We start from the raw sequence: 57073 nt of genomic DNA, 5'->3' as shown, positions 1-57073 counted from the left end.
GTATCGGCGTTCATCATGCGCTGCCTCGAATACTGGGTGCGCGAACTGGGCGTGGACGGTTTCCGCTTCGATCTCGCGAGCGTGTTCGTGCGCGGGGAGCAGGGCGAGCTGTTGCGCACGCCGCCCTTGCCCTGGGCGATGGAAGCATCGCCGGTGCTCGCGCGCGTGCCGCTGATCGCCGAAGCGTGGGACGCGGGCGGCCTCTATCACGTCGGCGCGTTTCCGGGCATGGCGTGGGCCGAGTGGAACGGACGTTACCGCGATGCGATCCGGCGCTTCGTGCGCGGCGATCCGGGCATCGTCGGCGAAATGTGCACGTGCATCGCGGGCAGCGCGGATATCTATCAGGACGACGGCCGGCTGCCCACCAACAGCATCAACTTCGTCACCTGTCACGACGGCTTCACGCTGAACGATCTCGTCAGCTACGACGCGAAGCACAACGAGGCGAACGGCGAGGACAATCGCGACGGCAGCAACGACAATCTGTCGTGGAATTGCGGCGCGGAAGGCGACACGGCCGATCCGGCGATCCTCGGGCTGCGTCTGCGGCAGGCGCGCAATTTCATGGCGATCCTGCTATTGAGTCAGGGCGTGCCGATGCTTCTCGCGGGCGATGAAATCCTGCGCAGTCAGCGCGGCAACAACAACGCGTTCTGTCAGGACAACGCGCTCTCGTGGATGGACTGGCATCTCTCCGACGACGCGCAAGACATGCTGCGCTTCGTGCGCGAGATGATCGCGCTGCGCAAGCGTCATGCGAGCCTGCGCCGCCGCCGCTTTCTCACGGGGCGTCCGGCGAACGGGCAGGGTCATCCCGATGTCGCGTGGCACGGCGAGCGGCTCGACGCGCCCGCATGGCACGATCCCGGCGCGCGCTTCGTCGCGTTCACGCTCGCGGAGCAGGCGCCGGGCGAGCCGATGTTGCACATCGTCTTCAACATGAACGACGATGCGCGCGACGTCGCGCTGCCCGTCCTCGACAACCGGAGCTGGCGGCGCATCGTCGATACGGCGCGCGAATCGCCGCAGGACATTGTGCCGGATGTCGAAACGGCGGATATCGAGCGCGGCGCATGCCGCGTGGAGGCGCGCAGTGTCGTCGTGCTGGAATCGCACTGAATGCGCACGGTGGTGCTGGACTGCGCGCCACAAAGCGCCTTTAATGTTCGTGTACTGCTGAGTTGCTTTGTCCATCCACAGGAGGCGGCATGGATGCAGTCAGAACCTTCCTCGAAAATCAGTCGTTGTTCGCGCTCTTTCTGACGATCGCGCTGGGCTATCTCATCGGCGAGATCAACGTCAAGGGCGTGGCGCTCGGCTCCGGCGCGGTGCTGTTCGTCGGGCTCGCGATTGGTGCATTCGCGCCGAAATCGGCGCCGCCCGCGTTGCTGGGCACGCTGGGGCTGCTGCTGTTCCTGTACGGAATCGGCATCCAGTACGGCGCGCAGTTCTTCCACGGCCTCACGAGCCGCGACGGCATGAAGGCGAACGTGGCCGCGTGCATCGGCGTGATCGCGTCGGGTCTCGTGTCGTGCGCCTTCATTCACTTCGGCATCAAGCTCGCCGATTCACTCGGCATGTTCGCCGGCAGCGGCACCAGCACGGCGAGTCTGCAGGTCGCGATCGCATCGATGAAGAGCAACGATGCGGCCGTCGCCTATAGCGTCTCGTATCCGTTCGGCGTCGCCGGGCCGATCCTGTTTCTTTACATGCTCAACGTCGCGCTGAAAGTAAAGATTCAGAAGCCGCCCGCGAAGATTCTCGAAACGGCGGAGATCGCGCTGAAAAACGCGAACCTCGTCGGTCTCAAGATGGCCGAGCTCGCGAGCCGTCTGCCTTCGGGCGTCGTGATCGCGGCGGTGCGGCGCGCGCATCACAATCAGCTTCCCACGGCCGATTTCACGCTGCGCGCCGACGACGTGCTGCTCGCCACCGCCACCGACCGGCGTCTGCTCGACGAAGCCACCGCGCTGTGCGGCGAGCTTCAGCCGGGACGCATGGCGAGCCATCGCGAAGACCTCGACTACATGCGCGTGTTCGCGTCGAATCCGGCGGTCGTCGGCATGGCGCTCGGCGATATCCGTTTCCCCGACGGCGTGAACTGCGCGATCGCGCACGTGCGCCGCGGCGACGCCGACATGCTCTCGACGCCCGATCTCATTCTCGAAGCGGGCGACCGCGTGGGCCTGCTCGTCAACCGCGCGCATCAGGCGACGATGCGCACGTTCTTCGGCGATTCGATCAAGGGCACGGCCGACCTGAGTTTCATCTGCCTCGGCATCGGCGCGGCGGTGGGCCTGCTCGCGGGCGCGATTCCGCTGCCCGTGCCCGGGCTTTCCGCCTTCAGCCTGGGGCTCGCCGCGCTGCTGCTGGTCGCGCTGTGTCTCGGCAAGGCGCGGCGCAACGGCCCGTTCGTCTGGGTGATGCCGCTCTCCGCGAATCTCGTGCTGCGCAATCTCGGCCTCACGATCTTTCTCGCGCAGGTGGGCATATCGTGCGGGCCGAAGTTCGTCGCCACGGTGGGCACCGCCGGACCGCTGCTGCTGCTTTACGGCGTGATCACGCTGCTGGTTCTCGTCGGCGTCACCGCCGTGTGCTGTCTGTGGATCTTCAAGCTGCCCTTCGATACGTCCGTGGGCGTGATCTGCGGCGCGACCGGCAATCCGGCGATCCTCGCGTTCGCCAATCGCATCGCGCCGACGGATCAGCCCGACATCATGTACGCGATGATTTTCCCGTCGATGACCATCGTCAAGGTACTTTTCGTGCAGATCGCCATATCGCTCGCAGCAGGCTAGACTTTCGCCGTGCGGCGCCCGAACGACTGTTGAGGAGGAGCACATCATGGAAGTGGCGATATTCAGTTCGACGCCTTACGAGCGGCAGTATCTCGACGAAGCGAACAAGGCCGAGCATCACAAGCTCAAGTACATCGACGTGTCGCTGGACATGGATACCGTCGAGCTCGCGGCGGGCTATGGCGCCGTGTGCGTGTTCGTGAATGACAAGGCGAATGCCGAGGTGCTCGAAGCGCTGCACAAGGGCGGCACGCGGCTCGTCGCCCTGCGCTGCACGGGCTTCAACAACGTGGATCTCGAAGCGGCGGCGAGGCTCGGCATGAAGGTGGTCCGCGTCGTCAACTACTCGCCGAACTCGGTGGCGGAACATGCCGTCGCGCTGTTGCTCGCGATCAATCGCAAGGTGCATCGCGCCTACAACCGCACGCGCGATTCGAACTTTTCGCTCGACGGCCTGATCGGCTTCGACCTGTACGGCAAGACGGTCGCGGTGGTCGGCACCGGCAAGATCGGCTGCGTGTTCGCGAAGATCATGCAGGGCTTCGGCTGCCACGTGTTCGGCTACGATCCTTATCCATCGAAGCAGTTCGAGGCGCTGGGGCTGAAGTACGCGACGGCCGGCGAGATCGGCGAGCGCGCGGATATCGTCGCGCTCTTTTGTCCGCTGACGCCGCAGACGCATCACATCATCAATGCGGAATCGCTCAAGCGCGCGAAGCCCGGCGCGCTGCTGGTCAACACGAGCCGCGGCGGGCTGATCGATACGGAAGCGGTCATCGAAGCGCTGAAGAGCGGCCAGCTGGGCGGCCTCGCGATCGATGTGTACGAACAGGAAGCGGATCTCTTCTTTCGCGATCTGTCGAGCGAGATCATCACCGACGATGTCTTTCAGCGGCTCGTCTCGTTCCCCAATGTCATCGTGACCGGGCATCAGGCTTATCTGACGCGCGAAGCGTTGACGACCATCTGCGAGACCACGTTGCAGAGCGTCACGGCGTTCGAGAAGAATCAGCCGTTGGAAAACGAGGTCAAGGTCGGATAGCGGAGCATGCCCATGCTTGCGGAGACTTCGCAGGAAGAACGCGCGCGGGAGCCCGTGCTCGATACCGTCGATCGCGTGTCGGAACTGTGCTTCGGCCTCTTCATGGCCTTGACCTTCGTCGGCACGGTGTCGGCGGCGACGGGCGGAGAGGACGCCGGGCGCAAGATGCTCTACACGGCGCTCGGCTGCAATCTCGCGTGGGGCCTCGCCGATGCCGTCATGTATCTGGTGCGCACGATCGTGAACCGCGGGCGCAGGCATGCGCTCGCACTCGCGATACAGCGCGACTACGATGCGGCGGCAGGGCTGCGTGCGTTGCGCGACAGGGTGCCCGCGGCGCTCGACAGCTTCTTTTCCGACGCCGATCTCGAATCGATACGCAAGCGCATCGCCGCGAACGACCGCCTGCCCGAGCGCGCGCGCTTCGTGCGTGACGATTTTCTCGCGGCGCTGGGCATTTTCATCATCATCGTGCTGTCGACCTTTCCTGTCGCGCTGCCCTTCGTCATCCTTGAACATGTTCCGACAGCATTGCTGATTTCGCGCATCCTGACACTCGCGATGCTGTTCATCTGCGGGTATGCATTGGGCGGCTATGCGGGCTGGCGAGGCTGGAAAGCCGGTCTTTCGATGATGGCGCTGGGCGTGCTTCTGACCATGGCGATCATCGCTTTAGGCGGGTAATTAAAAGCGCGGGCGCGCGGCATGAGATCGAATAAACACCTACGCCCGGATTCTTGAAATCGCTAAAGGGTTCGCATATCTTCCAATCATCATCCTTTGGCACGATCGGTCTTTCAACGCGCATCAGGCTGCAAACGGCAATACGAAACGACAAAAACGCTGTTCCGGTCACGGCATTGCGCACGCATTCGATTCCCGGTTGCGGCGTGACCCGGATAGCCGAAAAACGCGGTGTTGCATCAGCCGCATCGAGGTTCGGGGCGAGTACAAGACGATGCGCAACTTCATCGGCGTGCTGATCGTGGCGTCCGCGCTCGCATTCGGCGCAAGCGTGCAGGCGCAGGCGCCGGCGGCGAGCGGAGAAGTGCCCGTTGCGATGAATCCGGCCGACCTCGACACGCTCGTCGGCCCGATCGCGCTCTATCCCGACGATCTCATCGCGATCATTCTTCCCGCATCCACTTATCCGGTGGAAGTCGTGCAGGCGGACCGTTTTCTCGATCGCAGAAAAACGCAAAAGGATCTGCCTGTGAACGAAGCATGGCAAGACCCGGTGAAAGCGCTTCTCAATTACCCGGAAATCGTGAAGAAGATGAGCGCGGATCTCGACTGGACCGTCGCGCTCGGCGAAGCGGTCGTCGCGGATCAGAGCGCCGTCTTGCAGGCGGTGCAGCGCTTTCGCCGGCAGACGCAATCGGTGGGCAATCTGAAGACCGATGACAAGCAGACGGTGGTGGTCGAGAAGGAAGTGATCAGGATCGTGCCGTCGAATCCGGAAGTCATCTACGTGCCGCAGTACAACCCGTCGACGGTGATCGTGAGCAGCCCGACGCCCGTCTATACCTATGCGCCCGCGCCGTATCCCGTCTATTACTATCCGTATGCGCCCGGCGCGGCCTTCGCGACCGGCCTCATCTGGGGCGCGGCGATCACGGCGGCGTGGCATGGCGGGCATTACGAGACCCACTACAGCGGCGGCAACAACACGATCAACATCAATCGCGAGAGCAATGTCAATCGCACCGAAGTCAGGAACGAGCTGAGCAATCGCGCGGCGAACCGCAGCGGAACGGGGACGCAGCAGTCGAGCACGTGGCGCTCCGAGAAACAGCCCGGACAGGTGTCGGGCACCGGCGCGCGCGCATCGACGCCACGTGTGGGCGATGCGCCGTCGCGCGCGGGCAGCGGCAGTCCCGGCGCATCCGGCGGCACCGAGCGCGCCGCCGCGCGCACGCCGACGGGCACGCAGAACGCAGCGCGCGCGCAGAACACGGGCAACTATCAGGGACAGGGACGCGGCGGCGACGCGTTCAGCGGATACGGCTCCGCGCAGGCCGCGCGTGCGGACAGCGCGCGCGGCGCGGCGAGCCGGCAGTCGATGTCGGGCGGTCAGGGAGGCCGCGGTTTCCAGGGCGGCGGAGGCGGCGGCTTCCAGGGCGGCGGAGGCTTCTCCGGCGGCGGCCGCGGCGGATTCGGAGGCGGCGGCGGCCGCGCGGGTCGACGATAGGAGCGGATCATGAACGGATCGACGCGTCTGTTGCTTGCACTTGCAACCATCGCGATGCTGCTCGCGCCACCGCGCATTCTCGCCGCCGACAGGCAGCAGACCTTCGCGACGCCCGAGGCAGCGGTCAGCGCGCTGGAACAGGCGCTGAAATCGAACGACGATGCTGCGCTCATCGCGATCTTCGGCAACGCGCACAAGTCACTCGTCGTGACGCCCGACGAAGCCGAGAATCGCGAGTTGCGCGCCAATGCGCTCGCGGAATTCAACGCGTATCACATGCTGGAGGAAACATCGCCGGACCGGCGCATTTTGCGTATCGGCGACGAAGCATGGCCGATGCCGATTCCGCTCGTGCGCGAAAAAGGTGCGTGGCGCTTCGCGACGGAAGAGGGCGAGCAGGAGGTGCTGGACCGGCGCATCGGCGCGAGCGAGCGTGAGGCGATCAAGGTGCTGCGCGCCTATCTCGATGCGCAACGCGAATACGCGACGCGCGATCGCATGGGCGACGGCGTGCTGCAGTACGCCCGCAAGCTCGGCAGCTCGCCCGGCAAGCGCGACGGACTCTACTGGCCCGCCAATGAAGCGAAGGGCGAGGAGCCGAGCCCCTTCGGACCCTTGATCGCGGCGAGCGCGAATTATTTCAAGGATCGGAACCCGGGCGACGCTTATCACGGATACTACTTTCGCATCCTCACGAGGCAGGGAAAGCACGCGCCGGGCGGCGCGTTCAGCTATATCATCAACGGGCGCATGCTGGCGGGCTTCGCGTTGGCCGCGTATCCCGCGCAATATGGCGCAAGCGGCGTGATGACTTTTATTGTCAATAACAACGGGGTCGTGTATCAAAAGAATCGTGGCGCATCGGCGCCGCCGCTGAGCGAATTCGATCCCGACGCATCCTGGACCCGTGTGCAGGAGCCTTGACGAATGACGAACCGGCGCCGATCTCGTGCGATCCCGGGAGTGATAAAGTCATTAGCCGATCAAATCAAGCAAGGAGTCCCCATGAATGCCACGAAATTGCGTGCGGGCTGCGCCATCGTGATCGCCGTACTGGCGCTCGATGCCATGGCGCAGAGCAAGCCCATCGCGTATCCCGCCAAAGGACAGAGCCCACAGAAGCAGCAAAGCGACGACGGCGCGTGCTATAGCTGGGCGAAGAGCAACACGGGCATCGACCCTGCCACGGCATCGGCGGCGCCGCCTCCGCAAGGCGGGCCGGCCGTGGGCGGCGGCGAACGTGTGGGCGGCGCGGCGCGCGGTGCGGCGGGCGGCGCGGTGATCGGCGCGATCGCGGGCGATGCCGGCAAGGGCGCGGCCATCGGCGCGACAGCCGGAACCATGGCGGGCGGCGCGCGCGCCCGGCAGAACAAGCGCGCGCAGGAATCCAACGCGCAGGCGCAGAGCCAGAACGCGATGTCCACCTACTACCGCGCGTGGGCCGCCTGCATGCAGGGACGCGGTTACACGATCCAGTAAAACCCTTCCAGCGTCAATAAAAAAGGAGCGCCATCATGAAGCGCATGAGCCTCGCTGTCCTGTCGTGCCTTGCGATCTCCGCAAGCGCTTATTCCGCCGACCCCGTGACCGACATGAGCGTCACGCGCAATGCCAGCGGCGCCACGGTGCAGGGCGTCGCGAAGGTGACGGCCACGATCGTCGGCATCGATCCGGCGACCCGCACCGTCACGCTGAAAGCCGCATCGGGCAAGGTGATCGAGCTCGAAGTCACGAAGGAGGCGCGCAACTTCGATCAACTCAAGATCGGCGATGTCGTCAACGCGCAGTATCGGGAATCGCTCACCTTGAGCCTCCTCGACAAGAAGACGCAGGCGTCGGCCGCCGAGAGCGAAACGGAGCAGCGCTCGCCGCAGGGCGCGAAGCCGGGCGGCGAGGTCGGGCGCGAAGTGACGATCATCGCGGACGTGGTGGCCGTCGACAAGCACACGAAAACGGTCACCTTGCGCGGGCCGAAGGGCGGGATGGTGGATCTGCATGTGGAGGACCCGGAGCGCCTCAAGCGCGTGAAGAAAGGCGATCAGGTGAAAGCGGTCTATACGGAAGCGTTCGCGATTTCCGTCGAACCGGCCGCGACAAAATAGCCGGGAACCGGCAGAGGGCAACGCGGGAGAGACCAATGAAAAAGCGCTTTGCATTCGCGTTGACGCACGGCGCGTGCGCCGTCGCGCTCGCGCTGGCGGGTTGCGCGCAGCCCGAGCAGCGCGTTCAGGCCGGCATGGATCAGCAGGCGATCATCGCGAAGCTCGGGCCGCCGAAGGAAACCTATGATCTGCCCAACGGCGGCAAGCGTCTGATGTGGCCCACGCAGCCGATGGGATCGACGACCACCGCCGTCGATCTCGATGCGTCGGGCAACGCCGTCAGCGTGCGGCAGGTGCTCCAGGAGAACGAGTTTTATCGCGCCGAGGTCAACAAGTGGACGCGCAACGACGTGATGACCACGTTCGGCCGTCCATTCGAAACGGCGTATTTCAAGCGGATGGATCGTGAGGTGTGGTCGTACCGATACATGGAAAACAACATCAGCCACATGATCTTCAATTTCTATTTCGATCCGCAGGGCGTGCTCAGGCAGACGCAGAAGCAGCCGGACCCGAAATTCGATCCCAGCCAGCGTAACAAGTTCTGAACGGAGAGGGACATGAGCGCCAAACCAGGTGGTCTCACCGGTGGCGTGCTCGCCACGCTTTTCCTGTCATGCACGTGCGCGCAGGCCGCGAACCTGAATTTCCTCAAGGACACGCCGATCAGCTATATGAAGCCCGCTGACCGGAAAGCGCTCAATCGCGCGGCCCAGCAGGCGCTCGACACGAAGAAGGACGGCGAAACGGCCAAATGGAGCAATGAAGGCACGGGCAACACCGTGCCTATCGAGGGCACGGTCACGCCGCGCGATACGGTCCAGCGCGAAGGCGAGACGTGCCGCAAGGTCACGATCACGGCGGTCGCGAAGGGGCAGACGCAGACCTGGACGCCGACCGCCTGCAAGAAAGGCGGCGCGGAGTGGCAAATCAAGAAGCAGTGAGCAAGAAGCAGTGAGCAGGAAGCAGCGAAGCGCGCCGCTCAGAAGCTCACCGCGAAGCCGAACGACACGCCGTGAACGTTATGGCCGAACACATAACGCACCATCGCGCGCGTGCGCGTGACGATGACCGGATACCGGCTGCTGTCCAGTTCCAGGCCGACCCCGAGTGACGTCAGGTCGTTGAAACCGAGTACGCCGGCGCTGTCGCCGAAGTAATGCGAGTAGGCGGTTTCGAGCACGTAGCGCACCGGCCGGTCGAGCGCGGCCAAGCCTGTGGGCGCACGCCAGCGCGCCCACAGGCTGAACTGCTGCGCGGTCGCGGAGCCCTGCACGGCCTGCGACGATCCCCCGAAGCTGCGCAGGTAGATATCGGTTGCGCGGAGTTCGAGATCGATCTCGTAGTGCTCGCGGTAATGCTCCAGATCGAGCATGAGCGAGCCGCCGACGCCGTAGGCGTTGAGCGCGCCGTCTTCGAGGAACTGGAGATTGGCGTCGGCGACATGATTGAAAACCGTTTGCGCGACGCGCACGTCGCTCGCGACGCGTCCGATCATGCCGTTGATGATCGGACGCAGGCGCAGCTCGCTCGTGATCGGGAAGTCCCAGCCGACGCCGATCGTCGTGCTGACCGTGTTCCACTTGGTCGGCACGGCGCGCTCCACGTCGCCGTCGTTGGCGACGAACGTCGGATCGTAGCGGCTGTAGGCGACCGTGCCTTCGAGGTAGAGCGGAAACGACTTGCTGAGGGTGAAGCCGCCGCCGAGCTGCGTCTGGCCGAAGCCCGGATTGCCGCTCGTGCCGCTGTTGATGGAAAGCGAGCTCGTCGTGACGTCGGGTACGGCGGTGTACGACATGACCGCGAGCACGGCGTTGGCGTACCGCTGCACGTTCGTACCGACGACGGTGCGATCGGGCGTGCCCTGGGCCCGCGCGCTGCCCGCCGTCATGGTGAACAGAATGACGAGCGTCGAGAAGATACGCAACCGGCTCGGAGAGAGTATCGGCTTTCGCATTGTCCGGCGTTTGCTTGAACGTTGAACGGCTGGTTGGTCGTGAGTTTCATTCGGCCACCTGGCCGCCTTCGGTCGAATGAACGGAGACGTTGCCCGGTTCCACGGTGACACGCAGCAAATGTATCGTACCGATCGCCGCGCGCCAAGCACGTTCCGTACGAGAGTGTTCACAAGGCGGCCAAGGATTTCCTAAACTGAAGCTATCTCGCCAAATGCATCCGGGAGAATTCGATGAGACTGAACGAGCCTCGCATGGTGGTTGCCTCGATCGGCGTCTTCATCTGGCTCGCCGGGCTTTACTTCACGATTCACGGCCTCCTGTACGAGGTGAAGCCCGAATTCCGCTACGGCATGTGGGCGCTCGGCATCGGCATCGTGACATTCGTCGTCGCGCTGAATCCGCTTGCGCAGCGCAAGTCGGGAAAGCGCGACAAGTCGGCCTGACCGCTCGTTCATGCGCCAGGCTTTGGAAGCATCGCAGGACTCACTGGAGAACTTCGCAATGGGTGAACTCTGGCTAGGCAATGTAGAAGAGTCGACGACCGACGACGAAATCCGGGATTTTCTCTGCAACTACGGCTTTCCTCCGTACGATTCGATCCAGCGCGTGCCCGGCACCGGCGAGCATCCGGCCGCGGTCGTGACCTTCGATGGGATCGAGCCGCACGTGCTGCGCACGTTTCAGCCGCGCATCCACAACATGTTCTGGAAGAATCGCACGCTCGTGGTGCAGGTCATGCCCGGGCGCAACGAAACCTGACGTCGTCGTGACATGCCTGAAAGCGCATGCCGCGCGCGATCGTAGCGACGGCCGCCCTGCCGTGGCCGCGCGGACGCGCATCGTGAATCATGGGGAGACCGCGATGAAGGAAGACAAGGCTGTCAAGGAGCCGAACGCCGCGCATGAGCGCCTGAGCCGCAAGGAGTACGAGAAGGAACTGGCGCGCCTGCATGTCGAACTCGTGAAATTGCAGGAATGGGTCGTGTATTCCGGCGCGAAGATTTGCATCGTCTTCGAGGGACGCGACGGCGCGGGCAAGGGCGGCACGATCAAGGCGATCACCGAGCGCGTGAGCCCGCGCATCTTCCGCGTGGTCGCGCTGCCCGCGCCCACCGAGCGCGAGAAAACGCAGATGTATGTGCAGCGCTATCTGCCGCATCTTCCGGCGGCGGGCGAGATCATGCTGTTCGACCGGAGCTGGTACAACCGCGCGGGCGTCGAGCGCGTGATGGGTTTTTGCACCGAGGAGCAGGCGACGACCTTCCTGAAAGGCGTGCCGCTCGTGGAGCGCGCGATCATCGATTCGGGCGTCATTCTGATCAAATACTGGCTCGAGGTGGGTCAGGAAGAGCAGACGCGGCGTCTCGAGGCGCGCATCCACGACGAGCGCAAGATCTGGAAGCTTTCGCCGATGGACCTGCGCTCGTATAGCCGCTGGTACGACTATTCGCGCGCCCGCGACGAGATGTTCGAAGCCACCGATACCGATATCGCGCCCTGGCACGTCGTGCATTCCGACGACAAGCGCCGTGCGCGCCTCAATCTCATCAGCCATCTGCTGTCGAGCATTCCTTACAAGGCCGTGCCGCGAGAGAAAGTGAAGCTGCCGAAGCGGCAAAAGGCGGGGGATTATCGCGAGAGCGACCGGCCGCTCCGGTACGTGCCCGAGCGCTTCTGACCGGGTGCGGCGCGCGTGCATGGTTTTCGGATGATCGTTTCGCTGCCGGAAACAGTGCGCGCGCAGCACGCTCGCGCTCGCCGCCCGGCGCAGCGCGCACGCTGCGCAATCCAACAGCGGGTGTTGCGAAATATCAGCGAATCGTCACGTTGCTGACGATTACGTCACGCGTCGATAAGTCGCGAATTTTTGCCTCTTCCCTGTCGCACGTTGCACATATATTTTAATGGTGGTATTCAAATTCATCGGTCCGTGCGTTCGTCGGACCGGTCGATGCATTCGCTTCCAGCGTTATCCCCTGCACGTTCCAGTCACGGAGGTCAACGTCATGACGTATGCAAGTCAGCTGGCGCGAAGCCAGGAAATCGCGGAGAAGGTCACACGCGTGTTTCAGAAGCGCGCGGAACTGGCGCAGCAGCAAATCAGCGAGCGCGCACGCGATGCGGGCATGCGTCTCTACGGCAACGGCGGCGCGCATCAATTCGGCGATGCCGGTGCAAGCGAACTCGGCCAGTACAACGGGTTCGGCTATGCGGTCGATCGCATGCAGCGCTCGATCCTCTTCTGGGACACGCTGCGTCAGCGCGGCAACAATTTCATCGAGCAGACGAAGCGCGGCCTCGAACCCGTGCTGCATTTCGATCATGAAATGCTGGTCGATGGCCGCACCTTCGCGCGGCCCGTGAATTACGCGCTGTTGCGCATCGTGCCGCCCGAAGGCGTGAGCATCGATCCGCTGAAGCGTCCCTATCTCATCATCGATCCGCGCGCGGGGCACGGTCCCGGCATCGGCGGCTTCAAGGACGATTCGCAAGTGGGCGTCGCGTTGCGCGCGGGGCATCCGGTGTACTTCGTCACGTTCTTCCGCGATCCGCAGCCGGGCCAGACCTTGCTCGATGTCTGCGCGGCCGAGCAGCAGTTCGTGAAGCACGTGCGCGAGCTGCATCCCGACAGCCCGAAGCCCGCGATCGTCGGCAATTGCCAGGGCGGCTGGGCCGCGATGATGCTCGCGAGCTCGCAGCCCGACGACACCGGACCGCTCGTCATCAACGGCGCGCCGATGTCGTACTGGAGCGGCGCGTGGAGCGAAGGCGAGGGCGACAACCCGATGCGCTATTCGGGCGGCATGCTGGGCGGCACGTGGCTCGCGTCGCTCACGGCCGATCTCGGCAACGGCAAGTTCGACGGCGCGTATCTGGTCGAGAACTTCGAGAACCTCAATCCCGCGAACAGCTTCTGGGACAAGTACTACACGCTGTTCGACAAGATCGATACCGAGCCGCCGCGCTTTCTCGACTTCGAGCGCTGGTGGGGCGGCTACTACCTGATGAACCGCGAAGAGATCGAATGGATCACGCGCAATCTCTTCGTCGGCAACAAGCTGTGGTCCGGCGAAGTGCGCGGCGTGTCGGGCACGTCGTTCGACCTGCGCGCGATCAAGACGCCGATCATTCTCTTCGCGTCGATGGGCGACAACATCACGCCGCCGCAGCAGGCCTTCAACTGGGTCGCCGATGTCTACGGCAGCACGGAGGAAATCAAGGCGCGCGGACAGGTGATCGTCGGGCTGATGCACAAGAGCATCGGGCACCTGGGCATCTTCGTGAGCGGCAAGGTCGCGAAGAAGGAATACACGCAGATCGCATCGGTGCTGGAGGCGATCGAATCGTTTCCGCCGGGGCTGTACGGCATGGAGATCGCCGAACGAAAGGGTGACGACGGCAAGATCGAATACGACGTGACCTTCCACGAGCGTCGTCTCGAGGATGTGACCGAACGCTTCAATCGCTTCGAGCGCGCCGACGAGTTGCCGTTCGAAGCGGTGAAACAGGTATCGGATTTCAATCAGCGCGCCTATGAACTCTTCGCGCAACCCTTCGTGCAGGCGATGGCGAACGACAACACCGCGAAGATGCTGCGCGCCTTCCATCCCTTGCGCGCGCAACGCTGGATGTTCTCCGATTACAACCCGTGGCTCGCATGGCTCGGCCCGGCGGCGGATGCGGTGAGGGCCGCGCGCAAGCCCGATACCGAACGCGACGTGTTGCGCCGCGCGGAACATTGCGGCTCCGACATGATCAGCGCGGGCCTCGACTTCTATCGCGCGATGCGTGATGCCGCCACCGAGGCGATGTTCTTCTCCGTGTACGGCAACATGTTCTCGGTGCATCGTGCGCAAGAGCACGAAGCGCAGGCACAGAAGGCCGATGCGCTGCCGGCCGATCCGCGCGAACTGCCTTTCGTTCAGGAAGCGCTCGAATCCATCGCGCACGGCGGCTATGCGGAAGCCGTGGCGCGGGTCGCGTGCCTGCTGGGGCGTCACGACGAACCGTTGCCGCTCGCGCGCATGGTGCTTCGGCAGGAGCTCGCGGCGGACTATGCGGAATATCTGCCGCAGATGCCGCGCGACGAATGGCGGCGCATGCGCGGCGAGCAGGAAATCATCGTGCGCTACGAGCCGGAGCAGGCGTTCTCGACCCTGCCCGATCTTCTCGACGACAACGACGATCGCAAGAAGCTCCTCACGCTCTTCGACAAGCTGCACGCCGATAGCCGTCTGCAAGGCTTCGAGCCGACGCCCGCGCAGGAGGACATGCTCGCGCGCATCCGCGCGGCGCTGCCGCTGAAGGCCGCGCGCACGGCAAGACGTTCCGCGCCTGCGCACTGAGGCGTCGGCGGCGCATCTCACGTTCTCACCGGAGACGTTATGGATCACACGCATGAGAAGTACGAGCGGCTCATCGAGGTTTGCCGGACATTGCCGCCGCTCGCGACGGCCATCGCGCATCCCTGCGACCGGACATCGCTCGAGAGCGCGGTGAAGGCGCACGAGATGGGCCTGATCGCGCCGTTTCTGGTCGGGCCGCAGGAGCGCATCCGCGAGGTCGCGGCGGAATGCGGGCTGAACATCGCGGGCTTTCCCATCGTCGATGCGCCGCACAGTCACGCGTCGGCGGAAAAGGCGGTGGAACTCGTGCGCGAGGCGAAGGCCGAGGCGCTCATGAAGGGCAGCCTGCACACCGACGAAGTGATGGCCGCAGTCGTGAAGCGCGACGGGGGCCTGCGCACGCAGCGGCGCGTGTCGCACTGCTTCATCATGGACGTGCCGGGACACGAGAACGTGCTCATCATCAGCGACGCGGCGATCAACATCGCGCCGACGCTCGCCGACAAGGTCGATATCCTGCAAAACGCGATCGATCTCGGCCATGCGTTGCGCCTGGACGAGGTGCGCGTCGCGATTCTCTCCGCGATGGAGACGGTGAACCCGAAAGTGCCGTCGACGATCGAGGCGGCGGCGCTCTGCAAGATGGTCGACCGGCATCAGATCACGGGCGCGCTCGTCGACGGTCCGCTCGCGCTCGACAACGCGATCGATCTCGAAGCCGCGCAGACGAAGAAGATCGATTCGCCCGTCGCGGGCCGCGCGAACGTGCTGATCGTGCCGGATCTCGAAGCGGGCAACATGCTCGCGAAGAGCCTGTCGTTTCTCGCGGGCGCGGATGCGGCGGGCATCGTGCTCGGCGCGCGCGTGCCGATCATCCTGACGAGCCGCGCCGATTCGCTGCAATCGCGGCTCGCGTCGTGCGCTATCGCGTCGCTCGTGGCGTCGAAACGCCGCGAAGAAGCGCAAGTGGCGGGGTGAGCTCATGGCCGATGTCATTCTGGTTCTCAACGCGGGCTCGTCGAGCATCAAGTTCAGCGCCTTCGACGTGGCGGGCGGCGCGCTCGATCTCGCCGCGCATGGGCAAGTGGAAGGACTCTTCAGCTCGCCACGTTTCGTCGCGTTCAACGCGAAGGGCGAGAAGACCGGCGAGCATGCATGGGCCGAGGGCACGAAGCTCGAACATGCCGATGCCATCCTGCATCTCGTCGCTTTCCTGCGCGGACGCGCCGCCGGGCATAGTCTGGTTGGCATGGGACATCGCGTCGTGCATGGCGGCGCGCGTTTCACGAAGCCGGTGCTGACGAACGACGAGGTGCTCGACGAACTCGAGACGCTCACACCGCTCGCGCCGCTGCATCAGCCGCATAACCTGAAGCCGATCCGCATCATCGCGGAGCGCAATCCGGGGCTGCCGCAAGTCGCCTGCTTCGATACGGCGTTTCATGCGACGCAGGCGCCGCTCGCGCAGGCGTTCGCGCTGCCCGAATCGATCACGAAGCAGGGCGTGAAGCGTTACGGCTTTCATGGCCTCTCGTATGAATACATCGCGAGCGCGCTGCCGGGTATCGCACCCGATGCGGCGAAAGGGCGCACGGTCGTCGCGCATCTGGGCAACGGCGCGAGCCTCTGTGCGATGCACGCGGGCAAGAGCGTCGCGAGCACGATGGGCTTCACCGCCGTCGACGGTCTCATGATGGGCACGCGCAGCGGCAATATCGATCCGGGCGTGATTCTTTACATGCTCGATGAGCTCGGCATGAACGCGCGCGACATCGAAGACGTGCTGTATCGCAAGTCGGGCCTGCTCGGCGTATCCGGCATCTCGGGCGATATGCGCGCGCTCCTTGCGAGCAGCGACGAACGCGCGCGCTTCGCCATCGATCTGTACGTGTATCGCATCGGCCGCGAGCTCGGCTCGATGGGCGCGGCGCTGCAAGGGCTCGATGCGATCGTGTTCACGGCGGGCATCGGCGAGCATTCGAAAGAGATACGGCAGCGCGTATGCGAACAGGCAGCGTGGTGGGGCATCGAGCTCGACGCGCAGGCCAACGATCGCGGCGACCCGCGCATCAGCACGGCGTCGAGCAAGGTGAGCGCGTGGGTGATTCCGACGAACGAAGAACTGATGATCGCGCGTCATACGCTGGCGCTGATCGAAGGAGCATCCGCATGACGATGAACGTTCCGCAGCCTGTTTTGAAGGGCATGAAGGCGCTCGTCACCGGCATCGCCAACGAGCATTCGATCGCGTATGGATGCGCGAAGGCGTTTCGCGAGCTGGGCGCCGATCTCGCCATCACCTATGCCGACGAGAAAGCGCGGCCCTATGTCGAGCCGGTCGCGCAGGCGCTCGAAGCGCCGATCTTCATGCCGCTCAACGCATCGAGCCAGGACGAGCTCGATGCGGTGTTCGAGCGGATCGGCAGCGAATGGGGCAAGCTCGATATCCTCGTGCATTCGATTGCATGGGCGCCGAAGGAGGACTTGCAAGGCGGGCTTCTGAACTGCTCGGCGGAAGGCTTCGGGAAAGCGATGGACATCTCCTGCCATTCGTTCGTGCGCATGGCGCGGCTCGCGGCGCCGCTGATGAAAGACGGCGGCACGATGTTCACGATGAGCTATCACGGCGCGAACAAGGTCGTCGCCAATTACAACGTGATGGGCCCCGTGAAGGCCGCGCTCGAAGCGTGCGCGCGCTATCTCGCCTACGAGCTCGGCCCGCAGGGTGTCCGCGTGCACGCGATCTCGCCGGGGCCGCTCAAGACGCGCGCCGCATCGGGGCTCAAGGACTTCGATCTGCTGCTGACCGAGGCCGCGGAGCGCGCGCCGCTCGGCGAGCTGGTCGACATCATGGACGTCGGCTTCACGTGCGCTTTTCTCGCGACGCCTTTCGCGCGGCGCCTGTCGGGGGAAACGCTCTACGTGGACGGCGGCGTGCACATCATGGGATGAATCTCTTCGGCTGGCTCTTTCATCGCGATACGGACGACCACGGCGCGTCGCGTGAAGACGTGCGGGAAGCGCTCGAACGCATCGTCGCGATCGCGCCGCAGGTGAGGCTCGCGAATCGCTATGAAGCGCGGCTTGCGCCTGTCATCGGCAAGACGCTCGGCTATGCGCGCGAGCTCGTCCTCGCGCTACCCGCATCGCGCGATGCGACGCCCGACGCCTGGGCCGGCGACCCTTTGCTGCGCGCGATGTTCGCGACGCCCGACGATATCGTGAGCGTCATCGGGCTGTCGAATGAAGTGCGCGGCTGGCTCGACGAGCACTTCGCGGCGGACCACGTGCACGCGGTGCTGAGCAGCAGGATGGTCGAGCGGCGCGTGCTCGGCGCCGCGCTCGAAGGCGGCGTGATGCGCTCGGATGTCGCGCGCACGACGATCGGCTTCGAGGACAAGCGCATCCGCATCTGCGATGAAACCGACGACGCGCTTCGCCGCAACATCGTGCTGCGCATCGTCGAGCAGCTCACGCTCGAAGCCCTGTCGCGCTTCACGGCGCAGGAAGCGCAGCGCGACGCGCTCAACGAACATCGCGCGCTGCTCAACGCGAGAATGCAGATGCTCGGCCGGCGCGGCGCGGGCATGAGCGGTCTCGTGTCGCCGGCGGAGGCGTCCGGCGACATGGCGCGCCTGCAACGCGATGTCGCGGAAAACGAAGCGGCGCTCGCCGCGCTCGGCTCGCGCGCCGAGGCCGTCGATGTGCAGTTGCGCACGCTCGTCGATCTGCTCGGCGAGCCTTCGGCGCTCATCAGCGTCGACACGCGCACGCTCTGCATCAACCAGATGAACCTGCTGGTGGAAGAGGGCAGCGACGAATGCGGCGCGAACGTGACCCTCAGCCTCGCGCACATGCCGATGCAGCCGCCGCAAACGCGCGCGGTCCAGTTCGTGCGCATCGCGCGGCGCGACATGCCGCCCGCGGGCACCGCGCTCGACGGCGCGGAGCATTGGGTGCTGTGACCGCGCGATTCAAGGCGTCGCGTCGCGGGCGATCGCCGTCGCGATATCGCGGCTCACGCTCGCGAGCGCGCGGCTGTGCGCGGCCGCGAGCGCATTCCAGTCCGGCCCGCTGACCGGCTCGCGCACGAGCGAGCGGCCGCTCACCGCGGGGCTTTCGTCGCCGAAGCGGCGCACGGCCCAGTGCGCGTCGATCACGACGGCATCGCCGGGAACGGATTCGAACTGCTGGATATCGACGCGCACGCGCAACGCCTGCGGGTCGAAGATCGTGCGCGACGCGACCGCCACCCTGTCGGAGCCGAGCAGGAGCGTGAGATCGCCGGCGATGGCGTCCGCGATGCTGCTCTTGATCGGCTCGCCCCAGCGCGCGTATTCGTTGAGCGTGACCTCGTTGTTCGTGTTGCGCGTGACGATCTGCGGACGATCGACGAGATCGGGCACCGTCACCGGTCCGACGATCACGGGCCGCGAGACCGCGCGCGGGGTCGTGGCGGTGAGCGAGGGATCGGCGCTCAGGCGATAGAAGCTCGTGCCCGGCGAACGGCAGCCGGCGACGAGCGCAGCGAGCAGGAGAGACAGGAGTAAAGGCCGCATCACTTCTTCTCCTCCGGCTTGCCGCGCAGCAGCGCTTCTGGATGCTGCTGCAGATAATCCGCGAGACTGCGGAACGAAACGGCGGTGCGCGTCAGCTCGCGAATCGCTTCGGCCGTGTCCTGCTGCAGGCCCGAATCCGGCATGAGCGTCGAATGCGCGGCATCGAGCGCGGCGCGCGCGGCGGCGAGCGTCGTCGCGGCTTGCGGCACGACCTGCGAGTTGATGCCCTGCATCAGCGCGGTCGTGCTGTTGAGGGTCTGTTGTGCGCTCGCGGTGAGTTCCTCGATCGGCAGCTTGTCGATGCGCGTCATGATGCGGTTGATCGAGTCCTGCAGCGATTCGAGACCGCTCGGAGTCGTCGGCAATTCGGGCGGCGTATGGCTCCAGTCGATGGTCGCCTTCGGCGCAGTCGGGAAGAAGTCGAGCGACACATACAACTGGCCAGTGAGCAGGCTTCCCGTGCGCAACTGCCCGCGCAGCCCGCGTGAAACGAGAAGATCCGCGAGCGCCTTCGGATCGCTCGCCATGCGCCCGCCCTTCGGCTCTTTCGCGAAGCGCGACGTGAAGCGTTCCGGATAGAGCTTCACTTCCACAGGGATGCTGATCCGTTTGGTCGCCGGGTCGAAGCGCGTATAGATCGCCGACACTTCGCCGATCTGAATGCCCCGGAACTCGACCGGCGCGCCCACCGCGAGTCCGCGCACCGAGCCCTGGAAGTTGAACGCGTAAGTCTCGACGATGCGCTCCTGCACGCGCAGCGCTTCGCTGCGCGTCGGGTAGAGCCTGAAAACCGTGTCGGGCTGCGCCTCGGCCCAGTTCAGCGACACGGCCGGCGTCTCGAACGCGAGCCCGCCGATCAGAATCGACACCAGCGATTGCGTGTTGACCTTGAGCCCGTCGGTGCCGAGCGTCACGTCGATGCCGCCTGCCTGCCAGAAGCGCGAATCGGCGTTCACATAGCGGTCGTAGGGCGCGTTGATGAACACATTCAGTGTGACGCCGCTGCCGTCCTTGTCGAGCTCGAAGGACGTCACCTGGCCCACCTGCAGCCGGCGGAAATAGACGGGCGTGCCGACATCGACCGAACCGAGGTCGGGCGCCTTCAGCACGAACTTGCGGCCGGGCACGTCGCTCGCGAAGACCGGCGGCGTTTCCAGCCCGACATAATCGCGCCGGTTCTCTTTCGCGCGGCCGATATCCATGCCGATATACGCTCCCGACAGCAAGGTGCTGATGCCCGAGACCGAGCCGCCCGCCACGCGCGGCCGCACGACCCAGAAGCGCGTGTCGTCGACGAGCATCTTGGACGCGTCGCGCGTGAGCTCCGCCGTGGCGACGACTTCCTTGTAGTCCTTCGACAGCGCCACCGACTTCACGAGGCCGATGTCCACGTCCTTGAACTTGATCTTCGTCTTGCCCGCTTCGAGCCCTTCGCCGGTCTTGAAGCTGATCGTGACGGTCGGGCCCTGCGCGAGCACGGCCTGCACCGCGAGCCAGATGCCGACCGCCACCGCGATGGCCGGCACGACCCAGACCCATGGAATGCGCCAGCGCTTCTTCGGCGCGACTTCCGCATCGGGGATATCGCCGGGTGTGTTCATCGTCATTCTTCCCGTGGTGGCGCTGAATCCCAGATCAGGCGCGGATCGAACGACATCGCGGCGAACATCGTCAGCACGACGACGGCGCCGAATGCGATCGCGGCGGGCCCGGCCTCGATCGTCGCCATCGCGCTGAACTGCACGAGCGCGACGAGCACGGCGATCACGTAGATATCGAGCATCGACCAGCGTCCCACCAGCTCGACGATGCGGTAGATGCGCGCGCGCTGCTCATTGCGCATCGACATGCGCAGATTCGCGGTCGTGGCGAGATAGCCGATGGCGAGAATCTTGAGCATCGGCACGGCGATGCTCGCGATGAACACGATGATCGCGAGCGGCCACGATCCCGAATGCCACAGATACGCGACGCCGCTCATGATCGTGTCCTTCTGCGCGCCGAAGAGCGAGCTCGTGTTCATCACGGGCAGCAGGTTCGCGGGGATGTAGAGGATCGCCGCCGCGATCAGGTACGCCCAGGTGCGCGACAGGCTCGCGGGCTTGCGCAGATGCAGGCGCGCGCCGCAGCGCGGGCAGCACACATGTTCATGACGTTGCGTGCCGCGCGTGGACAGGCCGCAATCGTGACAGACGAAGATGCCGCTCGCCGCCGCCGTGCGCCCGGAGAGCGGCGTGTCGGCGGGCATCCCGGGCAGCGTGCCTTCGAGGCGCATCCACAACGCGCGCTCGTCGAATGCCGATGCCGCCGCGACGAGCAGCAGCATCAGCGCGGCGAGCGACCACAGCGCCGGCGCCGTGACCACCGACGCGATATGCGCGAGCTTCACGACCGCGACGAGCAGGCCGAGCATCAGCACTTCGGTCATGCCCCAGTCGCGTGCGATGCGCAGGAGGCGGAACACGGCGTCGGCGTGCCACGGCCTGCGGTTCAGGTGCAGCGGCAGCAGCAGCCACACCATGCCGAGCGCCTGGAGCAGCGGCATCAGGACCGTCGTGACGAAGATGAGGATGGCGAGCGGCCACATGCCGTCGCGATACAGCACGCGCACCGCGCCGATCAGCGTCGTTTCGACGAGATCGCCGTTGACCGCGAGGCCGACGATCGGAAACGCGTTCGAAATGAGCCACAGCACGCAGGCGGCGAGCGCATAGGCGAGCGCGCGGTCGAAGCCGCGTCCGCGCCGGCGATACAGCACGGCGCGGCAGCGGCAGCAGCGCAGCGTGCCGCCGGGCGGCACGTCGGTTTCGCGCTGCATGAGATCGCACTCGTGGCATGCGATCAGCGCGCGCGCGTTGCCATCGTCGGATGTCACCGTGTTCATTGCACTGTCTGCGATCCGGGTTGGCCGGGTTTGGCCGTGTCGGCGGGAGGCGTCGCGCTCTGCTGCGTCGTCATCTTGTCCGCCATGACGACCCAGCCGCCGCCCATCACCTTGTACAGCGTGACGAACGAAGCGAGCGCGGCGGCCTGCGTCTGCGTCTGCGAGAGTTGCGCGTTGAAGAGGCTGCGCTCGGCATCGAGCACTTCGATATAACTCGTGTAGCCGCCTTCATAGCGCGCCCGCGCGAGACGCGAATACGTGGAGAGCGCCGTCACCTGACGGCCTTGCACTTCGAATTGCTCGTGCAGTTTCTGCGACGAGATCAGCGCATCGTCGACTTCCTGGAACGCGACCTGTATCGCCTTCTGGTACGTGAGCAGCGCCGCCTGCTGCTGCGCTTCGGCCGATTGCACCTGGCCGGAGATGTTGCCCGCGGTGAAGATCGGCTGCGTGACCTGGCCCGCGAACGACCACACGCGCGCCGGTCCCGTGAAGAGCGACGAGAACTGGCCGCTCGCGGTGCCGAGCAGACCCGTCAGCGAAATCTGCGGGAAGTAGAGCGCGCGCGCCGCGCCGATCAGCGCATTGGCCGCGACCAGATCCTGTTCCGCCTGAAGCAGATCCGGCCGCCGCTCCAGCAGATCCGACGGCAGTCCCGCCGGAATCACGGGCGTCGCCAGCTCGCCGAGCGTCCGGCCGCGCATGATCGGTCCGGGATTCGCGCCGAGCAGGACCGACAGCGCATCTTCCTGCTGCGCGATCTGCGTTTCGAGCTGCGGGATCGTCGAAAGAGACGCTTCGTATTCGGACTGGCTTTGCGCGAGCTCCATCTGCGAGACTTCGCCGCCTTCGAAGCGCAGCGTGAACACGTGCACCGATTCGGCGCGGCTCTCGGTCGTCGCCTTCGCGATTTCCAGTTGCTTGTCGAGGCTGCGCAGATTCAGATACGACGACGCCACCGACGCCACCAGCGACAGGATCGTCGCACGCCGTCCTTCCTCGCTCGACAGCAGGTTCGCGCGCGCGGCCTCGGTGAGCCGCCGGTTGCGCCCGAAGAGATCGATTTCCCACGCCGCCGAGATGGACAGTTCGAAGCTGTTGTAGACCGGCCCGAAGCCGTTCAGCGGCTGCGGCCCCGCCGCCGACGCGCGCTGCCGCGCCGCCGTGGCACCCGCCCCGACCTGCGGGAACAGCGCGGCCCGCGTCGTGACGAACTGGCCCATGAACTGATCGACGCGCGCCGCCGCGATCTTCACGTCCTTGTTGTTCGCGAGCGCCGTCGTGATCAGCTCGTCGAGCACCGGGTCCTGGAACTGCTTCCACCATTCGGTGTTCGCGGCATCGGAGACTTCGGCCGCCGCGAAGCGATAGGTCGCGGGCGTCTCGACCGGCTGACGCGAGTAGTTCGGGCCGAGCAGGCAGCCGCTCAGCATGAGCGCGGCGGCAACGCTCGCGCAAGAGGGAATGAGCCGGGCGCGCCGCATGTCAGTCTCCCTTGTCCGGAGCGGACGGCGAGGCGTTCGGACCGCTTCCCGATGCGTTCGGGGCCGGCTTCGTGTCGGCGGCGGGGGCGGGCGCTTCGGCGCTCTTTTCGCCGCCCTTCTTCTTCGAGCGCCCAGACAGCGTTTCGAGTCCCCAGAAGAACATCGGGATGAAGAACACGGCGATGGCGGTCGCGCCGAGCATCCCGCCGATCACGCCCGTGCCGATGGAGTGACGGCTGTTGGCCGATGCGCCCGTGGCGATCGCGAGCGGCACGCAGCCGAGAATGAACGCGAGCGAGGTCATCACGATCGGGCGCAGACGCTCTTCGGCGGCGACCATCGCCGCGTCGTAGACGGACTTGCCCGACTCGCGGTTCAGCACGGCGAACTCGAAGATGAGAATCGCGTTCTTCGCCGCGAGCGCGACGAGCATCGTGAGGCCGATCTGGAAGTAGACGTCGTTGTTGAGGCCGCGCAACAGGATCGCGAGCAGCGCGCCGAAGATCGCGAACGGCACCGCCATCAACACGCCGAACGGCAGGCTCCACTTCTCGTACTGCGCGGCGAGGATCAGGAAGACCATGATCAGGCCGAACACGAAGACGAGCCCCGACGTGCCGCCCGCCTGCTTCGCCTCGTACGCCTCGCCGCTCCACCCGATGCCGTAATCGGACGGCAGGCCCGCCGCGACTTCCTCGAGCGCCTGGATCACTTGCCCCGACGCATAGCCGGGCGCCGCGTTCGCCGTGATCTTCACCGCCGGGAAGTTGTTGAAGCGCGTGATGAGATCCGGCCCGGTGACGTAGCGCGTGGTGACCACGGACTTGAGCGGCACCATCTCGCCGGACTTGCTCTTCACGAAAATCTGCGTGAGATCGTCGGGTTTCAGCCGATATTGCGGTTCCGCCTGAAGAATCACCTGCCACAGCCGGCTCGACCGGTTGAACTGCGACACATAGAGCGAGCCGAACATCGTCTGCATCGCGCTATAGACGTCCTCGACGGGCACGCCGAGCGTTTCGGCCTTGTCGCGGTCGACACTGGCGAGCAGCTGCTGCGACGACGCGTTGAAGGTGTTCGTCACGCCCGTCAGCTCGGGCCGCGCCTTCGCCTTCGCGACGAAATCGTCGACGACCGCCGCGAACTGCGAAATGGTCGAGTCCCCCTTGCTCTGAATCCATATCTCGGTGCCGCCCGTGGTGCCGAGGCCCGGAATCGACGGCGGATTCAGCGGCACGACGATGCCCTCTTTGATTTGCGACAGATGCTTGTAGGCGTCGACGAGCACGGCACGCGCGTTTTGCGTGCGGATATTCGCCGATTTATAGCGCTCGTCGAAACTCTTGAAGCCGACGAAGAAGGTCGACGAGTTGTTCTTGTTCTGGCTGTCGAGCAGGCTGTAGCCGTCGACGGTCGTGATGCTGCCGACCGCGGGCTGCTTCATGAAATACTCGGTGACGCGATCGGACACCTGCCCGGTGCGGTCGAGCGACGCGGCATCGGGCATGATGACCGCGCCGAGCAGATAGCCCTGATCCTCGGGCGGCAGGAACGCGGTGGGGATGTCCTTCATCATCACGACGGCGAGCGCGATCATGCCGACGAATAGCAGCAGCGCGATCACGAAGCGCTTGATGATGAGCCGCACCATGCGCGTGTAGCCGTGCGTCATGCGCGCGAACTGGTTATCGAACCAACGGAAGAAACCTTTCTTCTCGTGATGCCCGGGCTTCAGCAGCAAGGCCGCGAGCGCAGGCGACAAAGTCAGCGCGACGATGCCCGAGAGCACCACCGATATCGCGATCGTAATGGCGAACTGCTTGTACATCTGCCCGGTGATGCCGCCGAGGAACGCCACCGGCACGAACACCGCGCACAGCACCAGCACGATGGCCACCACCGGCCCGGCCACTTCGTCCATGGCCTTTTTCGCGGCGGTCTTCGGATCGAGCTTGAACACGGTCATGTTGCGCTCGACGTTCTCGATCACGACGATCGCATCGTCCACGACGATCCCGATCGCGAGCACCATGCCGAACAGTGTCAGCATGTTGATGGAGAAGCCGAGCGCTTCCATGCCCATGAACGTGCCGACGATCGACACCGGCACCGCGATCACCGGAATCAGCGTGGCGCGCAGGCTTTGCAGGAACACGAACACGACGATCACGACCAGCACGACCGCTTCGAAGAACGTGTGGATCACATCGGAGATGGACGCGCGCGTGAACTCGGTCGTGTCCATCGCGATTTCGTAGTCGATGCCCTCCGGGAACGTCTTCTTCATCTCGGCGAGCGTCGCCCGCACCGCCTTCGACACGTCGAGCGCGTTCGCGCCCGGCTGCTGATACACGGCGATCACCGTCGCGGATTTGCCCTGGAAGCGGCTGCGGATCGAATAGTCCTTCTGCCCGAGCTCGGCGCGGCCCACGTCCTTCAGACGCACGATCGCGGCGCCGCCCGATTGCGCGCGGATGATGATGTTCTCGAACTCCGCCGGCTCCGTGAGCCGTCCCGTGGTCGTCACCGCGAACGACTGCTCGACGGGCGAGCCTGTCGGCGACTGACCGAGACGGCCGACCGCGAACTGCTGGTTCTGGTTCGCGACCGCGCGCTGCACGTCGCCGGCGGTGATGCCGAGCTGCGCCATGCGGTCGGGCTTGAGCCAGATGCGCATCGCGTAATCGGGCGTGCCGAAGATGCTCGACTGGTTCGCGCCGGGAATGCGCTTCAGCGCATCGAGGACATACACGTTCGCGTAGTTCGCGATGTAGGTCGCGTCGTAGCGCTCGTCGGGCGAATAGATGGCGAGCACCATCATGAACGCCTGCGACTTCTTCTGCACCTGCACGCCCTGCGCCGTCACCGACTGCGGCAGTTGCGGCAGCGCGAGGTTCACGCGGTTCTGCACGTCGACCTGCGCGAGCTCCGGATTCGTGCCGATCTGGAAGTACGCGTTGATCGTCAGATTGCCCGTCGACGAGCTCGACGAACTCATGTAGATCATGTTGTCCGCGCCGTTGACCTGCTGCTCGATCGGCGCGGCCACGTTGTTCGCGACGACGTCGGCGCTCGCGCCCGGATAGGTCGCGGAGATCGTGATTTGCGGCGGCGTGATGTCGGGATATTGCGCGGTGGGCAGCGCGAGCATGGTCAGCGCGCCGCCCAGCGTGATGACGATCGATATGACCGACGCGAAAATCGGACGGTCAATGCAGAAATGTGAAATATTCATTGGCCTCTTCCGCGCGACGTGCTTCGGATAGTCGTCGTCTGATCAGATCACTTGCCGGTCCCGCCGCTGTCGGTCTTGGTCTTGTCGAGCGACGCCTCCTGCGCGCCCGACGCCGGCGCTTCGCCCGCGGCGGGCGCGGCGGGCGCGGCGACGACGCGGATATGCGAATCCGCGCTGACCCGGATCGCGCCATCGACGACGACGCGTTCGCCCGCCTTCAGGCCATCCGTGACGAACCAGTTGTCGCCGTGCCATTCGCCGACTTCGACGACACGCTGGCGCGGCTTCGATTCGTTGTCCAGCACCCAGACGAAATGGCTCTTCGCGCCCTGCAAGACGGCGCGCTGCGGCACGAGTATCGCGTTGGGCCGCACCGCGCCCGCTACGCGCGCCTTCACGAACTGGCCGGGTCGCAGCGTGCCCTTCGGATTGGAGAACACCGCGCGCACGAGGAACGTGCCCGTTTCCGTGTTGAACGCCGGATTCGTGAAGTCGATGCGGCCGGTCTGCGGATAGACCGAGCCATCGGCCAGAATCACGGTCACATCGAACTTGTCGTCGGGCGGAAAGCGCAGCTGGCCTTTCTGGATCTGCTCGCGGTAGGTCAGCAGCTCGTTTTCGGAGATGCTGAAGTTCACCCACATCGGGTCGAGCTGATAGACGAGGGTGAGCAGGCCCGATTGCGTCGGCGTCACGTAGCTGCCTTCCTGCACGCGCGCGAAGCTCGACAGCCCTTTGAGCGGCGAGCGGATCGTCGTGTAACTGAGGTTCAGCTCGGCGGTCTGCACTTCGCCTTTCGCGGCGATCACGGCGGCCTCGGCGCTCTTCTCGTTGCCGACGGCATCGTCGAGATCCTTCTTGCTCAACGCGTTCATCGCGGCGAGCGGTTTCACGCGCGCGAGATTCTGCTGCGTGACGAGGAGCCGCGCCTGCTGCTGCGCGAGCGAGCCCTTGGCGGTCTGCAGCGCGGCCTCGAACGGACGTTTGTCCATGAGGAACATCACCTGGTTTTCGCTGACGAGCGATCCTTCGGTGTACATGCGCTTTTCCAGAAAGCCGTCGACGCGCGCGCGGATTTCCACTTCGCGCGAACTTTGTGTCTGCGCCGTGAATTCGAAGTCGACGGGCGTCGATTGCGCGGCGACCGTCACGACCGTGACATCGACGGGGGGCTTCTGCGCTTCGGGGGCCTGCTTCTTGCACGCGGCGAGCGCGAGCGACGCGGTCGCGGCGACTGCGAAGAGACGCAGTGCGCGCATCGGGCGCGACGGTTGAACGAACGAGCTGCAGTCCAGTAACTGTTCCGACACGAACGCCATAGGCGCCTCCCTCTTGGGATGGCCGATCGTTGATGAGCGAGCGCGCATGAAGGCGCGTCGCCGCGGCATGCTCGCGGTGTGCTGTTCAGCGAATGCGCGCCTGGAAAACGCGGGTGTTCCAGAAGCGTGTTCGCCATGCGATGAAATCGCGCGGGACAGGACTCTTTGGCGACGTCAACGAGCGCGAGCCTGATGCTTGTGGTGTGTCGTAGCTGCCTCCGGTTTTGACGGTCGATTTTTAGCGAGAGAGCTGCTCATGCTGCGCCGTCGCTTAACGTGACGTGCGTGACGAGTCTAGTAATAGCTGAACTCGGCTGAAAACGCCATAGCCTTTGATGCCATTTTGACTTGACGTGCGGAACGGAAAGCGCAGCAATTACTTGTCGGCCTTGTCACGGGGGTGAATTGGTGTCGGCGGCGGTCCGGTCCGCTTCGACATGCCAGTTCATGAAACGCTGAAGGAAAACGCCGATGCTTTTTTGTCGATGCTGTCATGCTGGCGCCATGTGCTATCGAGCGAATGACGACGCCCAATGCTTCGCGTAAACCCCGCCAAAAGAAAACGCCTCACGTAAGAAACGGGTAAGCGGACGCTCTTACCTTAGTCTCCAGCGCATCGAAAGCACAACTTGCCTGAAACAGCATGCGCGAGAGCATCGCATGATGTCCCCGCTCGGGGACGTCCTTAATTCCAAGGTTCGCTGATCGTTCGTGCATTGCGCCGAACGCGGACGCATTCGCAGGCAGAGAGAAGACCTTCATGCAGGAGACGGAGATGGACCTCAAGATCGTGGAAAAAATCAAGTCGAGCGCCGCGTATCACGAACTGGTGCGAAAACGCTCGAAGCTCGGCTGGACGCTGACGGCGCTCGTGTTGATCGTGTATTACGGCTACGTGCTGCTGATCGCGTTCAACAAGGATCTGCTCGCCGCGAAGATGGGCGCGGGCGTGATGACCTGGGGCATGCCGATCGGCCTTTTCGTGATCGTCTTCACCGTGGTCATCACGGGCCTCTATGTGCGTCACGCGAACAGCACGTACGACGAACTCACCGACAAGATCAAGCGGGAGGCTGCATGAAGCCGCAACGTTTCCTCGCGGCCGGCGCGCTTTTCGCCGCATCCGCCAGTGCCTTCGCCGCCGGCGGCGATCTCGGCCAGGCCGTCAAGCAGGCGACGAACTGGACCGCCATCTGCATGTTCATCGCGTTCGTGATCGCGACGCTCTTCATCACCAAATGGGCCGCGAAGAAGACGCGCTCGGCCGCCGAGTTCTATACGGCGGGCGGCGGCATCACGGGCTTCCAGAACGGTCTCGCGATCGCGGGCGACTTCATGTCGGCGGCTTCGTTTCTCGGCATTTCGGCCGCCGTCTATAGCAATGGCTATGACGGCCTCATCTATTCGATCGGCTTTCTCGTCGGCTGGCCGATCATCACGTTCCTGATGGCGGAGCGCCTGCGCAATCTCGGCCGCTTCACGTTCGCCGACGTGGCCGCGTACCGCTTCAAGCAGACACCCATTCGCGCGTTCGCCGCGTCGGGCACGCTCGTCGTGGTGGCGTTCTATCTGATCGCGCAGATGGTCGGCGCGGGTCAGCTCATCAAGCTGCTGTTCGGGCTCGAATACTGGATCGCGGTGGTGATCGTCGGCGCGCTGATGATGGTGTACGTGCTCTTCGGCGGCATGACCGCGACCACCTGGGTGCAGATCATCAAGGCGTGTCTGCTGCTCGCGGGCGCTTCGTTCATGGCGTTCATGGTGCTGTGGCAGTTCCACTTCAGCCCCGAGGCGCTCTTTGCGAAGGCCGTCGAGGTGCACGAGAAGAAAGAGTCGATCATGGGTCCGGGCAACTTCATCAAGGACCCGATCTCGGCGATCTCCTTCGGCATCGCGCTGATGTTCGGCACGGCCGGCCTGCCGCACATCCTGATGCGCTTCTTCACCGTTCCGAACGCGAAGGAAGCGCGCAAGTCGGTGTTCTGGGCGACGACGTGGATCGGCTACTTCTACATTCTCACGTTCATCATCGGCTTCGGCGCGATCGTGCTGGTCAGCACCAACCCGATGTTCAAGGACGCGGGCGGCAAGCTCCTCGGCGGCACGAACATGGCAGCGGTACATCTGGCCAGCGCGGTCGGCGGCAATGTATTCCTCGGCTTCATCTCGGCAGTTGCATTCGCCACTATTCTCGCGGTGGTCGCGGGTCTGACGCTCGCGGGCGCATCGGCGGTGTCGCATGATCTCTATGCGACCGTGTTCAAGAAGGGCAACGCGTCGAGCAAGAGCGAGCTGAAGGTTTCGCGCATCACGACGATCGTGCTCGGCATCGTCGCGGTCGTGCTCGGCATCGTGTTCGAGAAGCAGAACATCGCGTTCATGGTGTCGCTCGCGTTCGCTGTCGCCGCGTCGGCCAACTTCCCGGTGCTCTTCATGTCCGTGCTGTGGCGCGGCTGCACGACGCGCGGCGCGGCAGTGGGCGGTTTCCTCGGCCTGCTTTCGGCGGTCGTGTTGACGGTGCTCTCGAAGGCCGTATGGGTCGATGTGTTCCACTACGCGAATGCGCCGTTCCCGTATGCGTCGCCCGCATTGTTCTCGATGGCGATCGGTTTCATCGGCATCTGGCTCTTCTCGGTGACGGACAAGTCGGCGCGTGCGCGCATCGATCAGGCCGGCTTCGAAGCGCAGACGGTGCGCTCCGAGACGGGCATCGGCGCGGTGGAGGGCGCGAGCCATTGAGGCCCGCAGCGGCGGCGCGCGCATCGATGATGCGCCGCCGCCATCGGCGATCCATCGACCGGCCGGTCGCTTTTCACTCGATTCATCGTCGGCGCGACATGCCGCAGCACTGATACGACAGCGAAGCCCAGCGTTATCGAATGGCCCGAAAAATGCGTTAAGCTCGGTGCATCCGGAATGCACAAAGCGCAGAACGCATGGAGCGAGCCATGGAATTGCAGTGCCCAAGTCTTTTCGAGCAATCGGCGTATATCGGCGGCGCGTGGGTCGACAACACTTCGCTGCCGCGCGTGCCCGTCACCAATCCTTCGACGGGCGCGATCATCGGCAGCGTGCCGCAGGTCACGGCGGAGCAGGTGGCCGAAGCCATCGAATGCGCAAACGCGGCTTTGCAGGACTGGCGCAGCTGGAGCAGCCGCGAGCGCGCGTCGGTGCTGAGAGAGTGGGCTCGCCTCGTCGAACATCATCGCGACGATCTCGCCATCATTCTTTGCAGCGAGCAAGGCAAGCCGCTGCACGAAGCGCGCTCCGAAATCACGCAGGCCGCGAACTACCTCGACTGGTTCGCGGAGGAAGCGCGCCGCATCTATGGCGACAACATTCCCGCGCCGCGCCGCAATCAGCGTATCCGCGTGCTGCATCAGCCGGTCGGCGTGTGCGGCGCGATCACGTCGTGGACCTTTCCCTCGTCGATGGTCGCGCGGCGCGTTGGCGCCGCGCTCGCCGCGGGCTGCACGGTCATTCATCATCCCGATCCCCAGACGCCGTTCTCCGCGCTCGCACTGTGCGTGCTCGGCGAGAACGCCGGCTTGCCGCGCGGCGTGCTGTCGGTGCTGACGGGCGAGGGCGATCCGGTCAGAAGCACCTTGCTCGCGAATCCCGATGTGAGGAAGGTATCGTTCACCGGTTCCATCGACGAAGGCAAGCGGCTGATGGCCTTGTGCGCGCCGACCGTCAAGAAGATGTCGCTCGAACTGGGCGCGAACTGTCCGTTCATCGTGTTCGACGATGCGGACCTCGACCTCGCCGTGAAAGGCGCGCTCGATGCGCGCTTCCGTCACACGGGGCAAGCGGCGATGTGCGCGAACCGCTTCTTCGTGCATGAAGACGTGTACGAGACCTTCGTGGCGAAGCTCGTGTCGAAGGTGGCGTTGCTCAAGGTGAGCGACGGCATGGACGAGGGCGCGCAGATCGGCCCGCTCATCAGCGAGGCGGCGGCGACGCGGATGGAAGGTCTCGTCGACGAAGCGGTCAGGCTCGGCGCGACGATCGCGGCGGGCGGCGCGCGCATGGAGCCCGGATCGAACTTCTTCAGGCCGACGGTACTGACGGATGTGGATCCGTCGATGAGCGTGTGCGGTGACGAGATCCTCGGACCCATCGCGAGCGTGCTGCAGTTCAGGGACGAGGACGATGTCATCACGCTCGCCAACGATACGCGCACCGGGCTCGCGGCTTATTTCTACACAGCAGATATCAGCCGCGCGTTCAGGGTGATGGAGGCGCTGGAATGCGGCGTCGTCGGCGTGAACGATAGCCTCGTGTTCAACGAGGTCGCGCCGTTCGGCGGGATCAAGGAATCGGGGATGGGGCGCGAAGGGGCGTCGTCGGGGGTGGAAGAGTATCTCGAGGCGAAGTATGTTTGCTTTGGGAATCTGGAGGGGTAGGTTTCAAACGGGAACAAAGCTCTACCCAACCCCTCACTCCGGCGGCCTCACCACCAGAATCGGCAAATGACTATGCGTCAGCACCTTCTGCGTCTCGCTGCCGAGCAACATGCCGCGAATCCCCCCATGCCCATGCGACGCCATCACGATGAGATCGCAGCGTCGCACTTTGGCCGTATCGAGGATGGCCTCATAAGGATGCGTTCCCGAAGGCGCTTCCGTATCGCACTCCACGCCGGCCTCAGCGGCGATCTTCTTCACGTTCTCGAGATAGAGCTCCGCGCGCGCCCGATCCGCGGCCTGGAATTCATCCTGATCCGCGCCCACCATCTCGGCGCTATAAACGGTCATATGAAACGGCCGCACCATGTAAAGGCCGGTGATACGCGCGCCATTCTCCTTGGCGAGCGCCGCCGCCATATGTATTGCCGCCTCGGATAGCGGCGAGCCGTCTGTGGGAACCAGCAGATGCTTGAACATGATGACGTCCTCCGGCTCTCTGGGGACATGAAGGAAAGAGTCGAACCGACAATCCCAGTATAGGCGAGCGTTTGAAAGATTCGCGACACGTCCAACGCATGAAGCGGTCCGTTCAATCGCCGACGAGGGCAAACGCGCTAGCGCCCCATCGCCGCCGCAGCTTCCTCGTGCAATCGCACGCTCATCACCGGCGCTTCCGGGCCCACATGCGACAGCTTCATCAGACGTGGCTGCAATATCAGCGCAACGAGCCCGCTCCATCCCGTCTGATGCGAAGCGCCGACACCGCGTCCGTTGTCGCCATGAAAGTACTCGTGAAACAGGATCAGATCCTGCGAACGCGGGTCCGCCTGCAACATGGGATACGCGGCCATCACCGGACGCTTGCCGTCCGCATCCTTCATAAAGATGCGCGAGATGCGCCGCGAAAGATCGTCGGCGATCTCGCTCAGAGAATGCGTCTCGCCGGAACCCGTCGGATGTTCGACGCGAAACTCGTCGCCATAGTAGCGATGAAACTCGTACAACGATTCGATCAAAAGGTAATTGACCGGCATCCATATCGGTCCGCGCCAGTTCGAATTGCCGCCGAATACACGCGAGTCCGATTCCGCGGGCAAGTACTTGACGCAGACGTTCACGCCGTCGCGATCGAAGATATACGGCGCATGACAATGCACGCGGGACAGCGCTCGCACGCCGTAATCGGAAAGGAATTCGCTCGGATCGAGCGTGCGCCGCAAGAGTGATTTCATGCGATGTCCGCGCAACAGCGAAAGCAGCGTGGTATTGCCCTTGCCGGGTTCGGTCCAGCGCGACACGAGCTTCGCGAGATTCGGCCGATGATCGAGGAACCACACGAGCCGCTCGCGCAGTCCCGGCAGATCGCCGTACACGCGCTCTTCGAGCACATGCACCGCGAAGAGCGGTATCAGCCCGACGATCGACCGAATACGCATGGGCACGCGCGAGCCGTCCGGAAGATGCAGCACGTCATAGAAGAATTCGTCCTTGCCGTCCCATAAGCCGGTGTGGCAGCCTTCGCCGCAACTGACCGCTTCGGCGATATACAGAAAGTGCTCGAAGAACTTCACGCCGATCTCGACATACGACTCGTTCGTCATCGCGAGTTCGAGGCCGATCTGCATGAGGTCGAGCGCATACGAGGCCATCCACGCGGTGCCGTCGGCCTGATCGATGCGGCCGCCTGTGGGCAGCGGCTGCGATCGATCGAAGATGCCGATATTGTCGAGCCCGAGAAAACCGCCCTGAAAGATGTTGCGGTCGTCGGCGTCCTTGCGGTTGACCCACCACGCGAAGTTGAGCAGCAGCTTGTGAAACATGACTTCGAGAAAGGCGTGATCGCCGATGCCCGTCATCTCGCGATCGAGCTCGTACACGCGCCATGTCGCCCATGCATGAACGGGCGGGTTCGCATCGCCGAACGCCCATTCATAGGCAGGCAGTTGCCCGTTCGGATGCATGTAGCGCTCTTTAACGAGCAGCAGCAACTGCTTCTTCGCGAAGTCCGGATCGATCGTTGCAAACGCGACCGCATGAAACGCGAGGTCCCACGACGCATACCACGGATATTCCCACTTGTCCGGCATCGACACGATGTCGCCGTTGCACATATGGCGCCAGTCCGCATTGCGTCCGTGCCTGCGCCCTTTCGGCGGTGTGGGCTGGCCCGGATCGCCGTCATGCCAGCGCGTGACATCGAACTGGTAATACTGCTTCGTCCATAACATGCCGGCGAGCGCCTGGCGTTGGACGAGGCGCGCGTCGGCATCGTCGATATCGTGTTGCAGCGTCGCATAGAACTCGTCGGCTTCCGCTTCACGGCGCGCGAAAAGCTGTTCCATATCGAGCGGCGGATCATTCGAAACGGACGCGGGACGCCAGCGCAGATACATCACCGAGCGCTCATGCGGCGCGAGGTGCAGATTCACATGCGCGGCGACGCGCGTGCCGCGGTCTCGCCGGATAGCCTGTTCATCGCCTTCGACGAGATAGTCGTTGAAGCCGTCCTTGAATGGTCCCGCGCCTTCGATTCCGAAGATGCGACGAACGTTCGTTTCGTTCTCGCAGAAGATCCATTCAATAGGCGCGTGCGCTGAAGCCGTGACGAACATCGTGCCTTGCGACGGATTGTGCCCGACGACCCGTTGGCCTTCCTTCTCGTCCTGTTCCAGCACGAGCGACGGCTTGCCCCATTTGCTAGACCATGCCCACCGGTTGCGCGCCCACAACTGCGGCAGCACGTGCAGCGTCGCGGCTTCATCCGCGCGATTCTCGACCGTGACGCGCATCACGATATCGTCCGGCGCGTGCTTCGCATATTCGACGCAGACATCGAAGTAACGATCGTTATCGAACACGCCGGTGTCGAGCACTTCGTATTCAGGCAGCGCGGGGCCGCGCCGCCTGTTTTCGTCGAGGAGCTGCTGATACGGATACGCGTCGTGCGGATACTTGTACAGCATCTTCATGTACGAATGCGTCGGCGTGCCGTCGAGATAGAAGTACAGCTCCTTCACATCCTCGCCGTGATTGCCTTGCTCGTTCGTCAGCCCGAAGAGCCGTTCCTTGATGATCGGATCGCGCCCGTTCCACAGCGCCAGCGACACACACCAGTCGAGCGGATCGTTGCCGAAGCCGGCGATGCCGTCCTCGCCCCAGCGATACATGCGGCTACGCGCATGGTCGTGCGGAAAGTAGTCCCATGCGGTGCCGTACTCGCTGTAATCCTCGCGGACGGTGCCCCATTGACGTTCGCTCAGATACGGCCCCCAGCGGCGCCAGCGGTCGAGTTCGGGGCCGTGCAGGCGGGAGCCTTCCTTCGTTTGCAGCAGATGGATTGCGCGTAGCGGTGGCATGCGACCTCCGACCGGATGACCATCCAATAGCGTTCGATGCGCGGTGTTCCGATGATAAGCGAAGTTAAAAAAAAAGCGCGGCGATTGCCGCGCTGCAAAACTCATCGCCCCGGTTTCAGCGCGAGCCCGCGCTTCTGAGCGGAATGCCGTCCGGATGAGGATTCGCGTCGTTCATGTCTTCGGGCAGAAGATTGCCGTCGGCGAGCCGCTCGTCCGCTTCCGCGATCTCCGGATAACGCTCCGGATAGAGATGCCGTTCGCTCACCGCGGCATCGAAGGTGCGCGACCACTTCGCGATCACCACCGTCGCGAGGCTGTTGCCGATGGTGTTGCACGTCGCGATCGCCATCGACATGAAGCGATACACGCCGAAGATGAGCGCGAGGCCTTCGACCGGAAGGATGCCCGTCGACGTGACCGTCGCCGCGAACACCACGAACGATCCGCCCGACACGGTGGCCGCGCCTTTCGACGTCAGCAGCATCAGCAACAGAATGCCGATCTGATGATCGATCGTGATCGGCACGCCGTAGGCATGCGCGATGAACATCACGCCCATCGACATGAAGATCGACGTGCCGTCGAGGTTGAACGCATAGCCGGTCGGCAACACGAGCCCCACGGTCTGCTTCGCGCAGCCCAGTCTCTCGAGCTTGATCAGAAGACGCGGCAAGGCGCTTTCCGATGAAGCCGTGCCGAGCACGATGAAAATCTCGTCCTTGATGTAGCGCAGGAAGCGCCACAGGCTGAAGCCCGCGAGCTTCGCGATGATGCCCATCACCACGACGATGAACAGCACGACCACCGCATAGAAGCTCAGAACGAGCTGCGCGAGCGCGATCAGCACCGCCGTGCCGTTGCTTCCCACCGAATAGGCGACCGCCCCGAACGTGCCGAGCGGCGCGAGCTTCATCACGAGATTGATGAACGAGAACAGCACTTCGGAAATGAGATCGAGCCCTTCGTTGATGCGCACGCGGCGGCGCTCGGGAATCGCGAGAATGCCGATGCCGACCATGACCGCGAGCACGACCACCTGCAGCAACTCGCCCCTGGCGAACGCGCCGATGAAGTTGTCCGGCACGATATGCATGACGAACTCGGTGAAGCCTTGCGGCGCGGCCTTGGCGGCTGTCGCGGGCACGGCGCCGACCGTGACGGACGTCATCGCCTTGCCGGTCTGCAGCAGATTGCCCGCGAGCAGGCCGACAGCGAGCGCGATCGTCGATACGACTTCGAAATAGACGATCGATCTCCAGCCGACGCGCCCCGCGCTTTTCACATCGCCCGCCGAAGCGATGCCATGCACGATCGTGAGAAACACGAGCGGCGCGACGCCGGCCTTGATGAGCGCGAGAAAGATATCGCCGAGCACCTTCAGTTGCGCGCCGAATTTCGGAAAGACGAGACCGACGGCAATGCCGATCACGAGCGACAGCAGCACCTGCATGCCGAGCTTGCGATACCACGGCAGCTTCTTCGGCGGTGCGACGGTCGTGTCGTCGTGTGATGCGCTTTCGTTATGCATCGCATGCTCCTCCATGACTTTCGGTAATCAGATCTCGTTCGACAACGCGATGGCCCGATCGACCATCTGCGGCGCGAGGCCGAGGTAGTTCGCGGGATCGGTCATGCGGTCGATCGCGGCGCGGTCGAAGTGCTTCGTCACTTCGGGCAATGCCGCGAGTGCTTCGGCGAGCGTGCCGCCTGCTTCGTTCACGGTGCGGCATGCGTCGTACACGATGTCGTGCGCCTGCTGGCGCCCGGTGTACGGCGCCATGCCCATCATCACGGCTTCCGCGACGATCAGACCCTTGCTGATGCCGAGGTTGTGCTTCATGCGCGCTTCATCGACGATGAGACCGCCCAGTGCAAACTTCGCCTGATGCAACGCGCCCGACGTGAGAATGAAGCTCTCCGGAATCGCGATCCATTCCGCGTGCCACGGGCCGGTGGCGCGCTCGAAGTCCTGGATCATCGCGTCGACCATGAGGCCCGCGTGCTGACGTACCGCTTTCGCCGCGGCCAGCATCAGTTCGCTCGAAATCGGATTGCGCTTCTGCGGCATGGTGCTGCTCGCGCCGCGTCCCTTCACGAAGGGCTCGTACACTTCCGCGAATTCGGTCGACGCCATGATCATGATGTCGATGGCGATCTTGCCCAGCGAACCCGTGACGAGCGCGAGCAGGTTGACCGCTTCCGCGAATCCGTCGCGCGCGACATGCCAGGTCGTCGCGGGCACGCCGAGCTTCAGCTCTTCGGCGAGCGCCTTCTGCACCGCGAAGCCCTTGTCGCCGAGCGATGCCAGCGTTCCCGCCGCGCCCGCGAACTCGACGACGGCCACGCGCTCACGCATCTGCGCGACGCGTTCCTGATGACGATCGAACATCGCGAGCCAGATCGCGACCTTGTAGCCGAACGTCACGGGCAGCGCCTGCTGCAAGTGCGTGCGGCCGGCCATCGGCGTATCGCGATGCTTCTTCGCCAGATCCGCGAGAATCGCCCGCAGTTCGCGAATATCGCCGTCGATCGAATCGAGCGCATCGCGCACTTGCAGCGCGACGGCGGTGTCCATGATGTCCTGAGTCGTCGCGCCCCAATGAACATAACGTCCGGCATCGCCGCACATCGCGACCATCTGATGCACGAGCGGCAGAATCGGATAGCCGACGATGTCCGTTTCCTCGCGCATATGGTCGAAGTCGATGCGCTCGATGCTCGATTCGCGCGCGATCACGTCAGCCGCCTCTGCCGGAATGACGCCCGTGCGCGCCTCGGCCTTCGCGAGCGCCACTTCGACATCGATATAACGCTGCACCAGCGCGCGATCCGAGAACACGGCGCGCATTTTCGCGGTGCCGAACGCATCGCGGAACAGCACGGAATCGAACACGGTGCTGGCCAGGGGAGAAACGGAACTCGTCATGACGACCTCTTTCGGAAGCAAATTTGATTGGAGCGGGACAGTAAATATGTCCGGACATATGCAGATTAATATGTTCGAACATATCGGGCAAGCTATGATTTACCCTGACCACCGAAAACGACCATCCACGCAGCAATGAACAGACCGCATTTCGCCGACATCGCCCGCGAACTGACCGAGGGAATCGCGTCGGGCCGCTTTCCCGTCGGCTCCTATCTGCCCACCGAACTCGAATTGCGCGACCACTATCAGACGAGCCGTCACACCGTGCGCGCCGCGCTGCACGAGTTGCAGCAACTCGGGCTCGTGTCGCGGCGCAAGAATGCGGGCACGCGCGTCGAGTCCATGCAGCCGCGCAATGATTTCCGTCCCTCGCTCGCGTCCGTCGACGATCTCGTGCAGTTCGGTTCCGAGCATTTGCGTCTCGTGCAGTCGACGCAGCAGATCGTTGCATCGGCAAAGCTCGCGAAGACCTTGCGATGCGCGCAGGGCGCGCCGTGGCTGCGCGTATCGAGCTTGCGTATCGATGGCGACAAGGACAGCCCGCCGGTCGGCTGGACGGACGTGTATATCGATCCGGAATACGAGGACGTCGCCGAGGCCGCGAAGGAGAACCCCGATACGCTCATCAGTTCGCTGATCGAGGCGCGTTATGGCCGCTGCATCGATGAGATTCAGCAGGACGTGCGGGCCATTACCGTGACGGCGGAGATGGCGAAGCGCCTGCGCGTGGAAGCGGGCACGGCGGCGCTGGAGATCGTGCGCCGCTATATCGATGCAACCGGCGCGACCTTCGAGGTGTCGGTCACGGTGCATCCGGCCGAGCGCTTTTCGGTGTCGATGCGCCTCAAGCGCTCGCAAGGCTGAGCGCCGCGCAAGCACGCCGGGAACGCAGGCTTTCGACGTGACATCCAAGCCGGTATCCATGACCCGATACCGGGAGACGTCACATGAAACTCATCCACACCGCATTGGCGGCGATGCTTGCATGTGCAAGCATCGCGCCTTACGCGCAAAATGCCGGGCCCACCGATCCGCAGATTGCGGCCATCGTCGTGACGGCCAATCAGGTCGATATCGATGCGGGAAAGCTCGCGGAATCGAAGACAAAATCGAAGGACGTGAAGGCGTTCGCGCAGCAGATGGTCACGGATCATAGCGGCGTCAACAAGGCCGCGACGGCTCTCGTGAAGAAGCTCAACGTGACGCCCGAAGACAACCCGACGAGCCAGAGCCTGAAGCAGGGCGGCGACGCGAATCTCGCGAAGCTGAAGACGCTTTCGGATGGGAGCTTCGACAAGTCGTATATCGATCACGAGGTCGCCTATCATGAAAGCGTGCTCGATGCGCTCGACAAGACCTTGATTCCGAGCGCGAAGAACGAAGAATTGAAGGCGTTGCTCGTGAAGGTGCGGCCTGCATTCGTCGCGCATCTGGAACATGCGCGGCACGTTCAGGCTGAACTGGGAAAGAGCGGTGCGTGACCGGGGCTTGCTTTTCCTGCTGGCGGGCGCGCTGTCGATGCCTGCAGAGGCAATGGCCGCGACCTATGTCGTCGTGATCGAACAGATGCGCTTCGAGCCGCCCGCGCTGACGGTGACGCGTGGCGATCGCGTCGTATGGGTCAACAAGGACTTGTTTCCCCATACCGCGACCGCCGACAAGAAGTCGTTCGATTCGCATGACATTTCGCCGGATGCGTCGTGGAGTTATGTCGCGCGCGATGCGGGAAGTTATGCGTATTCGTGCACGCTGCATCCGACGATGCACGCGATCCTGAACGTTCGATGAGGTGACGATGAGCGAGCCCGCGCAAACCACCCCAGCCAACGCATTCGATGACGATCTGAGCATTGCACGCCGCGTCGTCGCGGGAGATCGCAGCGCGTTCGAATTGCTGATGCGTCGGCATAACCGGCGTCTTTATCGCCTGGCGCGCGCGACCTTGCGCAACGACGCCGAAGCCGAGGATGCGCTGCAGGATGCCTATTTGCACGCGTATAAATCGATGAGCCAGTTCCGCGGGGATTCGCAGCTTTTCACGTGGCTTTCGCGGCTCGTGCTGAACGAGTGTTTCGCGCGCCTGCGGCGATCGGCGCGACGTCAGAACGTGATTCCGATCGTGGACGCGCCCGACTACATCGAACATGCCGATGCAATGACCACGCACGACGATGATGCCCCTGACGAGGCACTCGCGCGCTCGCAAGTTCGCGCGCTGCTCGAACGCAAGCTGGATGAGTTGCCCGAGCTCTTTCGCATGGTGTTCGTGCTGCGCTCGATCGAAGAGATGAGCGTCGAGGAGACCGCGCAGTGTTTGAACATCCCCGAGGCGACGGTGCGCAGCCGGCATTTTCGCGCGCGCAGCTTGTTGCGTGAATCGCTGGCACAGGAGTTCGATCTCGCCGAACGCGACGTGTTCGAATTCGGCGGCGCACAGTGCGATCGGGTCGTGGCGAGCGTACTATCGAAGGTATCCGAAAGCGGCGGGGCATAACGCTGTCATGCGTGTTCCGCCGTGTATCGGGAGGAGGGAAGCCATGAATAACGATAGCGCGGTAGCTCGACTCACGTCTTGCGCGATGGCTGGAATAGTCCTGTTGGCCGGCGTGTCGAGCGTTGAGGCAAGGACGATCAAGATCGTATCCGGCACATATGGCGCGAACTGCGGCGCCGTGAGCGGCAATGCGACGCGCGATCTGACGCGCCAATGCGACGGCCGCGACACATGCGAGTACGTGCCGGACCGAAAGCGCATCAGCGACGCCACGCGCGTCTGCAAAAAGAACCTGCAAGCCGACTGGCGCTGCACGGACAGCGAATTCCATACCGCGATGCTGAGCCCCGAGGCCGGCACGAACAGCACACTCGTGCTGAGTTGCATCGAGCAGAAAGGGCCGGGGCATTGACCCTTTCGCTATGCCGCTTCCAGCCCGATGAATATCCGACCGCCTTCGGTCTTCACCGGATGTGTGACGAGATGCACGCATACCGGCGCGCCTTGTGCCTTGCCGCTCGGGATATCGAAGCGGCCCATGTGCATCGGGCATTCTATGATCTCGCCGAACACGAAGCCATCGGCGAGGCGCGCAGTTTCATGCGTGCAGAAGCCCGCGGTTGCGTAAAAGCCAGTCGGCGTGTGATACACCGCGTAGACCTTGCCTTCATGCTCGAACTCGCGCACGTCTTCTTCGTCGATGTCATCGCACGCGCAAACCGGATGCCATTGCAGAACGTTCATCTCGTGCTCCTTCATGCGACCGCGTTGCCGCGCTTGCCTGCCGGCAGATCGCGTACGACGACGAACTCGGGATCGCGCCGCTGCTTCGCGAAGATCGTCAGTATTTCGCGCCACGCGGGCCATAGTCCCGCATAAGGCGTCGGCATCTGTTCTGCGACGGTCGCGTGGAACTTCGGCAATGCATGAAACGGCACGCTCGGAAACATGTGATGCTCGATGTGATAGTTCATGTTCCAGTACAGAAAGCGCACGACCGGATTGAGCTTCACCGTGCGGCTCGACACGCGATGATCGAGCACGTTCTCCTTCAGGCCCGTGTGCTGCGTAAGGGCACACAACTCATGCAGCCAGGTGCCGTAAGCGCGCGGCAGGAACAGGAACATCACCGGCAGCCAGCTTTGCGCAAGGATCGCCCACACGAAGATCGCGACATAGCACGCCAGCAGCACGCGCGAATGGACGCACATCTTCCTGTATTCGGCTTCAGGCACGACTTCCTTCGCGCCCTTCGTGATAACACCGAAGCTATGCAGAAAGATTGCGCCGAGGAACTGGATGCCATGCGAAACACGCACGAAGTCCGTGATCAGTTTGATATAGCTGTGCGGACGCTTGAATGCGAGTTCCGGATCCTTATAAGGCGCGGCCGTGATATGCGTGAAGGTGTGATGCTTCGCATGCAGCCAGCGGCTATAGACCTGTTCGCGCCACGACATGAAGCAGATGATCCAGTACGCGGCCTCGTTCATCCAGCGCGTCTTGAACGCGGTGCCGTGGCCCAGTTCGTGCGCGGCGGCTTCGCTGAACGCGAACACCGTGCCGTAGAGCAGAAACGCGGGAATCATCCAGACGGTGCCGAGCGAGAACCACGCAAGCACGCCCGTAGCGACGACGAGCGCGAGAAAGCCGCCCACCTGCACGAGGCCGCGCGCATCGGTACGCGTGGAAAGCTCCTTGAGCGCCTTGCGATCGATGTCGACGCGATGCCACGAATTCATGTCGATGTTCATTGGTTACTCCGCCGCGATGCTGATTATCGGTAGGAGCCGGCATACTTCTGCACCGGCGCGAGATTGTCCTTCGTGACGAAGCTCGGCCCCGAGCTGACCGTCGATCCTGTATAGACCGGCTTCAGGTCGTACTTGGCGAGCCGCGCGGCGACCTTCTTGTCGTCCTTCAATGCCGCGACGATGCGCGCCGGGTCCGTCGTCTTGTCGCGAATCGAAATGGCCATCGCGGCGACCGAAAGATAACCTTGCAGATACGGCTGCTGATCTATTGCGAACGCAATCTTTCCGGCCTGAATCGCCTTGAGGATGTCGGGCGAAAGATCGAAGGTCACCACATAGATCTTGCCCGTCATGCCCGCGTCGTTGATGCCGCGCAGCACGCCGCTCGCCTGATCCGGCCCGAGCGCGAGCACTGCCTGCGTGTCGGGATGCGAACGCAGGTACGCCGCGACCTTGCTTTGAATCACGGTGGGATCTTCGCCGCTATCCATCGTCGATTTCTTGTAATCCGCGCCGATCGCATCGGCGAAACCCTTGCAACGGTCCCATAAGGCCTGAATGTCCGCGCCGTGATTCACGCACAGGAAGTTATGGATGCCCGCCGCTTTCGCGCGCTCGCCGGCGGCTTTGCCCGCATCGTATTCGGGCTGGCCGATATGCATGATCGCGCCGAGCTTCATGCCGAGTTCGGGGCCGCCGTTGATCGTCACGAGCGGAATGTGCTTGGCCTTCACGCCGGTCAGACCCTTCTGGATCATCTCGTAGTTCGGCACCGTGGTGATCACGCCGGCATAGTTGCGCGCGGAAGCCTGTTCGAGGATGCGGACCATGTCGCCCGTATCGCCCGAGGGCGGGTTGCGGTAATCGACGGGCACGTTGAAGTCTTCGCTCGCGTCGCGCATGCCGTTTTTCACGGTGTTCCACCAGACGTTCGAGTCCGATCCATGACTGACCATCACGAAGCGTTCGTCCGCCGATGCCGTCGATGAAGCCGCGAAGCCTGAAACGAGCGCGATGGCCGCGAAGAGCGCGGACACGCGATGAGCGATACGAAAGCGATTCATGTTCATGGGGTTTGTCTCCTGAATCCTTGTTGATCGAAGCACGGCCGTTTCTTTTGCGCCTTTATTCGCATTCGATGGCTAGAATTTAGTTGATCGACTTTCCGCTCTCAAACGGTTTCTTGAGGACTTTTCCTCAAAAGGACGGCCCGGTGAACAATCGACGAAAGCCGACGATGGAAGACGTGGCCAAAGCCTCGGGCGTCAGCTATTCGACCGTCGAGCGCGTGCTGAACGGGCGCGGCGGCGTGGCGCGCGAAAAGGAATCGCGCGTTCTGGAAGCGGCGCGCAAGCTCAAGATCGACCGCGCGCTCGATGAAGTATCGGTGCGCTGGCTGCGTATCGCGATCCTTACGCAGAAGCCGGTCTCGCCTTATTACATCGCGCTGCGGCAGGGCTTCGAGCTCGCGCAAAAGTCGTTCGAGATGCATCGCGTGGTGTGTCATCTGACCTTCTTCGATGACCTCGAGCCGAAGTCGCTCGCCACAGTGATCAATCGCGCGTCGCAGAAGGCCGATGGGATGATCGTGGTCGCTTATGAGCATCCCGTCGTCGTCGATGCGGTGTCGCGCATCGCGCGCCGCATTCCCGTCGTCACGCTCGCGAGCGATTTGCCTGATACGGGACGCACGGCGTATGTCGGCATCGACAATCGCTGCGCGGGCCGCATCGCCGGTGAATTGATGGGCCGCTTTCTCGGCGATCAGGGCGGCGAAGTGATGGTGATCGCGGGACTGCGCACGTTTCTCGGTCACGAGGAACGTGACGGCGCGTTTCGCTCGGTGCTGCGCCGCCGCTTTCCCGCGTGCGAAGTCGTGGCGACCGTGGAGAGCCGCGAGGACGCGGATTCAACCGAACGTCTCACGCGCGACGCGTTCAGGAAGCATTCCGCGTTGCGCGGCATCTACAACATTTCGGTCGGCGATGAAGGCATCGCGCGCGCGTTGAGGGCGATGAAAAGAGAACATTCGACGGTGCTGATCGGCCATGAACTCACGGACATCAGCCGCTCGCTTCTCGTCGAAGGCGTGATGGATGCGGTGCTCGATCAAAGCCCGTTCGTCGAAGCGGTGCGCGCGGTCGAGGTCATACTCGGGCACTACAACCGTGGGGCGTCGTCGGGGCTGCCGCTGCAAACACCGATATCCATCTATCTTCAGGAGAATCTGCCGCCCGCCGCATGAAGCATCAATTCACCTCGGTTGATGACATCGCGTCATCGATCTCATGACGCGCAGGCCATTTTTTCGGTGCGGTCCGCTCACTAACATGCAATCCATCGCAGCTCAACGCATTGCACAAAGGAGTCGGACCATGTACGTCATCACTGGAGTCACAGGACAAGTCGGCGGCGCGCTCGCGAACGTGCTGCTGCAAGCGGGCAAGCCCGTTCGCGCCGTCGTGCGCGACGGGAACAAGGGCGCGGCATGGGCGGCGCGCGGCTGCGAGATCGCACTCGCCAATATGACCGATGCTGACGCGCTTGCACGCGCATTCGAAGGCGCGCAAGGCGTGTTCATTCTGCCGCCGCCCGAGTTCGATCCGGCGCCGGGCTTTCCCGAAGCCCGTGAAGTGAACGATGCGATCGTCGCGGCCGTGACGAGAGCGAAGCCGCGCAAGATCGTGTGCCTCTCGACCATCGGCGCTCAGACCACGCAGACCAATCTTCTGACGCAGCGCACACTGCTGGAAGAGGCATTGAAGACGCAACCGGTTCCGGTGACGTTCCTGCGGCCCGGCTGGTTCATGGAGAACTGCGCATGGGATGTCGATTCGGCGCGCAACGAAGGCATCGTTCGATCGTTCCTGCAACCGCTCGATCGCGCGATTCCGATGATCGCCACCGGCGATATCGGCGAGCTTGCGGCGAAGCTCCTGCAGGAAGAGTGGAGCGGCGCGCGCGTCGTCGAACTGGAAGGCCCGCAGCGCACGAGCCCGCACGATATTGCCGCAGCATTCGCCGAAGTGCTCGGCCAACCCGTGCGTGCGCAAGCGGTGCCGCGTGAGTCCTGGGAGTCGCTGTTCGTGAGTCAGGGCATGAAGCATCCGACGCCGCGCATCCGCATGCTCGATGGTTTCAACGAAGGCTGGATCGATTTCGAAGGGCGCCGTGAAGATATCGTGAAAGGCACGACGCCGCTCGTCGATGTGATCCGCACGCTCGTCGCGCGCTAGGCGTCAGGCGATAGCGGTTCCGATGCGCGCGAGGCGCAAAAGCGCCACGGCGAAGGCGCTTTCTGCACATCGGCCATCTCGCGCCACCAGCGCTCTCCGCGATGCGGCGCTGCCACATCGAGCCTTTCGCCCATGCGCGGTGTCGCTACCGCCACGCCGCGCGCGAGCGCGAGGCCCGTCACGCGCTCGAAAGGCTCCTACCACGGATGCATCGCGAGATCGAACGTGCCGTTGTGAATCGGCACGAGCCAGCGTCCGCGCAAGTCGATATGCGCCTGCACGGTTTCCTCGGGCTGCATGTGGACGTACGGCCATTGCGAGTCGTATGCGCCGGTTTCGATCAGCGTGATGTCGAACGGACCGAGGCGCTCGCCGATGGTCCGAAAGCCGTCGAAATAACCGGTGTCGCCGCTGAAGAACACGCGCACATCATCGTCGACGATGACCCACGACGCCCATAGCGTGCTGTTGCCGTCGAACAGGCTGCGCCCGGAAAAATGCTGCGCGGGCGTCGCGGTGAACGAGAGACCGTCGATCTGCGCGCTCTGCCACCAGTCGAGCTGACGCACCTGCGATGCATCGATGCCCCATTCGATCAGCCGGTCGCCGACGCCGAGCGGCGTGAGAAAGACCTGCGTCGTCGCGGCGAGCGCGAGCACGGTGTCGCGATCGAGATGATCGTAATGATCGTGCGACAGGATCACGCCACGCAACGGCGGCAGAGCGTCGAGCGCGATGGGCGGCGCGTGAAAGCGCTTCGGCCCGACGCGTTTGAATGGCGACGCGCGCTCGCCGAAGACGGGGTCCGTCAGCCAGTATTCGCCGCGCAGTTTCAAGAGCATCGTCGAATGGCCGAGCCGGTAGAGGCTGCGATCCGGCGCGGCATCGAGTTGCGCGCGCGTGAGCGTATCGACGATCGGCGTCTGCACGGGCACCGTGTTGCGCGGCTTGTTCAGCAGCACGTTCCACATGATGCGCAGGGTTTTGCCGAAGCCCTCGGCCGGACGCGGCTTCACGTTGCGAAAGCGCTCACCGTCATGCTGCGGCGATGCGCTCGACAGCGCGCGTCCACGCTTTGCAGCGGCGAGACCCAGGGCACGGCTGATGCGATCGGCAAACGAAGTCATAGGGCGTGACGGGACGTGATCCCGGAGCAGAAAGTAGACTGTACAGTGTAGTTTAATTTCGAGAAAAAAGTAAACCGGGCGGTGTAAAATATGGGGATGGATTCGAACGACATGAGCGACATTCCCCAGCGCCTTACCGACCGCAAGCGCGCCGCGATCGTGAACGCGGCCGTGGAGGAGTTCATCGCGGCGGGCTACGACGCCACCAGCATGGACCGCATCGCCGCGCGCGCGGGCGTGTCGAAGCGCACCGTGTACAACCACTTCGAAAGCAAGGAAGCGCTGTTCGCCGCGATCCTGCATCGTCTGTGGGATGCGAGCGAAACGGGCGACGCGGCTGTCTATGACGCCGATGAACCGCTGCGCGCGCAATTGCTCGCGTTGCTCACCCGCAAGCTGCGCCTCATGAACGACGAGGCGTTCTTATCGCTTGCGCGCGTGGCGATCGCGGCCGGCATTCACTCGCCCGAGCGCGCGCGGGACATGGTTGCGCGCATCGGCGAGCGCGAGGAAGACGTGACGGTGTGGATCAGGAAAGCCGCCGCCGATGGCCGTCTCGCGGTCAAAGACCCGGTTTTCGCCGGACAGCAATTGCATGGCATCGTGAAAGGCTTCGCGTTCTGGCCGCAAGTGACGATGGGCCAGCCGCCGCTCACGAAGAATGAACAGAAGAAAGTGGCGGAAGCGGCCGCCGATATGTTCCTCGCGCGCTATGAACGCGCAGCATCGAAACGTTCATAAGACGGCTTCCGCCACGAGTTGCAACGCGGGCGCGAGTTTCACGCAGACCTCGGGGCGCTCCAGCGCATAGGCCAGATTCTTTTGCGCTATCTGCACGTGCTCGGTTGCGAGCGATTGCGCGCGCGTGCCTTCGCCGCGCTCAAGTGCTTCTACCAGACTATGGTGCTGCTGATGCGCCATGAAGAGCCAGTTCCGTCCCTCCTCGATAGCCGACTGCATCGGCAGCATCGCGCTCGCGGCGGCGAACGGCAGGCGATTGTTCATATCGATGGCACGCATCAGCGCCGCATTCCCCGATCCCTCGACGATCAGCTTGTGGAAGCGATTGTTCATGTCGGTGTAGGCCGCGTAGTCGTCGAGATCGAGCTCGGGCTTCGCGAGCAGACGATCGCCCGCGCGCAGGCATTCCGCGAGCGCATTCGATAACTGGCGCGGCACGCCATGCTCCGCGACGAGACGCGCGGCCATGCCTTCGAGATGACCGCGCACCGCGATGGCATCGGCGATTTCGGCGGCGGTGATGCGCCGCATCACATAGCCGCCCCCCGGCGACGGCTCGACGAGCCCTTCCTGCTCCAGCGTGGTGAGCGCGAGCCGGACCGGCGTGCGCGATGCCTTCAGCCGCTCGGCGAGTGCGACTTCGCCCAGGCGCTCGCCGGGCGCGAATTCGCCTTTCAGGATCAGGTCGCGCAGATGCACCAGTACGCGTTCTTGCAGGGATTCCATCGCTTTCTCTCCGTTCGCCGTTGGGATGATTCTAGGCGATCGGGCGCCTGACGTGCGTTGGATCTGTACATTCGAAAGAGCTTATGTTTTCTGATGTATGCAGAGCGGCCGATTATCTCCTTTTCGGCGCCTATAGGGTAATTCCGGATAAATGGACAAAATATCATGTAAAACAGCATATTATGCAGTTATGGACCGCCAGTGAAATTCATTTCGAGCGAGCATGCTGCATACATTGCTTGTGCAAATGTGCTCACTAGGCCTATTCTCTCATCCATCGACACGCCGTTCTGCATGCAAGAAGCCGACGCGTGAATTCAATCGAACCGGAGACAAAGCCATGATGAGTTCGCAGCAAAACGACACGATCACCCGCGTCGGCAAGGGCACGCCCGCCGGCCAACTGCTGCGCCGGTACTGGCAGCCCGTGGCGCTCGTCGAGGAATTGCCGGCCGAACGCCCGGTGAAAGCCGTGCGCCTGATGGGTCAGGATTTCGTCGTGTTCAAGGACGAACAGGGCCGTTACGGCATGCTGGACCGCGACTGCCCGCATCGCGGCGCCGATCTCGCGGCGGGTCGTCTCGAAGGCGGCGGCCTGCGCTGCGCCTTTCACGGCTGGCTCTTCGATGTGGACGGCCGCTGTCTCTCGACGCCGGGCGAGCCTGTCGGCAGCACGCTCTGCAACAAGGTGCGCCAGTCGGCGTATCCGGTCATCGAGAAGGCCGGCGTTCTGTTCGGCTACATCGGCAAGGGCGAGCCGCCGGCGTTTCCGAACTTCGACTGCTTCGCCGCGCCCGATGCCTACACCTTCGCGTTCAAGGGACTCTTCGAATGCAACTGGCTGCAGGCGCTCGAAGTGGGCATCGATCCGGCGCACGCGTCGTTTCTGCATCGCTTCTTCGAGGACGAAGACGTGAGCGAGAGCTACGGCAAGCAGTTTCGCGGCGCGTCGGCGGATTCGAACATGCCGATCACGAAGGTGCTGCGCGAGTTCGAATCGCCCGAGATTCTCGTGAGCCCGGCGGATTACGGGCTGCGTCTGATCGCCAAACGCGCGCTCGACGAGGCGCATACGCATGTGCGCGTGACCAATGTCGTGTTTCCGCAAGCCTTCGTGATTCCGATGAGCTCGGAGATGACCATCACGCAATGGCACGTGCCCGTCGACGATGAAAACTGCTACTGGTACGCGATCTTCACGAGCTTCGGCGCGCCGACCGACAAGGCGCAGATGCGCGAGCAGCGGCTCGAACTGTACGAGCTGCCCGATTACACGTCGCGCAAGAACAAGCGCAACCACTACGGCTTCGATCCGCAGGAGCAGTTGAGCGAGACCTACACGGGCATGGGCTTCGATATCAACGTGCACGATCAATGGGCCGTCGAATCGCAGGGCGCGATCCAGGACCGCACGCGCGAGCATCTCGGCACGACCGACAAGGGAATCATTGCGTATCGTCGCTTGCTCGTCGATGCGATCGAAAAGACGCAAGCGGGCGAGAAGACGCTGATGCTGATCGACGAAGAAGAGGCCGCGCATCTCACCGGTCCTGCATCGATCGACGGCATCGGGCCCGCGGATCGCTGGGACGAGTACTGGAAAGAGTCCGACGTGAAGCGCCGCGTGAACGCGCCGTGGCCCGCGCCGAAAGCCTGAACGAACCGACCCGCAACCTAATGGAGCGCGCGGCGCATCACGCGGCCGCGCGGAACGGATATGTCTTTCGTAGAAACTCATGGATTGTGGACGGACGCGCAGCATGCCGCGTATGCCGGACTCGTCGAGCAACTGAAGAAAAGCGCCGTGAAAGTCGTGCGCTTCTCGTTTCCTGATCAACACGGCTTGCTGCGCGGCAAGACGCTCGTCGTCGACGAGGCGATCAGGGCGATGAAAAGCGGCGTCACGCTGACGACGACGCTCTTCGCCAAGGACACGTCGCATCGCACGGTGTTTCCTGTGTTCACGACGGGCGGCGGCTTCGACATGCCCGAGATGCAGGGCGCATGCGACACGCTGATGGTTGCCGATCCCGAAACGTTTCGCGTCCTGCCGTGGGCGCCGCATACGGGATGGGTGCTATGCGATGTGCACTTCGCCAACGGCATGCCCGTGCCGTTCGGAACACGACATCTCTTTCGCCGCGCGCTCGATCAGCTTTCGAATCACGGCTATGAATTCGTCTCGGGCCTCGAAGTGGAGTTTCATGTTTTCAAGGTCACGGACCCGCACATGAAGCCCGAGCATTCGGGGCAGCCTGGCTTGCCGCCCGATGTCGAATTGCTGTCGCATGGTTATCAATATCTGACGGAGTTGCGCTATGACGCCGTCGACGATGTGATGGAATTGCTTCGCCGCAATGTCGAAGGACTCGGCCTCGATGTGCGCTCGCTCGAAGTGGAATACGGGCCGAGCCAGTTCGAGTTCACGTTCGCGCCGAAGAAAGGCATCAGAAGCGCCGACGACATGGTGCTGTTTCGCAGCGCGGTGAAGCAGATTTGCCAGCGCAACGGTTATCACGCGACCTTCATGTGCCGTCCGCGCATTCCGAATGTCGTGTCGAGCGGATGGCATCTGCATCAATCGCTCGTGCATTCGGGCGACGGCAGGAACGCGTTCATGCCGGACGATGAATCGCAGGCTTTGTCGATCACCGGTCAACGCTATCTCGCGGGTTTGCTTGCGCATGCCCAAGGCGCGACTTCGTTGTCGACGCCGACCATCAACGGCTATCGGCGTTATCGACCTTATTCGAACGCGCCCGATCGCGCGATCTGGGGACGCGATAACCGCGGCGTGATGCTGCGCGTGCTCGGCGGCGCGAATGATCCCGCGAGCCGCATCGAGAACCGCGTGGGCGAGCCGACCGCGAATCCTTATCTGTATTTCGGTTCGCAAGTCATCTCGGGCCTCGATGGCATACGTCGCAAGCTCGAATTGCCGCCTTCAGCCGACACGCCCTATGAAACACGAGCCGACGCGCTGCCGCGCACGTTGAGCGATGCACTCGATGCCTTGCGCGCCGATGAGTGCCTGCGCGAAGGCTTCGGCAGCGCGTTCATCGATTACTTCTGCAAGCTGAAGCAAGCGGAGATCGACCGCTTCAATCTGGAAGTCACCGAGTGGGAACACCGCGAGTATTTCGAAGCGTTCTGACGGCGCGCTCGCAAAGGAGAAATGTCATGCCCATCGTTACTTATATTCTGCGCGACGGCGAACGACGCGAGATCGACGTGCCCGATGGCACGAGCGTCATGGAAGCCGCGATCCATAACAACGTGCGCGGCATCGACGCCGAATGCGGCGGATGCTTGTCTTGCGCGACGTGTCATGTTTATATCGATGCATCGTCGACGGCGGAACTTCCATCGCCCGACGAATCGGAACTCGAATTGCTCGATGGCGTCTTGGCTGCGCGTCGTCCCGAAAGCCGGCTCAGTTGTCAGCTCGTGATGAGCGCCGCGATGAGCGGACTCGTCGTGCAGATTCCGCAAAGGCAAGGGTGAAGATATGAATGGCACGCTCGTGATCGTCGGCGCATCGTATGCGGGTGTTCAGCTCGCGGCGTCCGCGCGCGAATCCGGCTGTGAAGGTCGCATCGTGCTCGTCGGCGACGAAGCCGATGCGCCTTATCAGCGCCCGCCCTTGTCGAAGGGCTTTCTCACAGGCGGTTTCAGCGAGGAGCGCTTGCCTTTGCGCTCGCAAGCCTTCTTCGACGAAGAGAAGATCGAATGGATGCCGTCGATGCGCGCGACCCATATCGATCGCACGCATCGCGAGATTCAGATGCATGACGGCATGCGCATCGCTTACGATCATCTCGCGCTGACGACGGGCGCGCGCGTGCGCAAGCTCGATTGCCCGGGCGCGACGCTCGATGCCGTCCACTATCTGCGCGACCTTCGCGATGCACGGCGCCTTGCGCAAACGGCATGCACCGCGCGGCGCGCGGTCGTGATCGGCGGCGGTTATATCGGTCTCGAAGCGGCGGCTTCGCTGCGCCAGAAAGGTATCGAGGTGACGGTCGTGGAAACCGAGCCGCGTCTGCTTGCGCGCGTCGCGTCGCCGTGGATATCGGCGTATATGCAGCGCGCACATGCCGACAAAGGCGTCGCGTTCGAGTTCGGGCGCAAGGTCGTCGCGCTGCGGCCGCTGCATGATGCGGTGTCGGTCGTGCTCGATGACGACACGCACCTGCAGTGCGATCTCGTCGTGGTCGGTATCGGCGTGATACCGAATACGGAGCTTGCCGCGGAGTGCGGCCTGACGGTGGCGGGCGGCATCGTCGTCGATGAATGCGCGCGCACGAGCGATCCGGCGATCGTCGCCGCGGGCGATTGCGCCGCATTCGTGCCGCATTGGGCGCAGGACGCGCGTGCCTGCCGCATCGAGTCGGTGCAGAACGCGAACGATATGGCGAAAGTGGCGGCGCTCGCCGTCGCAGGGCGGCCGCAGCCGTATCGCGCGGTGCCGTGGTTCTGGTCCGATCAATACGATCTCAAGCTGCAGATGGCGGGCATCAACGCGGGCTTCACGCATCAGGCGTTGCGCGGTTCCGTCGAAGAACGGAAGTTTTCGATCTTTTACTTCCGCGACGCTGCGTTGATGGCGGTGGATAGCATCAATCGTCCGCAAGACCATATGCTCGCGCGCAAGCTGCTCGCGAAAGGCGCACGCCTTTCGCCGCAAGACGCGCAAGATCCGGCGTTCGATTTAAAAGGAGTGGTGCAATGAAGCCGCTCGTGGGTGTCGTGTGCGACCGGTTCTTCGTCGGCGATTACGACCTGCATAGCGCGAAGCACAGCTATGTGCGCGCCTTGATGACGTGCGCGAACGTCATTCCGGTCTTGATACCCGCATCGCGTGATATCGAGTCGGTCACGGACTATCTCGATGGCGTGAGCGGCCTGCTGCTGTTTCCCGGCGGCGCGTCGAATGTCGACTCGACGCGATACGGCGCAGTCGCAGACGCCGATATGCTCGTCGATCCCGACCGCGATCATGTCGCGCTGGAACTGATGCGCGGCGCGGCGGCGCGCGGCATGCCCCTGCTCGGCATATGCCGCGGCTTTCAGGAGATGAACGTCGCGTTCGGCGGCACCTTGCATCCCGACATTCATGCGTCGGGGCATTCCGACGATCATCTCGAAGACCTGAGCGAGGATCTGCTCACACGCTATCGTTATCGTCATGAAATCGAACTCGTCGATGACGGCGCGTTATCGAAGCTCGCGGGCGGGGCGCAGCGTGTGCGCGTGAACTCGCTGCATCGTCAGGGCGTCGCGAAGCTCGGGGCCCGTCTTGCTGTCGAAGCGCGCGCGCCGGATGGCCTCATCGAAGCGATCCGTCTCGATGGCCCTGCGTTCGCGATCGGCGTGCAATGGCATCCCGAAGCGATGGTCGCAAGCGACGCACTTTCGCGTGCGCTGTTCGAATCGTTCGGCGCGAGCTGCAGGCGCTACGCGATGCGGGACGAGGATTGATGCCATGGCGGCGGATCGCATCGATCTCAATCTGTTGCGCGTATTCGACGCGATCTTCGAAGACCGCAATCTCGTGCTCGCGGGAAAGCGTCTGAATCTCAGTCAATCCGCGATCAGTCACGCGCTCGGACGCATGCGCGACGCGCTCGGCGACGATCTCTTCGTGCGCACCGGACGCGGCATGGAACCCACCGTGCGCGCACTGGCCATGGCGACGCCGGTGCGCGGCGCGCTCGCGCAGATCAAGGCGGCGCTGGGCGTCGATGAATTCGATCCGGCCATCGCGCGACGCACTTTCGTGCTGGCCGCGAACGACTACATCACGGCGCTGCTGCTCGGGCGGCTCAGTCAGCGTCTGCGTGTGGAAGCGCCGCTCGTCGATCTCGTCGTCCGGCCGTCGACGCGGCTCGATCTCGCGGGCCAGATCGATGTCGGCCGCATCGATCTCGCGATCGGCATCTTCGCGGACGTGCCGCGGCGCTTTCGCTCGATCGGCGTATGGGATCAGACGGATGTGCTGCTGCTGCATCGCGAGCATGCGATCGCGAAGCGGCCGCTCACGCGCGAGGACTTGCTGACGTATCCGCTCGTCGCTATCTCGCAGGGCGGAGAGGAAGAGGGCGCGGTGGGCGGCTTCATCGTCGAACGCGGACTCGCGCGGCAATCGGAGATGTTCGATCGTGAGGCGTTAGAGCGCGGCTTCGCCGATCACGCCGATGCGCCGCGTGTACGCATGGCCGTTGCGCATTCGCTCGCGATTCCCGCGCTGCTGCGTCATAGCGACATGCTCGCGCTGGTGCCGTCATCGCTTGGCCGCGAACTGGAACGCAGCGGCGAGCTCGAGGTGCGCGCAACACCTTATGCCTGTCCTGATGTCACCGTGCGTGCCGTGTGGCACGAACGCAACGACGCCGACCCCGGGCTGCAATGGCTCCGGAAGCAACTCATCGACGTATCGCGGCAAGTGCGAAGCCGCTGATGCGCGCGGCGTTCAAGAGCATTAGCCGCAAAAAACCGGTGCCGTTCGAACGTTCATGCTCAAAAGGGCGAAGGGATTAACTTCGCCCTGGCTTAGGTATAAGGTCTATGAGTGCGCTATCTTTCGCGCACTCGATTCATCGGTTTCACCTGACGGCTCTCGCGTCAGGCAGTAGCAAGCCTTCGTTGAAGGAGGTTGTCATGAAGACCATTCTTGTTTCGGCCGCGTTCGTGGCCGCGTTTTCGCTCGGAAGCCTCGCCCAGGCAGAGGAGCAAACCGACACCTTGCAGTCCATCCCCGCGCCCGCGCAACAGAACGCACAAGGCGCCACGGTTTCCGGCGATACCGCTTATGGCGGCGCGGCCACGGGCCAGAGTGCCAGCGGGAAAGCTTCGAAGTGGTCCGGCGGCGCCGCGGTCAACTGCGCCCCGCAACCGTTCTGCAATGTCTATTCGGGCGGACAGTGAGCGCCCCGCGTGCGCCCGGTGGCCTCTTTCGCAAGCCGCCGGGCGCAGCCCGCAATGAGGTCGTCATCGGAGGCTGTTAAAATCCCCGAAACGTATTTCACGGGCACGATGTGATGGGCTTCGAACAACTCGCCGGACTGAAAGAGCAACTCGCAAAACAGGCTGCAAACAACGCAGCGAAGAAAAAGCCGCCGCGCGCGCGGCGTCCGGCACCAGCGCCGGCTGCACCGGCCAAGCCGGTGGACCCTGTCGTGCATACGATAGGCAAGCTGCAAAAGCGCTTTCCGCTCGCATTCCCGAAGAATCCCGCGCCCAAGGTGCCGCTGAAGGTCGGTATATTCGACGATCTCATGAAGCACGCGGAAGAGCTCGGCCTGAGCGAGCGCGAACTGCGTAGCGCGATCAAGATCTGGTGCCGCGGCAACCGGTATTGGACGTCCCTTGTCGAGGGCGCGCCGCGAATCGATCTCGCAGGCGGCAATGCGGGCGTCGTGTCGTCGGCGGATGCGGCGCGTGCGGTTCATCTGGAAGCGAATCGCGCGGCGCGCTCGGTTTCTTCTCCGAAGGCCGAGGAACCCGCCAAGTAAGGTCCGCGACGTTGTTCATCGAGCGGACAGCGTCTCAGGGCGCGGGCGGTTGGAGATCGTAGGCAATTCGTCCCGCGGGCAGAAAGAATAGCGCGATCACGGCGCCGCCCTTCGCTTCCGGATAGTGATGGCTGCCCGGCGCGGGCGCCGTCCAGCCGCCATGACACCATCCGTTGGGGCCGGCGAGCGCCGCGCCTTCGTCGAGCGGCACGACCATGTTGAATTCGCCATACGGATGCCCGTGATAATCGCCGCGGAAAGTGCCTTCGGGATTGTTCTGCTGATTGCCGGTGCTGTCCATCAGTACCGCCGTGATGCTGAAGAAGAAGGTCTCCGCGCACGGCGCGACGAGACGCGCACGCCGGTATCGCGGCCCTGAAATCTCCACATCCGCCGCCCATCCTTCCTCGACGCCGCGCCTGATCAGCCGGGCCAGGTCCTTGTACAACGCGCTGTCGACGCCGTATTTCGTGTTGAGCCATTGCTCGACGTTCGAATCCGTCGTCATATCCTTGACTTCTTCGAGAAAGGGCAGGCATCGCGCGATGAGCTCTTCTTTGTTGATGGGTGCGGCTCGAGTCGGGGACATCGATTGTTCTCCTTGGATCGGGTTGTGACTGGCGTGTGAAATACGATGCCACGTCTCTTGGCGCGCCAGAAGCGAAGTTATTGCAAGCTCAAGTTGAATGTCGTGCAAGTCGCGCGGTGCCGCGATGAACGGAATGCGTCGTTATACGATTCGGTATCCGAAGTAATACATTCAGGCTCAGGAGTGTTCACTTCCGAATTCGTGCGAAGCAGCGTCACATGGAAGTTCAGTGCTTTCGATCGGCTCGCAACTAACCGTCTACGATTTCACTCGCCTT

The 57073-nt window shown here is 63.6% G+C and carries 53 protein-coding genes and 1 pseudogene (1 of these 54 running past the window's edge); 37 read left to right on the top strand and 17 right to left on the bottom strand.

Going from position 1 to position 57073, the window contains the following annotated elements; translation table 11 throughout:
• The 10 genes from glgX to AWB78_RS02945 all read left to right on the top strand — a co-directional run.
• Positions 1-1122, top strand: the 3' portion of a protein-coding gene (gene glgX / locus AWB78_RS02990; protein ID WP_062602086.1) for a glycogen debranching protein GlgX. 972 nt of this gene lie to the left of the window's left edge; only the last 1122 of its 2094 coding nucleotides appear in the window; its start codon lies off the left edge, out of view; its stop codon occupies positions 1120-1122.
• Between the two features lie 89 nt (positions 1123-1211).
• A complete protein-coding gene (locus tag AWB78_RS02985; protein ID WP_062602084.1) occupies positions 1212-2801 on the top strand; it encodes an aspartate:alanine exchanger family transporter in 1590 nt (529 codons plus the stop codon).
• A gap of 46 nt (positions 2802-2847) precedes the next feature.
• The gene (locus tag AWB78_RS02980) at positions 2848-3843 is read left to right on the top strand and encodes a 2-hydroxyacid dehydrogenase (protein ID WP_062602082.1); all 996 of its coding nucleotides are present in this window, start codon (positions 2848-2850) and stop codon (positions 3841-3843) included.
• Positions 3844-3855: 12 nt separating this feature from the next.
• Positions 3856-4527, top strand: a complete 672-nt coding sequence (locus AWB78_RS02975) for a VIT1/CCC1 transporter family protein (RefSeq protein WP_096031732.1) — start codon at positions 3856-3858, stop codon at positions 4525-4527.
• Positions 4528-4801: 274 nt separating this feature from the next.
• The gene (locus AWB78_RS02970; RefSeq protein ID WP_062602078.1) at positions 4802-6034 is read left to right on the top strand and encodes a DUF3300 domain-containing protein; all 1233 of its coding nucleotides are present in this window, start codon (positions 4802-4804) and stop codon (positions 6032-6034) included.
• A 9-nt stretch (positions 6035-6043) separates the two neighbouring features.
• Positions 6044-6958, top strand: coding sequence for a DUF2950 domain-containing protein (locus tag AWB78_RS02965; protein WP_062602076.1), 915 nt, complete (start codon positions 6044-6046; stop codon positions 6956-6958).
• A gap of 81 nt (positions 6959-7039) precedes the next feature.
• Entirely contained in the window at positions 7040-7513 is a 474-nt protein-coding gene (locus tag AWB78_RS02960) for a glycine zipper family protein (RefSeq protein WP_062602074.1), read from the top strand.
• 35 nt (positions 7514-7548) lie between these two features.
• On the top strand, positions 7549-8136 hold the full coding sequence (locus AWB78_RS02955; RefSeq protein WP_062602072.1) for a hypothetical protein: 588 nt from the start codon (positions 7549-7551) through the stop codon (positions 8134-8136).
• A 35-nt stretch (positions 8137-8171) separates the two neighbouring features.
• Positions 8172-8684 (top strand): hypothetical protein, encoded by a 513-nt coding sequence (locus AWB78_RS02950; protein WP_062602070.1) that lies wholly within the window; start codon positions 8172-8174, stop codon positions 8682-8684.
• Positions 8685-8696: 12 nt separating this feature from the next.
• Entirely contained in the window at positions 8697-9080 is a 384-nt protein-coding gene (locus tag AWB78_RS02945) for an RT0821/Lpp0805 family surface protein (RefSeq protein ID WP_062602068.1), read from the top strand.
• Between the two features lie 38 nt (positions 9081-9118).
• Here AWB78_RS02945 and AWB78_RS02940 read toward each other — a convergent pair whose 3' ends face one another.
• Positions 9119-10027, bottom strand: a complete 909-nt coding sequence (locus AWB78_RS02940) for a hypothetical protein (protein ID WP_232477602.1) — start codon at positions 10025-10027, stop codon at positions 9119-9121.
• Between the two features lie 297 nt (positions 10028-10324).
• Here AWB78_RS02940 and AWB78_RS02935 point away from each other — a divergent pair, with 297 nt between their 5' ends.
• From AWB78_RS02935 to AWB78_RS02900, 8 genes are all read left to right on the top strand, one after another.
• Positions 10325-10537 (top strand): DUF2964 family protein, encoded by a 213-nt coding sequence (locus tag AWB78_RS02935; protein ID WP_063958926.1) that lies wholly within the window; start codon positions 10325-10327, stop codon positions 10535-10537.
• Between the two features lie 58 nt (positions 10538-10595).
• Entirely contained in the window at positions 10596-10853 is a 258-nt protein-coding gene (locus AWB78_RS02930) for an RNA recognition motif domain-containing protein (RefSeq protein WP_062602062.1), read from the top strand.
• Positions 10854-10956: 103 nt separating this feature from the next.
• Positions 10957-11772, top strand: coding sequence for a polyphosphate kinase 2 (ppk2, locus tag AWB78_RS02925; RefSeq protein ID WP_062602414.1), 816 nt, complete (start codon positions 10957-10959; stop codon positions 11770-11772).
• A 328-nt stretch (positions 11773-12100) separates the two neighbouring features.
• Positions 12101-14440: a DUF3141 domain-containing protein gene (locus AWB78_RS02920; RefSeq protein WP_062602060.1), complete on the top strand. Its 2340-nt coding sequence runs from the start codon at positions 12101-12103 to the stop codon at positions 14438-14440.
• A 39-nt stretch (positions 14441-14479) separates the two neighbouring features.
• Positions 14480-15418, top strand: a complete 939-nt coding sequence (locus AWB78_RS02915; protein WP_062602058.1) for a phosphate acetyltransferase — start codon at positions 14480-14482, stop codon at positions 15416-15418.
• Positions 15419-15422: 4 nt separating this feature from the next.
• Positions 15423-16613 (top strand): acetate/propionate family kinase, encoded by a 1191-nt coding sequence (locus tag AWB78_RS02910; RefSeq protein ID WP_062602056.1) that lies wholly within the window; start codon positions 15423-15425, stop codon positions 16611-16613.
• On the top strand, positions 16610-17392 hold the full coding sequence (gene fabI, locus AWB78_RS02905; RefSeq protein ID WP_062602054.1) for an enoyl-ACP reductase FabI: 783 nt from the start codon (positions 16610-16612) through the stop codon (positions 17390-17392). Before AWB78_RS02910 ends, fabI begins: the two co-directional genes overlap by 4 nt.
• Positions 17389-18405: a hypothetical protein gene (locus tag AWB78_RS02900; RefSeq protein WP_062602051.1), complete on the top strand. Its 1017-nt coding sequence runs from the start codon at positions 17389-17391 to the stop codon at positions 18403-18405. The genes fabI and AWB78_RS02900 overlap by 4 nt, the downstream gene beginning before the upstream one ends.
• A 9-nt stretch (positions 18406-18414) precedes the next feature.
• On the opposite strand, the gene AWB78_RS02895 is transcribed toward AWB78_RS02900, so the two are convergent.
• Genes AWB78_RS02895 through AWB78_RS02870 form a run of 6 tightly spaced genes read right to left on the bottom strand, consistent with a single transcriptional unit; the run spans position 18415 to position 27921 of the window.
• Entirely contained in the window at positions 18415-18999 is a 585-nt protein-coding gene (locus AWB78_RS02895; RefSeq protein WP_062602049.1) for a PqiC family protein, read from the bottom strand.
• Entirely contained in the window at positions 18999-20600 is a 1602-nt protein-coding gene (locus tag AWB78_RS02890) for a PqiB family protein (protein WP_062602412.1), read from the bottom strand. The genes AWB78_RS02895 and AWB78_RS02890 overlap by 1 nt, the downstream gene beginning before the upstream one ends.
• 2 nt (positions 20601-20602) lie before the next feature.
• Positions 20603-21883, bottom strand: coding sequence for a paraquat-inducible protein A (locus AWB78_RS02885; protein ID WP_062602047.1), 1281 nt, complete (start codon positions 21881-21883; stop codon positions 20603-20605).
• A complete protein-coding gene (locus tag AWB78_RS02880; RefSeq protein ID WP_062602045.1) occupies positions 21880-23367 on the bottom strand; it encodes an efflux transporter outer membrane subunit in 1488 nt (495 codons plus the stop codon). The genes AWB78_RS02885 and AWB78_RS02880 overlap by 4 nt, the downstream gene beginning before the upstream one ends.
• A gap of 1 nt (position 23368) precedes the next feature.
• Positions 23369-26602 carry an efflux RND transporter permease subunit gene (locus tag AWB78_RS02875; RefSeq protein ID WP_062602043.1) on the bottom strand — a complete coding sequence of 1078 codons (3234 nt, stop codon included), beginning with the start codon at positions 26600-26602 and terminating at the stop codon, positions 23369-23371.
• Positions 26603-26649: 47 nt separating this feature from the next.
• Complete coding sequence (locus AWB78_RS02870; RefSeq protein ID WP_062602041.1) at positions 26650-27921, bottom strand: efflux RND transporter periplasmic adaptor subunit; 1272 nt, start codon at positions 27919-27921, stop codon at positions 26650-26652.
• A gap of 775 nt (positions 27922-28696) precedes the next feature.
• Here AWB78_RS02870 and AWB78_RS02860 point away from each other — a divergent pair.
• The 3 genes from AWB78_RS02860 (at position 28697) to AWB78_RS02850 (ending at position 32327) form a co-directional block, all read left to right on the top strand.
• Positions 28697-29002, top strand: a complete 306-nt coding sequence (locus AWB78_RS02860; protein WP_062602410.1) for a DUF485 domain-containing protein — start codon at positions 28697-28699, stop codon at positions 29000-29002.
• Positions 28999-30660 (top strand): cation acetate symporter, encoded by a 1662-nt coding sequence (locus AWB78_RS02855; protein WP_062602037.1) that lies wholly within the window; start codon positions 28999-29001, stop codon positions 30658-30660. Before AWB78_RS02860 ends, AWB78_RS02855 begins: the two co-directional genes overlap by 4 nt.
• 209 nt (positions 30661-30869) lie before the next feature.
• Positions 30870-32327 (top strand): NAD-dependent succinate-semialdehyde dehydrogenase, encoded by a 1458-nt coding sequence (locus AWB78_RS02850; RefSeq protein WP_062602035.1) that lies wholly within the window; start codon positions 30870-30872, stop codon positions 32325-32327.
• Positions 32328-32360: 33 nt separating this feature from the next.
• On the opposite strand, the gene AWB78_RS02845 is transcribed toward AWB78_RS02850, so the two are convergent.
• From AWB78_RS02845 to AWB78_RS02830, 4 genes are all read right to left on the bottom strand, one after another.
• Positions 32361-32807 (bottom strand): universal stress protein, encoded by a 447-nt coding sequence (locus AWB78_RS02845; RefSeq protein ID WP_062602033.1) that lies wholly within the window; start codon positions 32805-32807, stop codon positions 32361-32363.
• Between the two features lie 137 nt (positions 32808-32944).
• Positions 32945-35686, bottom strand: a complete 2742-nt coding sequence (locus AWB78_RS02840; RefSeq protein WP_062602031.1) for an MGH1-like glycoside hydrolase domain-containing protein — start codon at positions 35684-35686, stop codon at positions 32945-32947.
• Positions 35687-35801: 115 nt separating this feature from the next.
• Complete coding sequence (locus AWB78_RS02835) at positions 35802-37214, bottom strand: cation:dicarboxylate symporter family transporter (protein ID WP_062602408.1); 1413 nt, start codon at positions 37212-37214, stop codon at positions 35802-35804.
• A 27-nt stretch (positions 37215-37241) separates the two neighbouring features.
• Positions 37242-38612, bottom strand: a complete 1371-nt coding sequence (locus AWB78_RS02830; protein ID WP_062602029.1) for a class-II fumarase/aspartase family protein — start codon at positions 38610-38612, stop codon at positions 37242-37244.
• Between the two features lie 135 nt (positions 38613-38747).
• Here AWB78_RS02830 and AWB78_RS02825 point away from each other — a divergent pair, with 135 nt between their 5' ends.
• From AWB78_RS02825 to AWB78_RS02805, 5 genes are all read left to right on the top strand, one after another.
• A complete protein-coding gene (locus AWB78_RS02825) occupies positions 38748-39479 on the top strand; it encodes a GntR family transcriptional regulator (protein WP_062602026.1) in 732 nt (243 codons plus the stop codon).
• 83 nt (positions 39480-39562) lie between these two features.
• Complete coding sequence (locus AWB78_RS02820) at positions 39563-40096, top strand: DUF4142 domain-containing protein (RefSeq protein ID WP_062602024.1); 534 nt, start codon at positions 39563-39565, stop codon at positions 40094-40096.
• The gene (locus AWB78_RS02815) at positions 40053-40403 is read left to right on the top strand and encodes a cupredoxin domain-containing protein (protein ID WP_062602022.1); all 351 of its coding nucleotides are present in this window, start codon (positions 40053-40055) and stop codon (positions 40401-40403) included. Before AWB78_RS02820 ends, AWB78_RS02815 begins: the two co-directional genes overlap by 44 nt.
• A gap of 7 nt (positions 40404-40410) precedes the next feature.
• On the top strand, positions 40411-41109 hold the full coding sequence (locus AWB78_RS02810) for an RNA polymerase sigma factor (protein ID WP_062602406.1): 699 nt from the start codon (positions 40411-40413) through the stop codon (positions 41107-41109).
• A gap of 43 nt (positions 41110-41152) precedes the next feature.
• Entirely contained in the window at positions 41153-41521 is a 369-nt protein-coding gene (locus AWB78_RS02805) for a hypothetical protein (RefSeq protein ID WP_062602020.1), read from the top strand.
• A gap of 8 nt (positions 41522-41529) precedes the next feature.
• On the opposite strand, the gene AWB78_RS02800 is transcribed toward AWB78_RS02805, so the two are convergent.
• From AWB78_RS02800 to AWB78_RS02790, 3 genes are read right to left on the bottom strand one after another with little or no spacing between them, the layout of a single operon-like run.
• Positions 41530-41853: a non-heme iron oxygenase ferredoxin subunit gene (locus AWB78_RS02800; protein ID WP_062602404.1), complete on the bottom strand. Its 324-nt coding sequence runs from the start codon at positions 41851-41853 to the stop codon at positions 41530-41532.
• 11 nt (positions 41854-41864) lie between these two features.
• On the bottom strand, positions 41865-42863 hold the full coding sequence (locus tag AWB78_RS02795; protein ID WP_062602018.1) for a fatty acid desaturase: 999 nt from the start codon (positions 42861-42863) through the stop codon (positions 41865-41867).
• A gap of 23 nt (positions 42864-42886) precedes the next feature.
• Complete coding sequence (locus AWB78_RS02790) at positions 42887-43927, bottom strand: sugar ABC transporter substrate-binding protein (RefSeq protein ID WP_374729445.1); 1041 nt, start codon at positions 43925-43927, stop codon at positions 42887-42889.
• A gap of 149 nt (positions 43928-44076) precedes the next feature.
• Between AWB78_RS02790 and AWB78_RS02785 the strand changes: the two genes are divergently transcribed.
• Together AWB78_RS02785 and AWB78_RS02780 are read left to right on the top strand one after the other, a co-directional pair.
• Positions 44077-45108, top strand: a complete 1032-nt coding sequence (locus AWB78_RS02785; RefSeq protein WP_232477592.1) for a LacI family DNA-binding transcriptional regulator — start codon at positions 44077-44079, stop codon at positions 45106-45108.
• 130 nt (positions 45109-45238) lie between these two features.
• Positions 45239-46099 (top strand): NmrA family NAD(P)-binding protein, encoded by an 861-nt coding sequence (locus AWB78_RS02780; protein WP_062602013.1) that lies wholly within the window; start codon positions 45239-45241, stop codon positions 46097-46099.
• Here the strand turns inward: AWB78_RS02780 and AWB78_RS02775 are convergent.
• Positions 46096-47226: pseudogene (locus AWB78_RS02775) on the bottom strand (MBL fold metallo-hydrolase). The gene AWB78_RS02780 and the pseudogene AWB78_RS02775 overlap by 4 nt on opposite strands.
• Before the next feature lie 96 nt (positions 47227-47322).
• On the opposite strand from AWB78_RS02775, the gene AWB78_RS02770 reads away from it, so the two are divergent.
• On the top strand, positions 47323-47967 hold the full coding sequence (locus AWB78_RS02770; RefSeq protein WP_062602011.1) for a TetR/AcrR family transcriptional regulator: 645 nt from the start codon (positions 47323-47325) through the stop codon (positions 47965-47967).
• On the opposite strand, the gene AWB78_RS02765 is transcribed toward AWB78_RS02770, so the two are convergent.
• A complete protein-coding gene (locus AWB78_RS02765) occupies positions 47962-48693 on the bottom strand; it encodes a GntR family transcriptional regulator (RefSeq protein WP_062602009.1) in 732 nt (243 codons plus the stop codon). The genes AWB78_RS02770 and AWB78_RS02765 overlap by 6 nt on opposite strands.
• Before the next feature lie 340 nt (positions 48694-49033).
• Between AWB78_RS02765 and AWB78_RS02760 the strand changes: the two genes are divergently transcribed.
• From AWB78_RS02760 to AWB78_RS02725, 8 genes are all read left to right on the top strand, one after another.
• Complete coding sequence (locus tag AWB78_RS02760) at positions 49034-50350, top strand: aromatic ring-hydroxylating dioxygenase subunit alpha (protein WP_062602007.1); 1317 nt, start codon at positions 49034-49036, stop codon at positions 50348-50350.
• Between the two features lie 60 nt (positions 50351-50410).
• A complete protein-coding gene (locus tag AWB78_RS02755; protein WP_062602005.1) occupies positions 50411-51847 on the top strand; it encodes a glutamine synthetase family protein in 1437 nt (478 codons plus the stop codon).
• Positions 51848-51873: 26 nt separating this feature from the next.
• Positions 51874-52197, top strand: a complete 324-nt coding sequence (locus AWB78_RS02750; RefSeq protein WP_062602003.1) for a 2Fe-2S iron-sulfur cluster-binding protein — start codon at positions 51874-51876, stop codon at positions 52195-52197.
• A gap of 4 nt (positions 52198-52201) precedes the next feature.
• The gene (locus AWB78_RS02745; protein ID WP_063958925.1) at positions 52202-53425 is read left to right on the top strand and encodes an NAD(P)/FAD-dependent oxidoreductase; all 1224 of its coding nucleotides are present in this window, start codon (positions 52202-52204) and stop codon (positions 53423-53425) included.
• The gene (locus AWB78_RS02740) at positions 53422-54174 is read left to right on the top strand and encodes a gamma-glutamyl-gamma-aminobutyrate hydrolase family protein (RefSeq protein ID WP_062602001.1); all 753 of its coding nucleotides are present in this window, start codon (positions 53422-53424) and stop codon (positions 54172-54174) included. Before AWB78_RS02745 ends, AWB78_RS02740 begins: the two co-directional genes overlap by 4 nt.
• Positions 54175-54178: 4 nt before the next feature.
• Complete coding sequence (locus AWB78_RS02735) at positions 54179-55153, top strand: LysR family transcriptional regulator (RefSeq protein ID WP_062601999.1); 975 nt, start codon at positions 54179-54181, stop codon at positions 55151-55153.
• A gap of 200 nt (positions 55154-55353) precedes the next feature.
• Positions 55354-55620: a hypothetical protein gene (locus AWB78_RS02730; protein WP_062601997.1), complete on the top strand. Its 267-nt coding sequence runs from the start codon at positions 55354-55356 to the stop codon at positions 55618-55620.
• Positions 55621-55733: 113 nt separating this feature from the next.
• Entirely contained in the window at positions 55734-56207 is a 474-nt protein-coding gene (locus AWB78_RS02725) for a ProQ/FinO family protein (protein WP_062601995.1), read from the top strand.
• Positions 56208-56241: 34 nt separating this feature from the next.
• Here AWB78_RS02725 and AWB78_RS02720 read toward each other — a convergent pair whose 3' ends face one another.
• Positions 56242-56796, bottom strand: a complete 555-nt coding sequence (locus AWB78_RS02720; protein ID WP_062601992.1) for a 4-hydroxylaminobenzoate lyase — start codon at positions 56794-56796, stop codon at positions 56242-56244.
• Positions 56797-57073 lie beyond the last annotated feature (277 nt).

The sequence above is a fragment of the Caballeronia calidae genome, from assembly GCF_900044055.2.
GTDB classification, from domain to species: domain Bacteria; phylum Pseudomonadota; class Gammaproteobacteria; order Burkholderiales; family Burkholderiaceae; genus Caballeronia; species Caballeronia calidae.
The sequence above is the reverse complement of the archived record's forward strand: the minus strand, read 5'-3'. Positions and strand labels throughout refer to the sequence as shown.

Bases quoted from the DNA above. Each gene is read 5' to 3' on its own strand.
- AWB78_RS02985 (WP_062602084.1), top strand. From the start codon at position 1,212: ATGGATGCAGTCAGAACCTTCCTCGAAAATCAGTCGTTGTTCGCGCTC.
- AWB78_RS02980 (WP_062602082.1), top strand. From the start codon at position 2,848: ATGGAAGTGGCGATATTCAGTTCGACGCCTTACGAGCGGCAGTATCTC.
- AWB78_RS02975 (WP_096031732.1), top strand. From the start codon at position 3,856: ATGCTTGCGGAGACTTCGCAGGAAGAACGCGCGCGGGAGCCCGTGCTC.
- AWB78_RS02970 (WP_062602078.1), top strand. From the start codon at position 4,802: ATGCGCAACTTCATCGGCGTGCTGATCGTGGCGTCCGCGCTCGCATTC.
- AWB78_RS02965 (WP_062602076.1), top strand. From the start codon at position 6,044: ATGAACGGATCGACGCGTCTGTTGCTTGCACTTGCAACCATCGCGATG.
- AWB78_RS02960 (WP_062602074.1), top strand. From the start codon at position 7,040: ATGAATGCCACGAAATTGCGTGCGGGCTGCGCCATCGTGATCGCCGTA.
- AWB78_RS02955 (WP_062602072.1), top strand. From the start codon at position 7,549: ATGAAGCGCATGAGCCTCGCTGTCCTGTCGTGCCTTGCGATCTCCGCA.
- AWB78_RS02950 (WP_062602070.1), top strand. From the start codon at position 8,172: ATGAAAAAGCGCTTTGCATTCGCGTTGACGCACGGCGCGTGCGCCGTC.
- AWB78_RS02945 (WP_062602068.1), top strand. From the start codon at position 8,697: ATGAGCGCCAAACCAGGTGGTCTCACCGGTGGCGTGCTCGCCACGCTT.
- AWB78_RS02940 (WP_232477602.1), bottom strand. From the start codon at position 10,027: ATGACGGCGGGCAGCGCGCGGGCCCAGGGCACGCCCGATCGCACCGTC.
- AWB78_RS02935 (WP_063958926.1), top strand. From the start codon at position 10,325: ATGAGACTGAACGAGCCTCGCATGGTGGTTGCCTCGATCGGCGTCTTC.
- AWB78_RS02930 (WP_062602062.1), top strand. From the start codon at position 10,596: ATGGGTGAACTCTGGCTAGGCAATGTAGAAGAGTCGACGACCGACGAC.
- ppk2 (WP_062602414.1), top strand. From the start codon at position 10,957: ATGAAGGAAGACAAGGCTGTCAAGGAGCCGAACGCCGCGCATGAGCGC.
- AWB78_RS02920 (WP_062602060.1), top strand. From the start codon at position 12,101: ATGACGTATGCAAGTCAGCTGGCGCGAAGCCAGGAAATCGCGGAGAAG.
- AWB78_RS02915 (WP_062602058.1), top strand. From the start codon at position 14,480: ATGGATCACACGCATGAGAAGTACGAGCGGCTCATCGAGGTTTGCCGG.
- AWB78_RS02910 (WP_062602056.1), top strand. From the start codon at position 15,423: ATGGCCGATGTCATTCTGGTTCTCAACGCGGGCTCGTCGAGCATCAAG.
- fabI (WP_062602054.1), top strand. From the start codon at position 16,610: ATGACGATGAACGTTCCGCAGCCTGTTTTGAAGGGCATGAAGGCGCTC.
- AWB78_RS02900 (WP_062602051.1), top strand. From the start codon at position 17,389: ATGAATCTCTTCGGCTGGCTCTTTCATCGCGATACGGACGACCACGGC.
- AWB78_RS02895 (WP_062602049.1), bottom strand. From the start codon at position 18,999: ATGCGGCCTTTACTCCTGTCTCTCCTGCTCGCTGCGCTCGTCGCCGGC.
- AWB78_RS02890 (WP_062602412.1), bottom strand. From the start codon at position 20,600: ATGAACACACCCGGCGATATCCCCGATGCGGAAGTCGCGCCGAAGAAG.
- AWB78_RS02885 (WP_062602047.1), bottom strand. From the start codon at position 21,883: ATGAACACGGTGACATCCGACGATGGCAACGCGCGCGCGCTGATCGCA.
- AWB78_RS02880 (WP_062602045.1), bottom strand. From the start codon at position 23,367: ATGCGGCGCGCCCGGCTCATTCCCTCTTGCGCGAGCGTTGCCGCCGCG.
- AWB78_RS02875 (WP_062602043.1), bottom strand. From the start codon at position 26,602: ATGAATATTTCACATTTCTGCATTGACCGTCCGATTTTCGCGTCGGTC.
- AWB78_RS02870 (WP_062602041.1), bottom strand. From the start codon at position 27,921: ATGGCGTTCGTGTCGGAACAGTTACTGGACTGCAGCTCGTTCGTTCAA.
- AWB78_RS02860 (WP_062602410.1), top strand. From the start codon at position 28,697: ATGGACCTCAAGATCGTGGAAAAAATCAAGTCGAGCGCCGCGTATCAC.
- AWB78_RS02855 (WP_062602037.1), top strand. From the start codon at position 28,999: ATGAAGCCGCAACGTTTCCTCGCGGCCGGCGCGCTTTTCGCCGCATCC.
- AWB78_RS02850 (WP_062602035.1), top strand. From the start codon at position 30,870: ATGGAATTGCAGTGCCCAAGTCTTTTCGAGCAATCGGCGTATATCGGC.
- AWB78_RS02845 (WP_062602033.1), bottom strand. From the start codon at position 32,807: ATGTTCAAGCATCTGCTGGTTCCCACAGACGGCTCGCCGCTATCCGAG.
- AWB78_RS02840 (WP_062602031.1), bottom strand. From the start codon at position 35,686: ATGCCACCGCTACGCGCAATCCATCTGCTGCAAACGAAGGAAGGCTCC.
- AWB78_RS02835 (WP_062602408.1), bottom strand. From the start codon at position 37,214: ATGCATAACGAAAGCGCATCACACGACGACACGACCGTCGCACCGCCG.
- AWB78_RS02830 (WP_062602029.1), bottom strand. From the start codon at position 38,612: ATGACGAGTTCCGTTTCTCCCCTGGCCAGCACCGTGTTCGATTCCGTG.
- AWB78_RS02825 (WP_062602026.1), top strand. From the start codon at position 38,748: ATGAACAGACCGCATTTCGCCGACATCGCCCGCGAACTGACCGAGGGA.
- AWB78_RS02820 (WP_062602024.1), top strand. From the start codon at position 39,563: ATGAAACTCATCCACACCGCATTGGCGGCGATGCTTGCATGTGCAAGC.
- AWB78_RS02815 (WP_062602022.1), top strand. From the start codon at position 40,053: ATGCGCGGCACGTTCAGGCTGAACTGGGAAAGAGCGGTGCGTGACCGG.
- AWB78_RS02810 (WP_062602406.1), top strand. From the start codon at position 40,411: ATGAGCGAGCCCGCGCAAACCACCCCAGCCAACGCATTCGATGACGAT.
- AWB78_RS02805 (WP_062602020.1), top strand. From the start codon at position 41,153: ATGAATAACGATAGCGCGGTAGCTCGACTCACGTCTTGCGCGATGGCT.
- AWB78_RS02800 (WP_062602404.1), bottom strand. From the start codon at position 41,853: ATGAACGTTCTGCAATGGCATCCGGTTTGCGCGTGCGATGACATCGAC.
- AWB78_RS02795 (WP_062602018.1), bottom strand. From the start codon at position 42,863: ATGAACATCGACATGAATTCGTGGCATCGCGTCGACATCGATCGCAAG.
- AWB78_RS02790 (WP_374729445.1), bottom strand. From the start codon at position 43,927: ATGAATCGCTTTCGTATCGCTCATCGCGTGTCCGCGCTCTTCGCGGCC.
- AWB78_RS02780 (WP_062602013.1), top strand. From the start codon at position 45,239: ATGTACGTCATCACTGGAGTCACAGGACAAGTCGGCGGCGCGCTCGCG.
- AWB78_RS02770 (WP_062602011.1), top strand. From the start codon at position 47,323: ATGGATTCGAACGACATGAGCGACATTCCCCAGCGCCTTACCGACCGC.
- AWB78_RS02765 (WP_062602009.1), bottom strand. From the start codon at position 48,693: ATGGAATCCCTGCAAGAACGCGTACTGGTGCATCTGCGCGACCTGATC.
- AWB78_RS02760 (WP_062602007.1), top strand. From the start codon at position 49,034: ATGATGAGTTCGCAGCAAAACGACACGATCACCCGCGTCGGCAAGGGC.
- AWB78_RS02755 (WP_062602005.1), top strand. From the start codon at position 50,411: ATGTCTTTCGTAGAAACTCATGGATTGTGGACGGACGCGCAGCATGCC.
- AWB78_RS02750 (WP_062602003.1), top strand. From the start codon at position 51,874: ATGCCCATCGTTACTTATATTCTGCGCGACGGCGAACGACGCGAGATC.
- AWB78_RS02745 (WP_063958925.1), top strand. From the start codon at position 52,202: ATGAATGGCACGCTCGTGATCGTCGGCGCATCGTATGCGGGTGTTCAG.
- AWB78_RS02740 (WP_062602001.1), top strand. From the start codon at position 53,422: ATGAAGCCGCTCGTGGGTGTCGTGTGCGACCGGTTCTTCGTCGGCGAT.
- AWB78_RS02735 (WP_062601999.1), top strand. From the start codon at position 54,179: ATGGCGGCGGATCGCATCGATCTCAATCTGTTGCGCGTATTCGACGCG.
- AWB78_RS02730 (WP_062601997.1), top strand. From the start codon at position 55,354: ATGAAGACCATTCTTGTTTCGGCCGCGTTCGTGGCCGCGTTTTCGCTC.
- AWB78_RS02725 (WP_062601995.1), top strand. From the start codon at position 55,734: ATGGGCTTCGAACAACTCGCCGGACTGAAAGAGCAACTCGCAAAACAG.
- AWB78_RS02720 (WP_062601992.1), bottom strand. From the start codon at position 56,796: ATGTCCCCGACTCGAGCCGCACCCATCAACAAAGAAGAGCTCATCGCG.